The organism is Kocuria gwangalliensis (genome assembly GCF_039544365.1).
Lineage (GTDB): Bacteria > Actinomycetota > Actinomycetes > Actinomycetales > Micrococcaceae > Kocuria > Kocuria gwangalliensis.
This window is the reverse complement of the sequence record NZ_BAABLN010000022.1, coordinates 1-56,679: the sequence shown is the minus strand read 5'-3', so window position 1 is coordinate 56,679 and position 56,679 is coordinate 1. Positions and strand designations below refer to the sequence as shown.

Below are 56,679 nucleotides of genomic sequence, written 5' to 3'. Positions count from 1 at the left end.
AGTCGTCGAACGGGGTGATGATTTCACAACTCACGGCTCGGCCCTTGGTGTTCCGTGGCATCTGGAGCACGAGCATTTCACCGGGGGAAAGGTACGGATCCGTATCGGGTAGCTCCTCGACCATGGTGGCGGGCATGTGGCGGGCCAGCACTTTGAACACCGTGGGTAGTACCGGCCGATGGGTGCACAGCACCACGGGGTGCTCCGTGTCGAAGAGCTGCTCGACAACGGCTGCGGCCTTCTTGGGGGAGCGCTTGTGGGCCGCCTCCGTCAGCTGCGAGCGTTCCTTGACCTTGGCGCTGTACTTCTTGGCGTACGGGATCACCGTGGACATGCAGCGCAACCACGGGGAGGTGTGGACCCTCCTGGGTTGCCAGGCGGCCAACAACCGTGTGACGGCCAGGGCCTGCCGCTTGCCGGTGGCCGCCAGGGGGCGATCACCCTCCGCGCGCTGCCACGAGGAACGGGGTTTCGCCTTGGCATGGCGCACAATGATGACGGGGCGGGTCGACAGGGTGCCGTTGCGATGCAAGGCCACCAGCTCGTCGAGGGGTTCACGGTCGTCCGCGTTGCTGAGCATGGTGCGGGCCTGATCCGCTCTCACCCACCGCAGCTCGTCCACTTCACCATGATCGGGTGTGGCCTGCGCGGAAGCCGAGATCTCTGCGGCCCAGTACTTCACCAGTTTCGACTGGTCCCTGACCTGGTAACGGATCGACGGCAACGGCACGCCCAAGCGCACCGACAGGCCCACTTCTTCGCGCAGTTCACGCACGGCGGTTTCCGGGAGGGTCTCTCCGTTGTCCTGTTTGCCCTTGGGCCAGGACCAGTCGTCATAACGCGGCCGGTGGATGACCAGTACTTGAAGCTCGCCCGCGCTGCGACGCCAACACAGACAGCCTGCGGCGTAGACGTCGATCTTTCCGGAGGCATTACTTTTTGCCATGACCCGCTCTCTGTCTGATGGACCAAGGTGGCACGCGTTTCTGCACCCGAGGGGGCGGGACGGCACCTCTCAGATGTTATCCGGTGATCTCGCCCCGGAACATCACGTCCAGGTGCCACCGCTCGAAACCGAGCTTTTCGTACAGCGCCATGGCGGGGGCGTTGTCCCCGTCCACGTACAGCATCACGTGCTCGAGGTCCTGTCCGGCCAGGTAATTGATGCCCGCAGCGGTCAGTGCCTTGCCGAGTCCGCGGCCCTGTTGCTCCGGGGAGATGCCCACGACGTAGACCTCACCCATCGCGGGGGAGCCGTCCGAGGCGGGGTGGATCTTGGTCCAGTGGAAGCCCTGGATGTCCTCGGGGTCATCGGCGCGAACGGCCAGGAAGAACCCGGGCGCGTCGAACCATTCCTCGGCTTCCCGCTGACGCAGATCGTCCAGGGTCATCCTGCCCTGCTCCGGGTGGTCCGAGAACGCCTGCGCATTGACCCTCAGCCACCCGTTCTCGTCGCGGTTCTGCTCGAACGGCCGGATCTCGAGGCCCTCGGCCAGATCCACCGGCAACGGAAGATCGGAGGACCCGCGCAGTCCTCGCTTCAAGCGGTACAGGTCGCGTACCGCCGTCAGTCCGTAGGTTTCGGCAAGTCGCCGGGCACCCGGATGATCACCGTGGGCCCAGGCCTCCACCGTGCCCTCGACCTGCCCGCGCACCTCTCGTGCCAGGGCCGCGCCGATCCCGGCACCGCGACACTCGGGGTCCACCACGAGTTCCACCGTGAAGGTGGAGGCCTGGTCCGAGTCCGGGTTGATGAGCGCGCTACCCACCAGGGCGCCGTCCTCGGTCGCGGTGACCGAGCGGAGCCCAGCCCTGGCCGAACGCACGTCAACGAGCGTCTGATCCGAGAACGGGGGATCGCCGTCGGCGCGGGTGGCTCGTTGAGCCAGGCCCGTCAAAGCTGCGGGATCGGCAACCCCGTCCTGACTGAGAATGGTCACGGCCATGACATACCTCCACTGTGAGCGGTTGGGTGGCGTGTCAGGACTCGCTGTCCCGGCCCGCCGTGAAGCTGTACCCCACGTTACGCACCGTGGTGATCAGGTGCTCGTGGTCGGCCCCCAATTTCGCGCGCAGCCTTCGAATGTGCACGTCGACCGTGCGAGTGCCGCCGTAATAGTCGTAGCCCCACACCTGCGACAGCAACTGGGCGCGTGTGAAGACACGGCCCACGTTCTGCGCGAGGAATTTGAGCAGTTCGAACTCCTTGTACGTGAGGTTCAGCGGGGTGCCGCCGATCTTGACGGTGTACGAACCGTCGTCGATGGTCACGTTGCCGGCCCTGATCACGGACTCGTCCTGCGTTTCCTCCGGACCTCGGGCGCTCGCCAATCGCAATCGGGCCTCGATCTCTGCGGGCCCGGCATTGTGCAGCACCACGTCCGTAACACACCACGACGCCGCCACGGCCGCCATCCCGCCCTCGGTCAGGGCCAGGAGCACGGGAACGGGAGTGTCTCGGGCGGCCAGGGACTGGGCGGTGTTGCGCGCGGCCACCATGTTGGTGGTGCCGTCGAGGACCACCACATCCGGTTGCCGCACGTGCTTGAGGGCCCCGAGGGAACTGAGCGGCACCACGTCTATCTGGTGCGAGAGGAGCTCTAGGCCGGGAAGAACAGTGGCGAGCGCGTTGGTTTCATCGCTGAGCAGCACAATCTGGAGCACGGATCATCCCGTTGATGGTGAGGGAAGCTCACCCAGGGAATTCCCCCGGGCGGCTGTGTTGACCATTATAAATACTCGAGACGCGCGGTAATTTTCACGATCACGATGGAACCTCGTTGCCCCGATCAGCAGGCGTGCTGACCCGTTCGCGGGTTCGGGGCGGTTAGGCTGAAGGGAATATCTGCCCCAGACCGTGCGCGGAGGAAACCCATGAGATACGCAAGGATCATCGGCGCGGCCGCCGTCTCGCTGATTCTTGCCCTCGGTGCCAGTGTGCTGGGTGGTTTGCTTCCGCTGATCGTGTCCGTGGTCATGGCCGTGGTGATCGCGGTGGGCTGGCCCGCGGCCACGGGGATCAAGGCCCGCCGCCGGCACAACGTGATTATTGCCGCGGCCGGCGTGATCGCGTGTTCCCTGGTGAATTTCGTCCCGGATCAGCAGCTCATCTGGCTCCCGGCCGTGGTGGGCGTGGCTTTCATGGTCGTGTGCGTGGCCGAGCTGGTGCGTGGTGAAGGAGCCGAGGGTCGTTTGGAATCAACCCTGGCCTCCGTGACGGGTGTCATGGCCGCCGTGAGTGCCTCCGGCTGGATCGGACTGAGTCACGTGGAGGAGCTCTACGGTTTGGGCACCTGGGTCACCGTGACCGGTGTGGGTTTGCCGCTCGCCCTCATCATCGGTGTGGTGGGTGTGCGGATCATTTCCGCGGCACCGGAGACCCCTAAGCGCAGGGGCCTGTTGACCCTGGGCGTAACACCCGTTGCACTACTCGGTGTGGCAGCGCTTTTCGCCGGTCGGATACTGGCCTCCGTGGTAGCTTAGAACCATGCTTGCACTCGAAATCTTTTACCTTGTCCTGTTGGTTCTGGCCGGTCTCGCGATCGGCGGTATTGCTCTGAAGGTCATCACCGGCCTCTTCAAGGGCCAGCTCTAAACCCATGCCCGTTGAGATTCCCACCAATCTCACTCCTGAGCTCGTGCCGTTCGCATGGCTTTTGGGAACCTGGGAGGGTGACGGCTTTGTGGGTTACGGAGACGCCGAACAGCGTGCGTTCCGGCAGCGGGTCACGTTCGAGCAGCACGGTCTGCCGTTCGTTGTGTACCGCGGGCAGACCACGCTCCTCAATGATGAGGGCGAACCCCAACGTGAAGCCACCTACGAACAGGGTTTCTGGGAACTCGCTCGTCCTCGCGAGGACGGGGACATCGGCCCCGGCATGCTGCCTCCCGACCCCGTGCCGGTCCTGAAGGCCGCTCAGGACGTCGAGGACCTGCGCAATGCTGATGGTGGTTTCGACATCTCCGTCTCCATGCTCCACCCGGGTGGTATTTCCGAGCTCTACCTGGGGCAGATCAAGGGACCCCGTGTGGACCTCGCTACGGACGCCGTAATGCGCGCCCAGGGCGCCAAGGAGTACGCCTCCGGGACCAGGCTGTACGGCCTGGTCAACGGAAACCTCATGTGGGCGTGGGACATGGCCGCCAACGGTCATGAGTTGGCCACGCACGCCTCCGCCGAACTGAAGAAGGTTGATTCGCTCCAGTGACTTCCACTGACTCCTCGTACCGATCCGTTCTCCTCTCGCGCCCCGGCGCGGTGGTGGCAGACAACCTGGACGAGGGGGTGGCAGGCCACTACGGAGACCCCGTTCCCGAACAGCGCGCGCTGGATCGCGGTACGGGCTACGTGGACCAATCCCAGCGCGGCATTGTGACGGTGACCGGCGCGGACCGCCTCAGCTGGCTCACCACACTGTCCTCACAGGTGCTCACGGGTCTCAAGCCCGGGCAGAGCACCGAGACGATGTTCCTCAGTATCCAGGGCAGGGTGGAGTTCGCGCCTCACGCCGTGGACGACGGGACCACCACGTGGCTCATTGCCGAGGCTCAAGAGGCTCCCGGGCTCGCCGCGTGGCTCGAGTCCATGAGGTTCGCCATGCGCGTTGAGGTCGCGGACGTCAGCTCCCAGTGGGCCGTCATCGCCGCCACCAAGGACCTGAGCGCGGAACTGACCGCCGCGCTGGAAGGCACCCGGGCGGCGTCGGACGCCGTGATCGTGTGGCGTGACCCCTGGCCCGAGATCTCCCCCGGCGGCTATGCCTACAGCACGGCCCCGGACCACCCCGGGTCGGAACGTCCGTGGTTCGAACACCTGGTCCCCATGAGCGCCCTGGAGAGCGCGGCCGCAGCCCTGGACGAGCAGGGTTGCACTCCGGCCGGTTCCTGGGCGGCCGAGGCGTTGCGCATCGCGGCGTGGCGGCCACGCTGGGGGGCAGAGACGGACGTCAAGACCATTCCCCACGAGCTCGACTGGATGCGCACCGCCGTGCACCTGTCCAAGGGCTGCTACAAGGGCCAGGAGACCGTGGCCCGCGTGCACAACCTGGGGCACCCGCCGCGCAGACTCACGTTCCTGGACCTGGACGGTTCCCAGCACACGCTGCCGGCGGCCGGTGCGGAAGTGTTTCTCAACGACAAGTTGGTCGGGCACATGACGTCCGCCCGCTTGCATCACGAAGCCGGCCCCATTGCCCTGGCCGTGCTCAAACGGAACGTGGATCCCCAGGCCGAACTGCTGGTGCGGGACACGGTCGGGGAAGGCCCGGGTCAGGAAAGCGCCCCGGGCGGCGGCGCGATCGAGCAATGGTCCGCTGCCCAGACCGTGGTGGTTCAGCCGGACGCCGGTTCGGTGGTCGGTCGGCCCAAGGACCTGATGCGGGGCCCCCGCGACGGCGGGATGCGCCTCTAAACCCACACTGACACGGAATCGCGGCGGATCATGGATAGTCCTGATCCGCCGACGCCGCCGGGAGCCTACCGGCCGAACAGCACCTTGGCTTCTTCGTACCGTTCCAGGGGGACCGTCTTGAGGCCGTCGAGGGCCTCGCTGAAGTCCACGCGGACCACGTCCGTGCCGCGCAGCGCGCACATCTTGCCCCACTCGTGGTCCTCGGCCATGCTGGTGGCAGCCATGCCCAGGCGGGTGGCGAGCACGCGGTCGAAACCCGTGGGAGCGCCGCCGCGCTGGATGTGGCCCAGCGTGGTGTTGCGCGTTTCGATCCCGGTGATCTCCTCGATCTGCTGGGTCACGAAGTCACCCGCCCCGCCCAGTCGCGGCCGACCGGAAGCCTCTTGGCCCTTACCGGCAAAGGCCTCGTCGTAACCCTCGGGGATGAACCCCTCGGCAACGACCACCAGGGGCGAACGACCCCGGTCGTAAACTTCCTTGGCCCACATGGCGACCTGTTCCATGGACTCGCGGTGTTCCGGGATCAGGATCGCGTGGGCGCCGGCGGCCATGCCCGAATGCAGAGCGATCCAGCCCACGTGGCGGCCCATGACCTCGGCCACCATGCACCGGTGGTGGGATTCGCCGGTGGTGCGCAGCCGGTCCATGGCATCGGTCGCGATGGACACGGCGGTGTCGAAACCGAACGTGTAGTCGGTGGCCTTCAAATCGTTGTCGATGGTCTTGGGGACGCCCACCACGGGCAGTCCCGCGTCCGCCAAACGCTTGGCGCCCGCCAGGGTGCCCTCACCGCCGATGGCCACGATCGCATCGATCTGATTGGCCTCCAGGACCTTGGCGATGTTCTCCGGGCCACCATGGGGGCCGTCGAACGGGTTGGTCCGCGAGGTGCCCAGAATGGTGCCGCCCTGGCGTGCCAGGCCACGCACACTTTGGCGGGGGAGCTCCATGATGTCCCCCTCGACCACACCGCGCCAACCGTCACGGAACCCCACGAAATCATGATCGTAGGACTTGATCCCGTGCAGGACCGCACCGCGGATTACGGCGTTCAGCCCGGGGCAGTCTCCGCCGCTCGTCATTAGGCCAATTCTCATGCGTGCTTCAGCGCTCCTCGGTGATCGAGTGTGAACCTTCCCTGACCAGTCTAATGAGTCGCGGGTGGGGTCGATAAGAAGTGCAACCGCGCCGTGTTCAATACTCGTTAACCCCGCCACCTAGAATTGCTGGTGAGACGCACACAGGGTGCCGCCCGCGGCACAAGCCACTAGGAGGACATATGACCCCGCAGCAGGAACCGGCACGGGAGAACCTCCGCGAGTTCATCGACAAACTTGTGGAACAGGGGTACACGGTGCGGGACGGACAGTCCCCGGACCCGGACCTCATTGATCCAGGTGGAAGCGCCGTGGAGACGTGGCGCGAGGGCTACCCGTACGACGAGCGCATGTCCCGCGAGGACTACGAGCTCGAGAAATATCAGCTGCAAATCGAGTTGCTGAAGTTCCAGTACTGGGGTCAGGACAACGACCTCAAGCACGTGATCGTGTTCGAGGGCCGCGATGCCGCCGGCAAGGGCGGCACCATCAAGCGCTTCACCGAGCACCTCAACCCGCGTGCCGCGCGCACCGTGGCGCTGAACAAACCTTCGGACCGGGAACTGGGTCAGTGGTACTTCCAGCGTTACATCCAGCACCTGCCCACCAACGGTGAGATCGTGCTGTTCGACCGCTCGTGGTATAACCGGGCCAACGTGGAACACGTCATGGGTTTCTGCACCGACGAGGAGTACGAGAGCTTCATGGGGCAGGCCCCCACGTTCGAGAAGATGCTCGTGGACGACGGTATCCACCTGACCAAATTCTGGTTCTCCGTGACCCAGCACGAACAGCGCACACGCTTTGCCATCCGCCAGATCGACCCGGTGCGCCGCTGGAAACTTTCACCCATGGACCTGGCTTCCCTGGACCGCTGGGAGGACTACACCGTGGCCAAGGAAGAGACCTTCCGCCGTACGGACACGGACCACGCTCCGTGGATCACCATTAAGTCCAATGACAAGAAACGTGCTCGCCTCAACGCGATGCGCTACTTCCTCAACCAGTTCGACTACGAGGACAAGGACACCTCGGTGGTCTACCCGCCGGACCCGCTGATCGTCCGTCGTGGCCGCGACGCCGTGGACGACTGACGACTGCCGATCATTGAACGAAGGCTGGGCCCCGCACCACGTGGTGCGGGGCCCAGCCTTCGTTGTGGATCGCTCAGGCGATATCGTTCCGTTCGTCCCCGGCTCGGGCGAAATTATGGCGGTCCACCAGGACCCAGGACGCCGCGGCGTTGACGGCGGCCACGCCGAAAACGGAGGGCCACGCGCCGATCTTCTTGGCCAGCGGGTGGGACAGTCCGAAGCCCGCGAGGTACACCACGCTGAGTCCCGCGGTGGTGACGGGTCCGGCCGATGTGTACCAGGTGCGCCCGGCCAGCACGCCGTTTGCCAGCAGCACCACTCCGCCCAGGGCCCGGACCCTGGTCAATCGGGCCACGGCGTAGCCGCCGATCAGACCGCTGGCCACCACGGCCGCGCTGGGCAGCCGCACGGGGGAGGGCAGCTGTTGATCCACGGAATGCAGTGTTTCCTTGAGGTTCATTTACTTGGTTCCCAGAACTTTCTGCAGGCGGGACAAGCCCTCGGCGAGGTCATCGTCGCCCAGCGCGTAGGAGAGGCGTAGATAGCCGGACGGGCCGAATGCCTCTCCCGGGACCACGGCCACTTCGGCGCGCTCCAGGATCATGTCGGCGAGCTCGGTGCTGGTCCGGGGCGTGACGCCGTCGAAATCGCGGCCCAGCAACCCGGTCACGTCGGGGTAGGCGTAGAAGGCGCCGGTGGGAGTGGGGCAGACCACGCCGTCAATGGCATTGAGACCGTCCACGATCACCCGCCGACGTCGATCGAAGGCCTCGCGCATGCGGGTCACCTGCTCCGTGGGCCCGTTCAGGGCGGCCAGTGCCGCCCGCTGGGCCACGTTGTTCACATTGGAACTGAGGTGGGACTGCAGATTGGTGGCGGCCTTGATGACGTCCTTGGGGCCGACCATCCAGCCCACGCGCCAGCCGGTCATGGCGTACGTCTTGGCCACGCCGTTGAGCAGAATCAGGTGCTCGCTCAGCTCGGGAGCGGCCTGGGCGATGGAGGTGAACTCCACGCCGTCGTAGGTGAGGTGCTGGTAGATCTCATCGCTGATCACAAAGATGCCCTTGGACGCGGCCCATTCGCCCACGGCCTTGGTCTCCTCGGCGGTGTACACCGCACCCGTCGGGTTGGACGGCGAGCAGAACAGCAGCGCCTTGGTCTTCTCGGTGTGGGCGGCTTCCAACTGCTCCGGGGTGACCTTGTAGTCCTGATCCGCGCCGGCGAAGACCTCCACGGGATTGCCGCCGGCCAGCCGGATGGCCTCCGGGTAGGTGGTCCAGTACGGGGCGGGCAACAAGACGTCGTCGCCCTCGTCCACCACGGTCTGGAAGGCCTGGTAAACCGCCTGCTTGCCCCCGTTGGTGACCAGCACCTGTGCGGGGTCCACGCGCCACCCGGAATCGCGGGCGGTGGCATCCGCAATGGCCTGGCGCAGCTCGGGAAGTCCCGCAGCGGGGCTGTATCTGAAGTTCTTGGGATCTTCGAGGGCTTGCGCCGCGGCCTCGACTATGTAGTCGGGGGTCGAGAAGTCGGGCTCGCCGGCTCCGAAACCGATCACGGGCCGCCCGTCGGCCTTGAGTGCCTTGGCCTTGGCGTCCACCGCGAGTGTCGCGGACTCGGCAATCGCGCCGATCTTGCGGGAAATTCGCTGCTGAGCTGGGGGCATGGTGGTCAACTCTCCTCGGTTCGGTGACAGCGTCCGCCCTGACTGCGCAGCCAGAAGGCGCTCGCCACCCAGTTTAGGCGGGCATCCGCGTTCTTTGCACGATGGCGGCCGTACGCGTAAGATCGTTTGTTGGTGCGTTTACTTTCGCGCGCCTGGATGCGGACCCGTGCCGGATCACTCGCGCGAAAGTGCTAAGCTCATGCACCGTGTTCGTGGTCTTGTGTGAACAAGCCGCAAACTGAAGGGCAGTGGCGCAATTGGTAGCGCAGCGGTCTCCAAAACCGCAGGTTGCAGGTTCGAGTCCTGTCTGCCCTGCTTCAGACCTAAAACGGCACATACACCACCGCCGGGAACCAATCCACGCAGGGGAGAGCCGATGTCGCACACCGTTACCGGAGAAACCTCGGACCAACCCGCTGGATCAGATCAGCAGCGGGGCTTTTTTGGTCGCATCTGGTTGTTCATTCGACAGGTCATCGGCGAGCTCAAGAAGGTCGTCGCACCGTCGCGTCGCGAACTCGTCAATTTTGTTCTGGTCGTGCTGGTCTTCGTGGCCTTCATGATGTTGTTGATCTCCCTTCTGGATCTGGGCTTCGGCCAGGTAGCCATCTGGGTCTTCGGCAACGGCGACCAGGCCTGAGACCACACCAACTTCTAGCCGTCCACAGAAAGCAGGAATCTCCAGTGACCGACCACGAGCTCGAAAACGAAGCCACTGAGGCAGCGCAGCCCGAGTCCGCCCCCGCGGACGCTGCGCAGTCGGAGGCTGCCGAGAGCGTGTCCGCCACTGCCGATGAGGTCGCGCAGACCCCGGCTGAGAACGAGACCGCTGAAGCGGATGAGGCAGAGCCCTCGGTCCCCGAGGAATCGCTCCCCGAGGAATCGGCCGCGGAGGACCAGGACGCTCAGGACCAGGCCGCCGAGGACCTGGCCGCCGAGGACGAGGTGGACCCCGTCGAGGAGTTCAAGTCCCAGCTGCGCCGCCAGGAAGGCGACTGGTTCGTGATCCACACCTACGCCGGCTACGAGAACCGTGTGAAGACCAACCTGGAGACCCGTATCCAGTCCCTCAACATGGAAGAGGACATCTTCCAGATCGAGGTGCCCATGGAAGAGGTCGTGGAGATCAAGAACGCCCAGCGCAAGACCGTGCGCCGCGTTCGCATCCCCGGATACGTGCTGGTTCGGATGAACCTCACCGACGCCTCGTGGGGTGCCGTCCGGCACACCCCGGGCGTGACCGGATTCGTGGGCCAGGACGCCTACAACCCCGTGCCGCTGCGCATGGACGAGGTGTTCGAGATGCTCGCACCGGTCTTCGAAACCCCGGATAAGGCCAAGGGCCTGGGCGAGACCGCCGGCGGCGGTGCCGCCTCCGGCGCTGCGGAGCCCGCGATCACCGTGGACTTCGAGGTCGGCGAGTCCGTGATCGTGAAGGAGGGTCCGTTCGAGACCCTTCCCGCCACGATTTCCGAGATCAAGGTGGAATCCCAGCAGCTCGTGGTGCTGGTGTCCATTTTCGAGCGCGAAACCCCGGTCACCCTGGGCTTCCACCAGGTCACCAAGATCTGATCGCGCCCTCAGTTTTCGGACACCCCCGGATGAGCTTTGGTCCGGGGCGTTTCCGTTCGGTCACCGCGCCACGGTGACCACCCGCCGTCGTACGCTCCTGTGCGGCGGTACGTACAGCAAGCAAAGGACCATCACATGGCTCCCAAGAAGAAGGTCTCAGGCCTGATCAAGCTGCAGATCCAGGCAGGTGCCGCTAACCCGGCTCCTCCCGTGGGCCCCGCACTCGGTCAGCACGGCGTCAACATCATGGAATTCTGCAAGGCCTACAACGCGGCCACGGAATCCCAGCGCGGCAACATTGTGCCGGTGGAAATCACCGTGTACGAGGACCGTTCGTTCACTTTCGTCACCAAGACCCCGCCGGCTGCTCAGCTGATCAAGAAGGCTGCAGGCGTCGCCAAGGGTTCCGGTGTGCCCCACACCAACAAGGTCGGCAAGATCACCATGGACCAGGTCCGTGAAATTGCCGAGACCAAGAAGGAAGACCTCAACGCCAACGATGTCGAGGCTGCTGCCAAGATCATTGCCGGCACCGCCCGTTCCATGGGCATCGAGGTTGCCTGAGCGCTCTAGCTAGCTCTCAGTACCAAACATTTTCCCGTGGCAGGGCCGAGCGCGGTCCGCAGACCACAACTGCACAAGGAGAACAAGCAGATGGCAAAGCGCAGCAAGGCATACCAGGCGGCTGCCGCCAAGATCGAAGAGGGCAAGTTCTACGCCCCCGCCGAGGCGGTCGCCCTGGCCAAGGAATTGGCCGAAGGCAGCAAGTCCGACCCCACCGTTGAGGTGGCCATGCGATTGGGCGTTGACCCTCGCAAGGCGGACCAGATGGTTCGCGGCACCGTTAACCTGCCCCACGGCACCGGTAAGACCGCCCGCGTGGTCGTCTTCGCAACCGGTGACAAGGCTGCGGCCGCCGAGGCAGCCGGCGCCGATTACGTGGGTTCCGATGACCTGATCGCCAAGGTCCAGGACGGCTGGGTGGATTTCGACGCCGCCGTGGCCACCCCGGACATGATGGGCAAGGTTGGTCGTCTGGGTAAGGTTCTGGGTCCCCGTAACCTCATGCCGAACCCCAAGACCGGCACCGTGACCATGGACGTCGCCAAGGCTGTTGGTGACATCAAGGGCGGTAAGATCGACTTCCGCGTCGACAAGCACTCCAACTTGCACTTCATCATTGGCAAGGCGTCCTTCGACACCCAGAAGTTGGCCGAGAACTACGGTGCGGCGCTGGAAGAGGTGCTTCGTTTGAAGCCTTCCGCTTCCAAGGGTCGTTACGTCACCAAGGCCACCGTGGCCACCACGTTCGGCCCGGGTGTTCCCGTGGATCCGAGTGCCACCGAGGTGCTCGGCGAGGCGTGATCCTCGTTCGTGCCGGTGAACGGCCCGATTGAGTAGTGTGACGGAAGGGCTCGGACCAATTATGGCCGGGCCCTTCCTGCTCACCACTGAGGGCCGCGATAAACTGAGCAGTACCCTTGCTATCTCGTGTCGAATGCAATGGTGCATGATCGTTGGAGGGCAGGTTCGTTCCGAATAGCTCGGAACGCGGAAGGAGTTCCACGTGAGTCAGACATCAGCGCTGACCATTGAGCTGATGCGTATCCCTGACGGGTTCGATCAGGCTGCACAGGATCAACTCGGGCAAGTGGCGGCCCTGGTGCAGCTGTCGAGACGTTACGTGTGGGGTACCACGGAGCTCAGCAATGACGCCCACGATATTTTCCGGGACCTCAAGGACCCCTACGAGCGCGTCAATATTCTGTGCGCCTACATAGACGGCCGGCTGGTCGGCCGCGCCGAGGTGCGCATGCCACTGATCGCCGATACCGACACCGCGCAGATCGTGGTGGATGTGGACCCGGATGAATTGTCCGAGGGCATCGGGCGTTCCCTGTTGTCCGCGGCCGAACAGCTCGCCCATGGTGAATCGCGGCGCGTGATCCGTCTCATCACCGAGCACCCGGCGTCCGAGCTGCGGGCCCCGTCAGGGCCCGGTGACGGCAGCGTCATGGGTGGGGAGAGCAACGGGGTGGGCGTCCAATGGATCAACGCCGCCGACGGCTCCGGCCAACTGCCCGCAAGCCATCGACAAACACGCTTCGCGCAGCACGCAGGTTATGAGCTGCAGACCGTCAGCAGCTTTGCATTGCTGGACCTGCCGCTGTCCACGGACCGTGTCGAGTCCATTGAAAACTCATTGCGGGAAGTTCCCTGCGCGGAACGCTACGCGCTGCACACCTGGGTGGGTTCCGCCCCGGAAGAACTGCTGGAACCACTCGCTCGGCTGCACGCCCGGCTTCCCAGTGATTCCTTCGTCAAACCGATTGTGAGCGATCCCGATCCCTGGGACGCCGAGCGCGTCCGTCGCACCGAGCAATTGCGCGAGGAGGACGGCGATCGCTCGCTCATGACCGTGGCCGAGGACCGCGACAGCGGTGAACTGGTGGGCATGACCGAGCTCATCCTGGCCCAACACCATCCCACGCTGGCCTTGCAGGATGAAACCCTGGTGATCCGCGAACATCGTGGGCGCCGGTTGGGGATGCGGTTGAAGATGACCAACCTCCAGCAACTGTGCGAGGCGCAGCCGGAAGTGGACACCGTGTACTCGTGGACCCACACCGGTAATGACCGCATGAATTGGGTCAACGCGCAGCTTGGTTTTCAGGACGCGGGCCAATCAGCCGTGTGGCTGCGGGACTTCCGAGCGGACTGACCCGCCCGACCAGGGCAGGGGCAGCGCCGTGGTCTGAGCACCCGCCGACAAGCCCTGCACGGGCACGCTCAGCAGGGCATCGGCACGGGACAATCCGCCGAGCATGTTGGCACCGGTGTCCCGACACGGTGACCACGCGCCGTCGGCGTCTCGAACCGCGGGAAGTAGCTGTTCGCGGCGCGCTCCAGCAATGTCGTGTGCCACCCGCACGTGGGGGTTGGCCGGAACCGGTCGACCCAGTACACCGTGCAGGAACGGGACCGCCAGCAGGGTCAGCGCGGTCATGGCGGCCAGGGGGTTACCGGGCAGGGCCAGGACCGCGGTGCCGGGCGTGCAGACCGCAAACACTGTGGGGTGGCCAGGTTGCAGGTCCAGCTCGTCAATGATCGGTATCGCGTGCCGTTCGAGATGGGCCCGCACGTGATCGGCCCGGGAGCGGGCGGTGCCGCCGGTGGTGATCACCAGGGGCAGGTGGTGGACCACAGCGTCATCGAGGGCGGACGCGAAGGCCGCTGCCTCATCGGGGATGCGCTGCACGGAAGCCACGCGGGCTCCCAGGGCCTGGAGGACTGCAGGCAAGGACGGCGAAAAGGCATCCCGGACGAACCCCGGTGCGGGAATCCCCGAGACCTGCACCTCCGAGCCCGTGAGGAGCAAGCGCACGTCGGGGACCGGCACCACCGGCAGTGTGTCCACCCCGCTCACCGCGACGAAAGCCACGTCCGCGGGAGTCACCACGGTGCCGGCGGTGAGGACGACATCACCGGCGGAGCACTCGGTACCCGCCGGTCGGATGTGCCGTCCCGCCAGCTCCGAGCGGGGGCGGGACTCGTCGAACCGGAGGTCATTGCCGGAATGCACCGCGTACTCGTCGCGAATAATGGTTTGGGCCCCGGCGGGGATCACACCGCCGGTAACCACGGGAACGGCCTGCCCGGGAGCCAAGTGGACGGCAGCGGTCGAGGCGGCTTCATGAACGGTGGGATCTCCGGCGACCACCCGCCACGGCCCGGAACCGCGGACCGCGTAGCCGTCCATTGCACTGGATGTGTAGTGCGGTACGGGGCACAGCGCGCGCACATCCTGCGCGAGAGTGGCCCCCACCGCCGCGGGGAGTCCCACGGACGTGCTGGGCGGCAGGGTGGTGGCCACGGCTCGACCCAGCTCGTAAGCCAGTTGCTGCGCCTGAGTGCGGCGGGCATGGTGGACCGGGGCAATTCCGCGCCACGTCGTATGAGGGACCGGGGCGGACTCAGCCACCGGCGAAGGGCGGCAACACGTCGACGGTGGCTGCCGGGACGATGGCCGCTCCCTGATCCTTGTGGCGCACGCCGTTGACCAGCCAGGAGCACTGCGGCAGCACCTGGGCGAGGGTTTTCTCACCGGGAGGGGCCACCGGGTGCAGAGTGGTGAGCACCTGCTGAAGTTCGGAGCGGGTCATGGCCGCGTGGGCGGCCACTTCTTCCTGCTCGGTACCGGCGGATGCGGCCGCGGCCGCGAAGTAACGAACGAGCACTGCTGTGTCAGCCTCCAATGGCACTCATGCTGCGGTCGGGTTGGACATAATCCTCGGAGTCGAGTCCCGCGTGGTCCATGCCGTGGGCCCGGGGTTTGACCCACATGGCGGCGCGCCAGCGCTGGGCGATGTCCTGGTCGGTTGCATCAGAACGCAGCAATTGCATGAGGTCCGTCTCGTGGTGGGAGAACAGGCAGGATCGCACGCGGGCCTCCGCGGTGATGCGTGTTCGGGTGCAGTCCGCGCAGAACGGTTCGGTCACGGACGCAATGATGCCCACGGTGCCGAGCACGTCGGTACCGCCGCGTTCACGCACGAGCATCTTCTCGGCGGGGGCACCGTTGCGGGGGGTCTCATCCGGGCTCAGGTCGAAATGCTCACTCAGCTGCTCCCGGATCTCGGCCGCGGTGACCATGTTGGTGCGGGTCCAGCCGTGGTCCGCATCCAGCGGCATTTGTTCAATAAAGCGCAGGGAGCATTGGTGATCGAGCGCCCAGCGCAGCAGGTCGGGTGCCTCGCGATCGTTGACGCCCCGCATGAGCACGGCATTGAGCTTCACCGGGGCCAAACCAGCGTCCTGTGCCGCCGCGACGCCGTCGAGAGCCTCGCTGAGCTTGTTGCGGCGGGCAAGTTTTTCGTAGGTCTCGGCGCACAGGGTGTCGAGGGATACGTTCACGCGGGTCAGTCCGGCTGCGACCAGTCCCCGGGCGCGTTGGGCCAATCCGATCCCGTTGGTGGTCATGGACACGGGAAACTCGGGCAGTGCCTCGGTCACCGCGGCCACGATGTCCTCGAGGTCCGGTCGGATCAGGGGTTCACCACCGGTGAGGCGAAGTTCTTTGACCCCGAATTCCTGGGCGGCAATGCGGGTGAGCCGCACGATTTCGTCCGTGGCCATGAGGGACGTCTTGGGCAACCATGCCATGCCCTCCGCAGGCATGCAGTACGTGCACCGCAAATTGCATTTGTCCGTGATGGAAATACGCAGATCCGTGGCCACGCGCCCGAAACGGTCCGCCAGGGGGCCGTGATCGGGCACGCCCTTGGCCGGTAGTGCTTGCGGGACACCGAGAAAAACGGACATGCGACCAGTATAAAGCGTTTGTCCACCCCGCTTAGGGTAGGGGTATGAGCCGCAGCATCGAACTTCATGCCTCAGCCGTCCGAGCGACGCTCGCGCTCGGGTACGACGCCGCCGCGGCCAGTGTGGAGGTACCCCTCGCCCGGGCGCAGGGTGGCGTTCTCGCACGGGATCTGAGCGCACCCATCCCATTGCCGCCGTTCACCAATTCGCAAATGGACGGTTTTGCCGTGCGCACCGCTGATCTTCGGTTGGGGGGTCCTGCCGAGGCCGCCATCACCCTGCCCGTGTCGGGAATGCAGGCCGCCGGGTCCGCGCCGTCCGTGCTCGCGCCCGCGACCGCCGCGGCCGTGATGACCGGCGCCGCCCTGCCCCGCGGCGCTGATGCGGTGATACCCGTGGAACAAGTGACTCCGCCGTCCTTCGACACGGATCGCATTGCCATTTCGGCAGCGGTTGCCATCGGCTCGGTGCCCGGAACGTTCGTGCGCGCCGAGGGCAGCGACGTCGCACGCGGCGCCGTGGCCTTACCCGCGGGGACCGTCCTGGGACCCGCGGCCCTGGGCGCGTGTGCGGCCCTGGGAATGGGCGACACGACAACCGTTACCGTGCGGCGTGGCCCGTCGGTGCTGGTGATCACCGGCGGAGACGAAGTCCTCGCGCCCGGTGAACCGCTGAAGCCGGGGGCCATTCATGACGCCAACGGTCCGCTGCTCTCGTCATGGCTCAGGGACGCGGGAGCTTGTTCGGTCACCACGCTCAGCGTCACCGACGACCCGGACGAGTTTTCCCGGCGGCTGCGCGAGTGCGTGGAGAGCTCTGGCGTCCACCTGATCGTCACGAGCGGAGGGATCAGTGCCGGTGCCTTCGAAGTGGTTCGCGTGAGCCTTGAACGCGAGGCGCAGATGTGGTTCGGACACGTGGCCATGCAACCGGGCGGGCCGCAGGGATGCGGTCAGTACCGAGGCGTACCGGTGATCTGTCTGCCGGGAAACCCCGTGAGCACCTGGGTCTCGTGCGAAGTATTCCTGCGACCGGCGCTCGCGCACGTGTGGGGTTGTTGTGCCCCACCGTTGTGGAGTTCTGCCGTCCTCGCCGAACCGGTTCGGGGCCTGCCCGGCCGCACCCAGCTCCGGCGGGGTGTCCTCGAAACCGGGGCGGAGGGCGCCGCCGGGAATCCGGCCGTGCGCTGTGTGGGGGGAGCGTCGTCGCACCTGTTGATGTCAGCCGCACGCGCTAACGTGTTGCTTCGGATCCCGGCGGGGGACCATGAGCTCCCGGTCGGGACGCGCGTACACATTTTGCCCGTCCATGGCGGGACGATCGCACAGGAGGCGGCCAGTGAATAACAACCAGGACCGGTTGACGCATGTGCGCAAGGACGGCACAGCGCACATGGTGGATGTGAGCGAGAAAGCGGTGACCTCCCGCGAGGCCACGGCCGTGGCCCAAGTAATCACCCGACCGGACGTCATTGAGCTGCTGGCCACCGGCGACCTACCCAAGGGTGACGCTCTGGCCGTGGCGCGGATCGCCGGGATCATGGCGGCCAAACGCACCCCCGACCTGATCCCGCTGTGCCACCCGCTGCCGCTGTCCAAGGTGACGGTGGACCTGGCCCCGGGCGCGGACCGGGTGAACATCACGGCCACGGTCAAGACGCGTGGCGTCACCGGCGTGGAGATGGAGGCCCTGACGGCCGCCAGCGTTGCGGGTCTCACGCTGTACGACATGATCAAGGCCGTGGACAAGGCTGCCCAGATCACGGGCGTTCAGGTCGTGGCCAAGTCCGGTGGTAAGAGCGGCGATTGGAGCAGGCCGTGAACCGGGAGTACCCAGCGGCCGGTGAGCACCGGGCCACCTCGCGCACGGACCGGGACCACGGATCCCACCGGGACGAGTCGCACGGACTGCATTTGTCCGGGCGCCGCGCCGTGGTGGTGATCGTGTCTTCCTCCGCCGCGCGCGGTGCGGCCCAGGACCTGTGCGGGCCCGTCCTGCATGAATGGCTGGCGGGCCTGGGGCTGAGCGTGGACCCGGTGCAGGTGATCGCGGACGGCCCCGACGTGGAGGCGACCCTGCGGGAACTGACCGAACACACTCCCCGGGCCGAGCGCCCTCGATTCATCGTGACCAGCGGTGGCACCGGGTTGAACTCGGACGACGTCACCCCTGAGGCCACCGCACGCATCCTGGAACGGGAATCCCCCGGAATCATGCACGCGCTGTGGACCAAGGGCTTGGCCAAGACCCCCACGGCCGTGATGAGCCGCGGGGTGGCGGGTCACACGGGCATGACGTTCGTGGTGAACCTGCCCGGCTCGAAGGGCGGTGTCAAAGACGGGATGGCGGTACTCGAGCCACTGTTGGAGCACATCAGCGCTCAGTTGGAGGACGTCCACGGGCACGGCGAAAATCGCAGTACCGGCCCGAGCGAGTCATCCGGCGGCGCACCGACCGCGGTTCGCGACCCCGCGGCGTCGTCGGGAGTCGTGCATGCACGAGTCACCAGCGAGCCCCTCGACGCCGCTCGGGCCCAGGGCGCGGTGACCGCGGCCGACTGCGGTGCCGTGGTGGGATTCAGCGGAGTCATCCGCGACCACGACGGCGGTCGCACCGGGGTGACTGGGCTGGAGTACAGTGCCCACCCGGATGCGGATACCGTGATGCGTCAGGTCGCGGACGAAATCGCCGCGGAGTTCCCGAGCGTCAGGATCTGGGCCGAACACCGTATCGGTGCCCTGGTCGTGGGGGACAGCGCCTTGGAGGCCGCGGTGGCCTCGGCCCACCGCAAGGAGGCCTTCAGCGCGTGTGACGCGTTGGTGGATCGGATCAAGGTGCACGTGCCCATTTGGAAGCGACAGACGTACACGGACGGAACCCATTCGTGGGTGGGACTGGACGGATAAGTTCTCATGGTCAGCAGAATCGTGGTTCCGGCCCGCGTGCGGAGACTGTCCGCGGCCGGTGAGGAGTTCACCGGCCCGGACAAACTCGCGGGTGAGGAGCCGCTGGAGATCCGGCTCAACGGTGAGCAGTTCACCGTGACCATGCGGACCCCCGGTCATGACTTCGAACTGGTTCCCGGTTACCTGCTGAGCGAGGCCGTGGTCCGACACATGGAGCACATTGCGGGCATGGATTACAGCTCCGGAGTGGACCAGGACGGGCACCGAACCTACAACGTGATCGACGTGCGGCTCGCGCCGGGCGCACCGGGACCCACGAGGACCGCGGCGCGCAACGTGTACACCTCGTCCTCATGCGGGGTGTGTGGGACGTCGTCGATGGAGGAGATCGTCAAACCCAGTTCCTACCCCGTGCCTCCGGTGCGCCCGGTCATGGGTGCGCGACGACTCGTGGAGTTGCCCGATGAACTGCGCACCCACCAGCGCGTCTTCGAGGCCACCGGGGGAGTGCACGCCGCGGGATTGTTTGTGGCGTCCTCGCCCGAGCCTCTCGTGGTCCGTGAGGACGTGGGCCGGCACAACGCGGTGGACAAGGTGATCGGGTGGGCCATGCACCATGACCGGCTACCGCTCAACGACTGCGTACTGCAGGTCTCGGCCCGCGCATCCTTCGAACTGGTCAGCAAGGCCGCGATGGCCGGGATCCCGGTGCTGTCCGCGGTCAGTGCGCCCTCGGCGCTCGCGGTGAAACACGGCAGGGAACACGGCGTGACCGTGGTGGGCTTCAACCGCCGGGGCACCTGCAACGTCTACACAAACCCGGAGCGGATCACGCAATAACACCGCCCCGCGCCACCGGGCGGCCGGATCCGCGGGAGCGGGGGCCGTGTTTCCGATTTGGTGCGGCCGGAATCGGTCGGGTACATTGATGTGTACCTAAGACCGCCGGTCATCACGCGTGCGCAAGCATTCGGGATCGAAGAGTTCTCCGGAAACGGAGAACGGCCAGCGCAGGTGAACCAGCACGAATCTTTTCAACAGCGTCTCGCGGTGCACACCGTGTGCGATGTGTATCAGGTCGAGCCCCGGGCATCTGCGCGGGGCTTTTTTGTGTTCCGAAGCGGATCACGAGAATCCGGCATACACAAGCAAGGAAGGAGCACCATGGCGAATCCTGAAAAGGCTGCCGCGGTTGCGGAGTTGAGGCAATTCTTCTCCAACTCGCACGCTGCCGTCCTGACGGAGTACCGCGGGCTCACCGTGGCTCAGCTGAAGACGCTGCGCCGCACGCTCGGTGAGAACGCTGAATACGCCGTGGTGAAGAACACGCTGACCGCAATTGCGGCCAAGGAAGTCGGCATTGACGCGTTCGAGGGCCAGCTCAACGGCCCCTCGGCCATCGCGTTCATCTCGGGTGACCCCGTCGAAGCTGCCAAGAGCTTGCGTGACTTCGCCAAGGACAACCCGGAGCTGATCGTCAAGGGCGGTTACCTTGACGGCGTCGCAATGGACGAAGCGGAGATCAAGAAGCTCGCGGACCTCGAGTCCCGCGAGGTTCTGTTGGCCAAGGTTGCAGGCGCTGCCAAGGCGTCCCTGTCCAAGGCTGCCGCGCTGTTCCAGGCCCCGCTGTCCAAGACCGTGCGCACCGCAGAAGCACTGCGCGCCAAGGTCGAGGAACAGGGCGAGAACGCCGCCTGATCCCGCACGGGATCCCCTGGGTTTCGGGTTCCGGTTCCGGCCGGACAAACCCGTGTTCTATCACCACGCAAAACCTCGCCGGTACCCGCGGGTACTGACAATCACGTAAAAGAAGGAGCCAACACCATGGCTAAGCTGACCACCGAAGAATTGATCGAGGCTTTCAAAGAGCTCTCCCTCATCGAGCTGTCCGAGTTCGTCAAGGCCTTCGAAGAGACCTTCGACGTTACCGCTGCCGCCCCCGTGGCCGTGGCCGGTGGCGCTGCCGCAGCCGGCGGCGAAGCCGCTGCTGAGGAAGAGCAGACCGAGTTCGACGTCGTCCTGGAAGCCGCAGGCGAGAAGAAGATCCAGGTCATCAAGGAAGTTCGTGCCCTGACCTCCCTCGGCCTGAAGGAAGCCAAGGACCTCGTGGACGGCGCTCCCAAGCCCGTCCTGGAAGGTGCCACCAAGGAAGCCGCGGACAAGGCCAAGGAATCCCTCGAGGCTGCCGGCGCTACCGTCACCCTCAAGTAAGTCCCCGCGCTTCGCGCGCAGATCGTCCCGCGTAGCGTGACCCGTCAGGGCCGCGCCCGGTGACATCACGTGACAAGGCCCCGCATCATTTTTCGGTGCGGGGCCTTGTGCTGCCCGGGGTTGTGCGAAACTAGGAGTGACCATCTTGGCCGTCACAGTGCGGCGGGAGAGCATGGCGGGTGCGCTCGCACCGCGTCATCGCCGAAGGAGCAAACCCTCCCCGGGAATCTCTCAGGCACCCGTACCGCCGCACCAGGCCACTCTGAAGAGCTCGCCCGCCACAGTTGCGCGGGCGGACACCGACGGGGCAGGCGGGTACGCACGGCTCATGGTGCGCGCCGGCGAAATCTCTCAGGTTGACGTACAGAGCGGGGAGGAACTCACCGGGACTTAGCACGCCCTCAAGTAACCCAGGAGACCCTCACATGTCTTTCCTGCCCCGTCACATCGGCCCCGACGCCGAAGACGTCACCACCATGCTCCGCGCCGTGGGCGTGGACAGTCTCGATCAACTCATTGATCGCGCCGTCCCCGAGAGCATCCGATTCCGCGACACCCTGGACCTGCCCGAGCCCCTCAACGAGACCGAGGCGCTGGCGGCCATGCGAAAGATCGCCGCCCAGAACACCGTGATGCGCCAAATGATCGGCCAGGGATACTTCGACACGGTCACTCCCGCCCCGATTCGACGCAACATCCTGGAGAACCCGGGGTTCTACACCTCGTACACCCCGTACCAGCCGGAGATCTCCCAGGGCCGCCTGGAGCTGCTGCTGACCTTCCAGAACGCCGTGATCGACCTGACCGGCATGGATGTCGCCAATGCGTCCCTGCTGGACGAGTCCTCCGCCGTGGCCGAGGCCGTCCTGATGATGCGCCGCGCCAACCGCAAGTCCCGCAGCTCCCGCGTGATCGTCGACAGCCGTTCGTTGCCGCAGACCCTGGCCATCCTCACCGGTCGGGCTCGCGCCGCCGGCATCGAGCTGGTCATCACGGATCTCGGCGCCGACGACGCCGCGGCCACCCTGGCCTCGAACGAGGACTTCTTCGGTGTGGTCGTCGCGCAGATCGGAGCCGACGGCGACGTCATCGATCCCACGTCCGTGATTGACGCCGCCCACGAAGCCGGCGCACTCGCAACCGTGAGCACCGATCTCCTGGCCCTGACCACGCTGGTGAGCCCCGGTTCCGTCGGCGCGGATATCGCGGTGGGTTCGGCCCAGCGCTTCGGGGTGCCGTTGTTTTACGGTGGACCGCACGCGGCGTTCATGGCCACCCGCACGGGTGTGGAACGTTCCATGCCCGGTCGCATCGTGGGCGTGTCCACGGATTCCTCCGGCGCCCCGGCCTACCGGCTGGCGTTGCAGACCCGCGAACAACACATCCGCCGCGAGAAGGCGACCTCGAACATCTGCACCGCTCAGGCGTTGTTGGCCATCGTGGCCGCCGCGTACGCGGTGTACCACGGCCCCGCCAAGCTGCGGGAGTTGGCCCAACGACTGCACGGACTGGCCACCGGCTTCGCGCAAGGGCTGCGCGAGCGCGGTATCCCCGTGGCCCACGAGCGGTTCTTCGACACCGTGACGTTCGCCGCGGCGGGCCGGGCTGACGACATTCTTGCCGCCGCGGCCCAGCGCGGCATCAACCTGCGCCGTGTCGACGCGGACACCGTGGGCGTGAGTTTCGGCGAGTCCCACACCGACCAGGACGTGCAGGACGTGCTGGACGCCGTCAGCGAGGCGTGCGCCACCGGCGAGAACGTGGAGCCCAGCTCGAACGAGCTGGCGGGAATCCCCGAGCAGTGGCACCGCACGGACGAGTACATGACCCACCCCGTCTTCCACACCCATCGTTCCGAGACGTCCTTGATGCGTTGGCTGCGCCAGCTCTCCGACAAGGATCTGGCGCTGGATCGCACCATGATTCCGCTGGGCTCGTGCACCATGAAGCTCAACGCCGCCGCGGAGATGGAGCCCATTTCCTGGCCCGAGTTCGCCAACATCCACCCGCTGGCCCCGCAGGACCAGGCGAAGGGCTGGCACGAGTTGATCGAGCAGCTCGAGACCTGGCTGGCGGAGATCACCGGCTATGCCGCGGTGTCCGTTCAGCCCAACGCGGGCTCGCAGGGTGAGCTGGCGGGTTTGTTGGCCATTCGCCGGTACCAGGTCGACCGCGGGGAATCCCAGCGTAAGACCATCCTGATTCCGGCCTCGGCGCACGGAACCAATGCGGCGTCGGCGGTCCTGGCGGACCTGAAGGTCGTGGTGGTCGCCACGGCGGCGGACGGCCTGATCGACCACGAGGACCTCAAGGCCAAGATCGAGTCCGTGGGTGATGAACTCGCGGGCATCATGGTCACCTACCCCTCGACCCACGGCGTGTACGACACGGACATTTCCATGGTGTGCGAGGCAATTCACGACGCCGGTGGCCAGGTGTACGTGGACGGCGCCAACCTCAATGCGCTGATGGGTCTGGCACGCCCGGGCCGGTTCGGCGGGGACGTGTCGCACCTGAACCTGCACAAGACGTTCTGCATCCCGCACGGCGGCGGTGGCCCGGGCGTGGGTCCCGTGGCCGTGGCCGAACACCTGGTGCCCTACTTGCCGGGCAACGCCGTGGAGGCCAAGCTCGACGAGCGCGGCGCGGGCTTCCCGGTGTCGCAGGCTCCCTTCGGCTCCGCTGGGGTCCTGCCCATCACCTGGATGTACATTGCCATGACCGGTGCCGAGGGCCTCACCGAGTCCACCCGCACGGCGGTTTTGAGCGCCAACTACATTTCCAAGGCGCTCTCCGACGTGTTCCCCACGCTGTACTCCGGCGACGGGGGACTGGTGGCCCACGAGTGCATCCTGGACCTGCGTCCCATGACCAGGGCGTCCGGAGTCACCGCGGAGGACGTGTGCAAGCGACTGGTCGACTTCGGCTTCCACGCCCCCACCTTGGCGTTCCCCGTGGCGGGCACCCTCATGGTGGAGCCCACCGAGTCCGAGTCCTTGGAGGAACTGGACCGCTTCATCGAGGCCATGCGCACCATTCACGCCGAAATGCAGGAGATCTCAGACGGCCAGATCGCGCTCGCCGATTCCGTGATCCGCAACGCCCCGCACACCGCCCGGGTGCTCACCGCGGATGAATGGGACCGTTCGTACCCGCGCTCGCAGGCCGCGTACCCCGTGCCGTCGTTGAGGCGGACCAAGTACTGGGCGCCCGTGGGCCGCGTGGACAACGCGGCCGGTGACCGCAACCTGGTGTGTTCGTGCCCGCCGATCGAGGCGTTCGACGCCGCTTATGCCGCTGCGGCGGGGGAGGAGAACTGATGAGCGAGAAGAAAACGGCCCTGTACGCCGCCCACGAGGAACTGGGGGCCCGGTTCACCGATTTCGGTGGTTGGTCCATGCCGGTGCGCTATGCCAGCGACACCGCCGAGCACCATGCCGTGCGGCGCGGTGCCGGAATCTTCGACCTCTCGCACATGGGTGAGGTCGAGGTCTCCGGCCCGCAGGCGGGCGCGTCCCTGGACTTCGCCCTGGTGGGCGTGCTGTCCGCGGTTTCCGTGGGCCGCGCCAAGTATTCGGTGATTGTGGATTCCGAGGGCCGTGTGCTCGACGACCTGATCACCTACCGGCTCGATGAGGACCGCTACCTGGTGGTGCCCAACGCGGGTAATCAGGAGGTGGTCGTGCGCGAGCTCGTCGCTCGCGCCGAGGGCTTTGACGTCGCCGTGACCGACCAGGGTGCCGAGACGGCGCTGATCGCGGTTCAGGGCCCCCGCGCCCTCGAGGTGCTCAAGGCCACGGACCTGGACCCCAGCGACGTCGTGGAAAACCTCAAGTACTACGCCGCCGCACCGGCGCGTTGTGCGGGCGTGGACGTGTTGATCGCGCGTACCGGTTACACCGGTGAGGACGGATTCGAGCTGTACTGCGGCAATCAGGACGCCCCGCACCTGTGGGCCGCGCTGCTGGCAACGGCAGAGGAGCTGTCCACCGAGGACGCGCCGGTGTCCGCGGCGGGACTGGCCGCGCGTGACTCACTTCGTCTGGAGGCGGGCATGCCGTTGTACGGGCACGAGCTCTCCACCGAGATCACCCCGGCCGAGGCCGGCCTGGGCAAGCTCGTGGAGGTCGCCCTGCGCAAGAAGGGCGAGGCGGGAACGGACACCGTGGGCCGTGAGGCGCTCACGACCCTGACCGAATCCGACCCGCAGCGCACCCTGGTGGGCCTGGAAGGCGCGGGTCGCAAGCCGATCCGGGCCGACTACACCGTGATCTCGGGGGGCGAGACGGTGGGCGTGGTGACCAGCGGTCTTCCCTCGCCCACGCTCGGTAAGCCCATTGCCATGGCGCTGGTGGCCACCGCCGCGCTGTCCCGGATCGCGCACGGCGATGTGAGCGTTCAGGACGCCCGCGGCCGTGCGATCGAGGTCAAGCAGACGGAGCTGCCGTTCTACAAGCGCGGCTGATCGGCACCTCAGGTACACCATTCAGCAACGGCTGACACGACCACGGGTCGGATACCTCGTTCGAGGTGTCCGACCCGTGGTGTCTTTCGGAGTACGCGTCCCAGGCACGTGATCGGCCGGCAGAACGCGGGAACGTCCGGGTTCGGCTACTCAGTCCCGGTCCTTACGGTCCATGAACGCTCGCACCTTGGCCAGCTTGTGAGAACCGTCGCAGTGCGGGGCTATGCTGGTCATCCCGCAGCGACACAGGGCAATCACCGCGCGTTCGGGAGGCAGCGGTTCGGCGCCGGGCTCTGATACCAGCAGGAAATCTCCGCGAACCAGCAGTGGACCCCTGGGGCACACGGTGATGACCGCGGGGTCCTCTGCGGAGGCCGGCACCCGCGGGGCGGGTGCGTCGGGAAGTTCGATCTCTTCCTGTTCGACCGCATCGTCGGAGGATGCCGCGTTCTCGGAGAAGTCAGCGCTCATGCACGGGGTTCCGCGGTGCGCAGTGAGGACCGGCCCGAGGACCACGCATCAAGCATGTGATCGCCCGCGCGTCCGTCCACGTAGAGGCACGCGGCCGCTCCGAAGAAGATGTCCTCGGTCAGTTGGGGTTCGTCATCGACGAGGTTTCCCACGAGATCTCGCGCGGCCAACTGTTCATGCACGGCGTCGGCCTCGACGTGCTCATCGAAGTACCAGGTGACGTCCTGACCGTAACCGTTCTTGCGGAACGCGTTGCCGTAGTGCTTGTTGGGGATGGTCGAGGTCATCTCGAAAGCCGCCAGGTGGCCCACGTTGGCACCGCGCAAGCGGCGGTGCAGACCGAACATGCTGATGAGGTTGGTCGATGCCAGGGTGCTGGCCGGCACCAGATCCAAATAGGCATCGGGGGTGTCGTCCAGGCCGAAGTTGCGCATGGTGCGAGCAAAGATTTCGGAATGCACCTTGTCCGGGTGGCCGCCACCGTATTCGTCGGCCTGGATCTCGACCATAGCTGCCTTGGCGCGTCCCTGGAGCTTGGGAATGGACCACGTGTGCGGATCCGCTTCGCGCAGCGTGTAGATGGATCGCTGAATGAGGAACTCACGCAGTAGCTCCTCAGTGGCGTTCTTGGCCAGCCACATGGCGGTGCCCGGCTTGGCCGCGGGCTGGGTCATCTCGAAGAGAGCCTCCGCGGCGTGCTTGCCGTCGCGGGGCAACGGCGAGGGCAGAACCACGTGCGCGCGCACGTGCGCTTCGAAGCGTTCCTCGACGAGGGACCGTAACCGGATCAGCTCCGGGTCCCATTCCCACTCGCCACGCACGAAATCGACGGGACCGTAGTGCAACAGGTACAGCAGGAACAGGGTGAGCTGTAGGTCCTCATCACCCAGGATGTCGTGGCACTCGTCCACGGCCTGTTCGACTGCGGCACTCAGTCCGAGCTTCGCATCGGGGGATTGCTGCCCCTCGGTCAATACGGCGATCAGCGCCGAGCTAACGGGCCCTCGGGCGGTGGGAGCCTCGGTTCTTACCGTCAATGTGGTCACCGGTCTCAACTTTCTGTCACTCACAGCGTCCCATGCATTTACATGGACCCAACAGTGTGGTCCACCATGCGTGACACCGCAGATGGCGGACCGTAATCTATTATAAGGCGGCTTAGCTTGGGTCGGGTCGTCCACCGACAGTATGTGGTCCGAACCTTGCTCCGGGCGGGTCTGCCCGTTCACGGGTTACGGGCCGGGAGGGAAAAATCATGTTCTTGAAAAATGTGGCCCCCGGGATCCATCTGATCCAGAGCCATAACGTCAATTGCTACTTGCTCGAGGATGACCAGGGGCTCACCCTGGTGGACGCGGGTCTCCCGAGGGTCTGGACCGAACTGGGGCACGCGATCCGCGAACTCGGGCGAGTACCCGCAGACCTCAAGGCGCTGGTGCTGACCCACGCGCACTTCGACCACGTGGGAGTGGCCGCCAAACTCGTTGAGCAACTCGGTATTTCGGTGTATGCCCACCACGAAGAAGTGACCCTGGCCGCCCACCCCTACCGTTACGCGCATGAGAATCCGGTCGCCGCATACCCGGTGCAGCATCCCCGGGCCATCCCGGTGCTGCTGTCCATGGTGCTCGGTGGTGCCGCAGTGGTGAAGGGGGTGACGGTCACCCGACGACTCGAGGCGGGGCAGGAGGTTCCGGTTCCGGGCCGCCCCAGGGTGGTCCTCTCGGCTGGCCACACATACGGACACTGCGCCCTGCACCTGCCCCAATCCGACGCCCTGATCACCGGGGATGCACTCGTCACGCTCGATCCGTACACCGGTCTCACCGGACCGCGGATCGTCGCGAAGGCGGCCACCGCGGACAGTGCCATGGCCATTGAGTCCCTCCACGCCTTGGCGCAGACCGGCGCCACCGTGGTGCTTCCGGGGCATGGGGATCCATGGCTGCACGGGGTGGGCCGGGCGGCCGACGAGGCGCGCCGCACGGGTGCTGCTTAGCGAGCCCGTGGCTCGGTGGCGGGGCATCTTACGACGAGTTGTCCAGTCCGTCCACTAATGGTGTGGACAACGACCCGAAAAAACCCTAAGCTAGTAGCTTGCGTTGTCCCTAATACATGCGTGCCTTCATATAGCGGTGGGCGCCACCGGGGCGGGTTGCGCGCACAGCCGACACCAGCCCCCAATTCTCATCTCGGGAACCTCGCGAATTCACTGCATGTCTGTGGAAGGATCACATCTTGGTCGCCTCGAGCACCGATTCGAACGTCACCGCCAATCACCCCACGAGCGATAATATTCCTCGTCGTATTTCTTTCGCAAAGATCCATGAGCCGCTGGACGTCCCCAACCTGCTGGCACTCCAGACGGACAGCTTCGACCGTCTGGTGGGCAACGAGCGTTGGCAGGCCCGCCTTGCACAGGCCCAAGAGACCGGCGAGACCGGGGTGGCCACCACGTCCGGGCTGTCGGACATCTTCGAGGAAATCTCTCCCATTGAGGATTTCCAGGGGACCATGTCCCTGTCGTTCTCCGAACCGGAGTTCTACGACCCCAAATACACCATGGATGAGTGCAAGGACCGCGACGCCACTTACTCGGCGCCGTTGTACGTCAAGGCCGAGTTCATGAACAACACCACCGGCGAGATCAAGCAGCAGACCGTGTTCATGGGCGACTTCCCGCTCATGACCGAAAAGGGAACCTTTGTCATCAATGGTTCCGAGCGCGTGGTCGTCTCGCAGCTGGTGCGTTCCCCCGGTGCCTACTTCGAGAAGGGTCAGGACCGCACGTCGGACAAGGACATCTTCTCCGCGAAGATCATTCCGTCCCGCGGTGCCTGGTTCGAGCTCGAGATCGACAAGCGCGATCAGGTGGGCGTCCGTCTGGACCGTAAGCGTAAGCAGTCCGTGACCGTGCTGCTCAAGGCTCTCGGCTGGACCGAGTCCAAGATTCTTGAAGAGTTCGGCGAGTACGACTCGATCCGCGCCACCCTCGAGAAGGACACCACCGAGACCCGCGAAGAAGCCTTGCTGGACATTTACCGCAAGCTGCGTCCGGGAGAGCCGCCCACGGTTGATGCTGCCCAGTCCCTGCTGGACAACATGTACTTCAACCCCAAGCGTTACGACCTGGCCAAGGTGGGTCGTTACAAGATCAACCGCAAGCTGGGTCTGGACAAGGCCTTCACCGACGCGGACGCTTCCGTGCTGTCCGTGGACGACATCGTGGCCATGATCCGTTACCTGGTCACCCTGCACGCCGGTGGTTCCACCATGCAGGGCGTGCGTGACGGTGAACCCCGCGAGATCCACGTTGACGTCGACGACATCGACCACTTCGGTAACCGCCGTATCCGCGCGGTGGGCGAGCTGATCGAGAACCAGATCCGCACCGGTCTGTCCCGGATGGAGCGTGTGGTCCGTGAGCGGATGACCACCCAGGACGTCGAGGCCATCACGCCGCAGACCCTGATCAACATCCGCCCCGTGGTCGCCGCGATCAAGGAGTTCTTCGGAACGTCCCAGCTGTCGCAGTTCATGGACCAGAACAACCCGCTGGCCGGTTTGACGCACAAGCGCCGTCTCTCCGCGCTGGGCCCGGGTGGTCTGTCCCGTGACCGCGCCGGCATGGAAGTCCGTGACGTGCACCCCTCGCACTACGGCCGCATGTGCCCGATTGAAACCCCTGAGGGTTCCAACATCGGCCTGATCGGTTCGTTGGCGACCTACGCGCGCATCAACCCCTTCGGTTTCATCGAGACCCCGTACCGCAAGGTCGTCAACGGAGTCGTCACCGACGAGGTCAGCTACCTCACCGCGGACGACGAGCGCGGTGTAACCATTGCGCAGGCCAACGCCCCGTTGACCGAAGACGGCCACTTCGCCGAGGACGCCGTTCTGGCGCGTGCCGCCGACGGTTCCGGTGAAGCCGTGCTGGTGGAACCCTCCGGCGTCGAGTTCATGGACGTGTCCCCGCGCCAGATGGTGTCGGTGGCCACCGCCCTGATCCCGTACCTCGAGCACGACGACGCCAACCGCGCGTTGATGGGTGCCAACATGCAGCGTCAGGCTGTGCCGCTGCTGGTCTCGGAAGCACCGCTGGTCGGTACCGGCATGGAGCGCTACGCCGCTATGGACGCCGGTGATTCCGTGTTGGCGATCAAGCCCGGTGTGGTCGAGGAGGTCTCCGCCGATCAGGTGAAGGTCCTCAACGACGACGGCACCACCAAGCTCTACCCGATCAACAAGTTCGTTCGTTCGAACCCGGGTAACACCTACAATCAGCGCGTGATCGTCTCCGAGGGTGAGCGCATCGAAGACCGCACGGTCATCGCAGACGGCCCGTCGACCGATCAGGGTGAGCTGGCGCTGGGTAAGAACCTGCTGGTTGCCTACATGTCCTGGGAAGGCCTCAACTACGAGGACGCGATCATCCTTTCCCAGCGGATGGTTTCCGAGGACGTCCTGACCTCGATCCACATCGAGGAGCACGAGATCGACGCCCGCGACACCAAGCTCGGTGCCGAGGAAATCACCCGTGACATCCCCAACGTGTCCGAGGAAGTGCTCTCCGCTCTGGACGAGCGCGGCATCATCTACATCGGTGCCGAGGTTCAGGCCGGTGACATCCTGGTAGGCAAGGTGACCCCCAAGGGTGAGACCGAATTGACCCCCGAGGAGCGCTTGCTGCGTGCCATTTTCGGTGAGAAGTCCCGCGAAGTGCGTGACACCTCCCTGAAGGTGCCCCACGGCGAGTCCGGTACGGTGATCGGCGTGCGCGTGTTCGACCGCGACGACGAGGACGACGACCTGCCCGCCGGCGTGAACCAGGTGGTTCGCGTGTACGTTGCGCAGAAGCGCAAGATCACCGACGGTGACAAGCTCGCGGGCCGGCACGGTAACAAGGGCGTGATTTCCAAGATCCTGCCCATGGAGGACATGCCGTTCCTCGCGGACGGTACCCCCGTGGACGTGATCCTGAACCCGCTGGGTGTGCCCGGCCGGATGAACTTGGGTCAGGTGCTCGAGGTTCACACCGGTTGGCTCGCCAAGCAGGGTTGGAACATCGAGGGCAACCCCGAGTGGTTGGACCGCCTGTCCAACTTCCCGAGGAGCTCCGGCCCCACCAACGTGGCCACCCCAGTGTTCGACGGCGCTCGTGAGGACGAGATCTTCGACCTGCTGGACCACACGAACCCCACCCGTGACGGCGATCGTCTGATCGACCGCAGCGGTAAGGCCCTGTTGTTCGACGGTCGTTCGGGTCAGCCGTTCCCGGACCCCGTGTCCGTTGGTTACCAGTACATCTTGAAGCTCCACCACTTGGTGGATGACAAGATTCACGCCCGTTCCACCGGCCCGTACTCCATGATCACCCAGCAGCCGTTGGGCGGTAAGGCCCAGTTCGGTGGTCAGCGTTTCGGTGAGATGGAGGTGTGGGCGCTGGAAGCGTACGGCGCCGCATACACCCTTCAGGAACTGCTCACCGTGAAGTCCGATGACGTCCACGGTCGCGTGAAGGTGTACGAAGCCATCGTCAAGGGCGAGAACATCCCGGAGCCGGGTGTACCCGAATCCTTCAAGGTGCTCATCAAGGAAATGCAGTCCCTGTGCCTGAACGTCGAGGTTCTCTCGGCGGACGGTAACGCGGTGGAGATGCGTGACTCCGAAGATGACAGCTTCCGTGCAGCCGACGAGCTCGGCATTGACCTCTCGCACTCCGAGCCCAGCTCGGTCGAAGAGGTCTGATTCCCAACTCGTAACCGGTAAGCACGAACCACTTCAGGATTTTTAGAAAGAGGGACAGGACCTTATGTCCAACGATTCTTCACTAGGCCTCATGCGTATTGGCCTGGCCACTGCGGACCAGATTCGTAGCTGGTCGTACGGCGAGGTCAAGAAGCCCGAAACCATCAACTACCGCACGCTCAAGCCCGAGAAGGACGGCTTGTTCTGCGAAAAGATCTTCGGCCCCACTCGGGACTGGGAGTGCTACTGCGGTAAGTACAAGCGTGTGCGCTACAAGGGCATCATTTGTGAGCGCTGCGGTGTCGAGGTGACTCGCGCCAAGGTGCGTCGTGAGCGGATGGGGCACATTGAACTGGCCGCCTCCGTGACTCACATTTGGTACTTCAAGGGCGTTCCGTCACGCCTGGGCTACCTGCTGGACCTGGCGCCCAAGGACCTCGAGAAGGTCATTTACTTCGCCGCGTACATGATCACGTCCGTGGACGAGCAGGCTCGTCACGACGACCTGCCCAACCTGCAGGCCGCGATCGACCGTGAGAAGAAGCAATTGGAGGACACCCGCGACGCGGATATCGCTGCGATCGCTCGTGACCTCGAGAACGAGCTGGCGCGCGTGGAGGAAGAAGGCGGCAAGGCCGCTGAGAAGCGCAAGCTGCGTGACTCCGCGGATCGCCAGATGGCCAACGTGCGTAAGCGCGCCGATCGCGAAATCGATCACATCGACAAGGTGTGGGACCGTTTCAAGAACCTCAAGGTCAACGACCTCGAGGGTGATGAGGCCCTGTACCGCCAGATGGTGGACCGCTACGGCATGTACTTCGAGGGCTCGATGGGCGCCGAAGCGATCAAGAAGCGTTTGGAGACCTTCGACCTGCAGACCGAGTCCGAGTCGCTCAAGGAAACCATTGCCACGGGCAAGGGCCAGCGTAAGACCCGCGCCCTGAAGCGCCTCAAGGTCGTCAACGCGTTCCTGACCACGGACAACTCGCCGCTGGGTATGGTTCTGGATGCCGTCCCGGTGATCCCGCCGGAGCTGCGCCCCATGGTCCAGCTCGACGGTGGCCGTTTCGCCACCTCGGACCTCAACGACCTGTACCGTCGCGTGATCAACCGCAACAACCGCTTAAAGCGTCTGCTGGACCTTGGTGCTCCCGAGATCATCGTGAACAACGAGAAGCGCATGCTCCAGGAAGCTGTTGACTCCCTGTTCGACAACGGCCGCCGCGGCCGCCCGGTCACCGGGCCCGGTAACCGCGCACTCAAGTCGCTGTCCGACATGCTCAAGGGTAAGCAGGGTCGTTTCCGTCAGAACCTGCTGGGTAAGCGCGTGGACTACTCGGGCCGTTCGGTCATCGTGGTGGGCCCGCAGTTGAAGCTGCACCAGTGCGGCCTGCCCAAGCAGATGGCTCTGGAACTGTTCAAGCCCTTTGTGATGAAGCGTCTGGTGGATCTCAACCACGCTCAGAACATCAAGTCCGCCAAGCGCATGGTGGAGCGTTACCGCCCGCAGGTGTGGGATGTCCTCGAAGAGGTCATCACCGAGCACCCGGTTCTGTTGAACCGTGCTCCCACCCTGCACCGTCTGGGTATCCAGGCGTTCGAGCCGCAGCTGGTCGAAGGTAAGGCCATTCAGCTGCACCCGCTCGTGTGTGGTGCGTTCAACGCCGACTTCGACGGTGACCAGATGGCAGTGCACCTGCCGCTGTCCCCGGAGGCCCAGGCCGAGGCCCGCGTCCTGATGTTGTCCTCGAACAACATCTTGAAGCCCTCGGACGGTAAGCCGATTGCCCTGCCTTCGCAGGACATGATCATCGGTCTGTACCACTTGACCACCGTTCGTGACGGCTCTGCCGGTGAGGGCAACAGCTACTCGTCCGTGGCCGAGGCCATCATGGCTCACGACTCCGGCGAGCTGCACCTGAACTCCAAGTGCAAGATCGAGCTGGACGACTTCGTGCCGTACGCCGGCTGGGAGGCTCCCGAAGGTTGGGAACCCGGCCAGTCCGCCATCGTGGAAACCACCCTGGGTCGCGTGCTCTTCAACGAGACGCTGCCCGAGGACTACCCGTGGGACGAGAACGTCGCCGACAAGAAGCACTTGTCGTCGTTGGTGAACGATCTGGCAGAGCGTTACCCGATGACCCAGGTGGCACACACCCTGGATCTGCTCAAGGACGCCGGTTTCCACTGGGCATCCCGCTCGGGTGTCACCGTGGCCATCTCGGATATCGCGACTCCGCCGGAGAAGCCCGCCATCATGGAGGGTTACGAGGCGCAGGCCGCGAAGATCCAGGGCCAGTACGACAAGGGCCTGATCGACGACGACGAGCGCCGTTCCGAATTGATCGACATCTGGTCCAAGGCAACCGACGAGGTCGCCGAGGCCATGCGTAAGAACCTGACCGCGAGCAACACCATTAACCGCATGGTGTCCTCCGGTGCGCGTGGTAACTGGATGCAGGTTCGTCAGATCGCGGGTATCCGTGGCCTGGTGGCCAACCCCAAGGGCGAGATCATGCCCCGCCCGATCAAGTCCTCCTACCGCGAGGGCCTGTCGGTGCTGGAGTACTTCATCGCCACCCACGGTGCTCGTAAGGGCCTGGCCGATACCGCATTGCGTACCGCCAACTCGGGTTACCTGACCCGCCGTCTGGTGGACGTCTCCCAGGACGTCATTGTTCGCGAGGCCGACTGCCAGACCCGTCGCGGTCTGGTGCTGCCCGTGTCGGATGTCGATGAGTCCGGCGTGCGTTCGTTGCACGAGGATGTCGAGAACACCGTGCACGGACGTGTGCTCGCCACCGACGTGGTCGATGCGAACGGCGAGATCGTGGCCGATGCAGGGCAGGACATGTCCGACGCCCTGATCAACAAGCTGTTCACCGCCGGGATCGACGAGGTTCGTGTGCGCTCCGTGCTCACGTGTGAATCCGCCGTGGGTGTGTGTGCCGCTTGCTACGGTCGCTCCCTGGCCACCAACCAGTTGGTGGACATCGGAGAGGCCGTGGGCATCGTGGCTGCGCAGTCCATCGGTGAGCCCGGTACTCAGCTGACCATGCGTACCTTCCACACCGGCGGTGTTGCGTCCTCGGACGGTGACATCACCCAGGGTCTGCCTCGTATTCAGGAGCTCTTCGAGGCGCGTACCCCCAAGGGTGTCGCCCCGATCTCCGAGGTGGCAGGCCGCGTGCGCATCGAGGACACCGACAAGTCCCTTAAGATCGTCATTGTCCCGGACAACGGCGACGAGGAATTTGCCTACCCGGTGCTGCGCCGCGCCAAGCTGCTCGTGCACGATGGCGATTCAGTGGTGGTCGGTCAGCAGCTCGTGACCGGTGCGGTCGATCCCAAGGAGGTGCTGCGTATTCGCGGTCCCCGTGAGGCTCAGAAGCACCTGGTGGACGAGGTTCAGCGCGTGTACCGCTCCCAGGGTGTGGGCATCCACGACAAGCACGTGGAGGTCATCGTCCGCCAGATGCTGCGTCGCGTGACCATCATCGAGTCCGGCGACACCGCGTTGCTGCCGGGTGAATTGGTGGACAGTGTGCGCTTCCTCGAGGCCAACCGCGGTGCGGTGTCCGAGGGTAAGCGTCCCGCTGCGGGCCGTCCGGAGCTGATGGGTATCACCAAGGCTTCGCTGGCAACCGACTCGTGGCTGTCCGCCGCGTCCTTCCAGGAAACCACCCGCGTCCTGACGCAGGCGGCCATGGAAGGTAAGTCGGATCCGCTGCTGGGTCTGAAGGAGAACGTGATCATCGGTAAGCTCATCCCGGCCGGCACCGGCCTGGCACGTTACAACAACGTGGACGTCGAACCCACCGAGGAGGCCAAGGCTTCCATGTTCACCGATCCTTCCGCGTTCGCTGACTTCAGCTACGCCGAAGAGAACTCGGGTGCGTTGGGTTCGGAGTTCCAGGCCATCCCGTTGGATGACTACGACTTCGGCACCAACTGATCGTTTGCTTCGGTAGCTGAGCTGCCGTAGCCGTCCGACCGAAGGCCGGCCCCCGCACGTGTGGGGGCCGGCCTTCGGCGTTCCCCGGGAGACTACGCTGAGAACAATGCATGCCGGTGGTCGTATCGATGGCTGTGGCAGGGGAGGAGGCTGAGGTGGCAAATTCGACGTCGGGGGATTCGGTCCTCGCCCGCGTGGAACGGATCCTGGCCGCGTTCGGTTCCGACACCCCGGTGCTCCAGCTCAGGGACATTGCCCGTTCCGCCCGACTCCCCACGTCCACCGCGCATCGGTTGGTGGCCGACATGAAACAGATCGGGTGGATCGAGCCCACCGGCGGCCAGGGCTACCGGGTGGGAACCCGATTGTGGGAATTGGCCTCAAGGGCCGCACTGGCGGAAGATTTAGCGTCCGTGGCCATTCCGTTCATGTCGGACGTGCACGCGGTGCTGCGTCAGCACGTACACGTGGGCGTGGTGGAAGGCGACGATGTCCTGTTCGCCGAACGCATCCTCGGCAAGAAATCGGATGTGCCGCTGCGCTCCAACGTGGCCGGTCGATTACCCCTCCACCAGTCAGCGGCGGGACTGGTTCTACTGTCCCAGTACCCCGAATCATTTGTCAGAGAGTATTGCGAACGAGTGCGGGACAGCAGCTTCCCCGAGGGGATCCCCGCTGAGCGCCTGATGAGCGACCTGCGGCGTTTCGCCCAGCGCGGCTATGCCCTGCAACGTGGTCGAATCGACGAGGGTACCGGCGGTATTTCGGTTCCGGTTCGGGTCCCGCAGGCTCACCGCCCGGTGGCCCTGGGCGTGGTCATGGCGCTGGAGGACATGGCTGCCGCAGAGGTGCCCGGCATTGTACAAACCCTACGGGTTGCCTCGCATGGAATTTCTCGCGCCCTGGGCGCCCTCTAACAACGTCAATCAGTTGTTTCGATGTCCCGGCGCTGAAGGAGGTCTTCGGTGGTCATACCTCCGCAGGTTTCCATTGAACGGAACAACTGTGATGCGGGCCATGGCCGCCCAGCATAATGTGAGTCACACGTGCGCAAGGAGGACACATGGTCAAAGAGCGAACAATTGTGGAGACCCAGGTGGGGATCGTGGGTGCAGGCCCCGCCGGACTGATGCTCTCCCACCTGCTGTACAAGGCGGGTATCGACAACGTTGTGGTGGAGGTCCGCTCCCACGACGAGATCGCCAGTACCCACCGCGCCGGCATTCTTGAGGCCGGCACCGTCAGGATGTTGGCGGAATCCGGAGTGGACGGTCGGGTACTGACCGAAGGTCACGAGCACGAAGGCACTACCTTGCGTTTCGAAGGTGTCAGCCATCGCATCGATTTCCAGAAACTCGTGGGCGAGTCCGTGTGGCTCTACCCGCAGAACGAGGTGTTCGTCGATCTTGCCGCGGCGCGAAAGCGCGACGGCGGCGACGTCCGTTACGAGGTCACCGACACCCAGATCAGCGACCTCACCTCAGAGCAGCCCAAGATCCTGAGCACTACGGCCGAGGGCGAAGCGCTCGAGATCCGCTGCGGCATCCTGGTCGGCGCGGATGGCTCCAAGGGCATTTCCAAACGTCAGATCCCGGCGGAGGTTCGCACGGACAACTTCATCGAGTACCCGTTCGCGTGGTTCGGCATCCTGTGCGAGGCCCCGGCCTCCGCGCCCGAGTTGATTTACGCGAACTCGGAGCACGGTTTTGCCCTGATCTCCCAGCGCAGTGACACGGTCCAGCGCATGTATTTCCAGTGCGACCCCAATGAAAATGTGGCGGACTGGGACGATGAGCGCATCTGGGCGGAGTTGCAACGTCGCATCGACGGTCCGGACGGTCTGCAGTTGCAGCGCGGCAAGATTTTCGACAAGACCGTCCTGCCGTTCCGTTCCTATGTTTGTGAACCGCTGCGTTACGGGAACATGTTCCTGGTCGGGGACGCCGGCCACACGGTTCCGCCCACCGGTGCCAAGGGCCTCAACCTGGCGTTCTGCGATGTCCGCGTGTTGGCCCCGGCCATCATCGACTTCTTCGACAAGGGTGATGACAGCGGTCTGGCGGAGTATTCGGCCAAGGCCCTGGAACGCATTTGGAAGGCTCAGAACTTCTCGTACTGGGCCACCAACCTCATGCACATCCAGCCCGGCGAGAACCCGTTCAACCAGAAGCGTCGCCGCGGCGAGTTCGCGTCCATCACCGGATCCGACCGCGGTTCCGCCTACTTCGCCGAGTGCTACACCGGTTGGCCGGATCAATGAGCCACGCACTACCCACCGCAGCTCTGTCCTCTAAGGAGATGAATCATGGCAGCTGAGAATCCAGAAGACACCTTCGAACCACTCACGGCCAAGGGCGCCGACGACGCCGCTGACAGCCAGGACCAGCTCGACAACGAGATGGCCGAGATCACCAAGCAGTACGAGGAATCCGGTCGCACGGAAACCCAGCCACGGCTTGACTACGCGCCTTACCGCAGCTCGATCCTGCGCCACCCGACCAAGGACCTGCGCCACACGGATCCGGAGACCATTGAGCTCTACGCTCCGGCCTTCGGCGAGCGTGACGTGCACAAGCTCGAGTCGGACTTGACCATTCAGGACGGAGGCGAACCGATCGGTGAGCGCATCCGCATCAACGGTCGCGTGCTGGACGGTGCCGGCCGCCCCGTGCGCAATCAGCTCGTGGAGATCTGGCAGGCCAACGCGGCCGGTCGTTACATCCACAAGCGCGATCAGCACCCCGCACCCATCGACCCGAATTTCACGGGCGTGGGCCGTTGCCTCACCGGTGACGACGGGTCCTATTCGTTCGTGACGATCAAGCCCGGACCGTATCCGTGGAAGAACCACCAGAACGCATGGCGTCCGGCGCACGTGCATTTCTCGCTGTTCGGTACGGACTTCACCCAGCGCATGATCACCCAGATGTACTTCCCGGGCGATCCACTGTTCGCGTTGGATCCCATTTATCAGTCGATCGTGGACACCGAGGCCCGTGATCGCCTCGTGGCCGACTACGACCACAACGTGTCCGAGCACGAGTGGCTGCTGGGCTACAAGTGGGACATCGTGTTGAGCGGTTCCAACCGGACCTGGACGGAGGACGACAGCAATGTCTGAGAACACCCAACGCCTGGTACCCACCCCGGGCCAAACCATTGGCCCGTTCTACGGGTACGCACTGCCGTACGAGAACGGTGAGAATCTGGTGGACCGATCCCGTCCCGGTGCCGTGCGCCTGCACGGCACCGTCTACGACGGCCACGGCGTTCCCGTGCCGGATTCCATGCTCGAGATCTGGCAGGCGGACGAGGACGGCAACGTCTCCCAGGAGACCGGCTCGCTGGTCCGCGACGGTTACACGTTCACCGGTTTTGGTCGCGTGGCCGTGGACAACGAGGGCCACTACACCTTCACCACGGTCAACCCCGGCCCCACCGAGGCCGGCAAGGCACCGTTCATCTGCCTGACCGTGTTCGCCCGCGGCCTGCTCAATCGGCTGTTCACGCGCATTTACCTGCCCGAGGACACCGAGGCGCTCGCCAGCGACCCGCTGCTGTCGGGCCTGTCGGACAGCGAGCGCGCCACCCTGGTGGCCACCCGCGAAGCGGACGGCTCGTTGCGTTTCGACGTGCACCTGCAGGGTGACGGCGAGACCTTGTTCCTGGCCTACCCGGGGCTTGAATGACCATCACGGGTCTTCTCACACCGGGAAGCCACCGGGCAGCCGAGCTGCTCGACGACCGTGCCGTGGCCCGCGCGATCCTCCTCACGGAGGCCGCGTGGGTCACGGCCCAGTCGCGTCTGGGGCTGGTTCCGGAACGCATCGCTGAGATTGCTCGTGACGCCGTGGACCATGTCGACGTGGCTGAGGCTGCGTTGAACCGGTTGGCGGTTGCTTCCGAGGGCGGCGGAAATCCGGTGATTCCCTTGCTTGCCGACTACCGCGCGGCGGTCACCGAAATACACGGATCTCCGGTCGGCGCGGTGCACGCATCGCTCACGAGTCAGGACGTCATGGACACCGCGCTCGCGCTGGTGCTGAAGGCCGCCCGGGACAGCCTGGTGTCGGATCTGACCCGCACGGGTGACGCCCTCGCGGAGCTGGTGCGGACGCACGCGGACACCGTGATGGTCGGGCGCACCCTCACCCAGCACGCGCTGCCCATGTCCTTCGGCCTCAAGGCGGCGTCGTGGCTTGCGGGGGTCGACGACGCCGCGCGCGATGTCCTCGATCGCGCCCACCTTCCCGTGTCCTACGGGGGAGCCGCCGGAACCTTGGCGGCGGGTATGGCCCTGTGCGATCAGGGGGGAAGCGCCGAGCAGACCGCTGACAGGCTTTTCACCCTCATCGGGTACTGGGCCGAGGAACTCGCACTGGCGGTACCGGATCAGGTGTGGCACACCGATCGCGTTCCGGTTCTGCGAGTTGCCGGAGCGCTCGCTGAAACGACCGCGGCCCTGGGCCGTATGGTCAACGACGTCCTGTTGCTGTCCCGGCCCGAGGTGGGCGAAGTGCGCGAACCCACCGCCGAGGGTCGCGGGGTCTCGTCCGCGATGCCACAAAAACAGAATCCCGTGTTGAGCGTGTTGCTCAAGCGCACGGCGTTGGCCGCGCCCCACCTTCTGAGCCAGGTCCACTCCGGAGCTGCGGCGGCCGTGGACGAGCGCCCGGACGGCGGGTGGCATGCGGAATGGCCCGCACTGCGCGACCTCGCGGTAGCGGCCACCGCGGCGGCGTCGCACGCTGCGGAACTCACCGAAGGTCTGACGGTGAACTCGCAACGCATGGCGGAGAACCTGCGCCAGGCAGGCACCGGGGTGATGGCCGAACGTCTCGGTGCCGCTCTGACGCCGGTGCTGGCCGGATCCGACGGGTCCACAGCCAAACAGCGGGTGCAGGCCGCCGTGCGCGAGCATCCCCTCGACGCCGAGGCGCTCGCGGATCACCTCACCGACCTGATCGAGGGCGAGAACTCCCCGTCGTTGCCGGACGGTGTGAACCCGCGGGAACGGGCCAGCGTGGGCGCGTGGCTACGGCAACTGCTGGATCCCCGCGGCTACCTGGGAGCCACACCGCACCTGTGCGCCAGAGCCGTGGAAAACCACCGAGAAAGGTTGATTTCATGAGCGTGCCCGAACTTGGACTCGTGGAGCTCTCGAACCCGGAACAACTTGCCGATAACGCATCCCTGGTGGTGCTGGGTCCCGGCATCGGCACGTCAGTGACCCATCTCTACGGCCGTCTGGCGGCGCAGTTATCCGGGAACACGCACGTGGTCGGCTGGGACCTGCCGGGCCACGGTGTGAGTGGACCAACGCATGACTTCACGGTGGCGGAACTCGCTCAGGGTGTTCTGAATGCGGTTGCCGGACAGCTCTTCTCCGAGCCCTTCCACTACGTGGGCACATCCATTGGCGGCGCCGTGGGGCAGCAACTGCTTGCGGATCACCCGGACCGGCTGGCCTCTCTGACACTGATTGCCACGACCGACTATTTCCCGGACCCGCAGGGCTGGCACGAGCGCGCGGAGCTCGTGGACCGGGCAGGAACGCCCACGCAGGTGATCAACTCCGCCAAGTTGTGGTTCGCCCCGGACTTCCTGGCACACCACGCGGAGGTCGGCACCGCCCTGCTGCACGATCTCCAGAACGCGGATCGGGGCAGCTACGCGGCCGCGTGCCGCTCGCTGGCCGGCTTCGACCTGCGTGAAACCCAGCCCGCAACAAAGGTGTCCGTTCTGGCGCTGTCCGGACCGAGCGACGTCGTTACCGGGCCCGAGACCGTGCAGGCACTGGCCGACAAGTTGGGCGCCCGCCACGAAACGATAGCGGGTACGTCTCATCTGTTGGCCGCGGAGGCACCGGAAGCCACCGCCGAACACATCACCCGATTTATCTCGGCCCACCGCTGAGCAGAAAGGACATCATGACCGATCGTTCAGAACGCACCCAGTCCCAGGCCCACCAGGACGGCATGACCGTGCGCCGCGAGGTACTTTCCGACGCGCACGTGGATCGCGCGGAGGCCGGCAAGACGGAGTTCACCGAGGAGTTCCAGGACTTCATCACGCGCTACGCGTGGGGTGAGATCTGGACCCGGCCGGGACTGGACCGCCGCATGCGCAGTGCGTGCGTGCTCACGGCACTGATCGCGGCCGGGCACTGGGAAGAGTTCGAGATGCACGTGCGCGCGGCCATCGGCAACGGACTGTCTCCGGACGAGATCAAGGAGATCCTCCTCCAATCGGCCATTTACTTGTCGGTGCCCTCCGCGAACAACGCGTTCAAGCACGCCCAAAAGGTGCTGTCGGATCTAGGGGCGCTGGGGGAGTAGCCCGCAGCGCAACGTTTCGGCGGCGCAACAGTGCGTTAAGTATGTTCGCTATGCGTACAAGTGTTCACATGGCGCGCACATTGGGGTATTCTGGACCCACGCAACGCGGCGTCGTCGGTCAACGGAGACGGTGTCGCCCCGGGAGACCGGGTGAGCCCAACCCGTGAGGATTCACATGAACCACGCTTACGTGTACGACGCAGTCCGCACCCCGTTCGGCAAGGTGGGTGGTGCGTTGTCCAGCCACCGCCCCGATGATCTGGCCGCCCTCGTGGTCAAGACCATGGTGGAGCGCGCTCCCCAGCTGGACGCCTCCGCCATCGACGAGGTTTATTTCGGCAATGCGAACGGCGCCGGCGAAGAAAACCGCAACGTGGCCCGCATGGCCACCCTGCTCGCGGGACTGCCCACCTCCGTTCCCGGATCCACGATCAACCGCCTGTGCGGTTCCTCCCTGGATGCCGCCATGATGGCGTCGCGTCAGATCGAAGTGGGCGAGGGTGACCTGCTGCTCGTGGGTGGCGTGGAATCCATGTCCCGTGCCCCCTGGGTGCTGCCCAAGACCGAGCGCGCTTTCCCCATGCAGGATCTCAAGCTCGCCAACACCACCCTGGGGTGGCGCTTGGTCAACCCCGAAATGCCGGATGCCTGGACCGTCTCGCTGGGCGAGGCCACCGAGCTGCTGCGCGAAAAGCACAACATTTCCCGTGAGGATCAGGATGAGTTCGCCGCTCATTCGCATCAGCTCGCCGCCAAGGCCTGGGACGAGGGCAAGTACGACAACCTCACCGTGAGCGTGAAACCCAACACCAAGCGCGGTGTGGAACTCACCCGCGACGAGACGGTTCGTGCGGATTCCACCGCGGAGACCCTCTCCGGCCTGCGCACCGTGTTCCGCACGGGTGAGGACGCCTCTGTGACCGCCGGTAATGCATCGCCCATGAATGACGGCGCCTCCGCCGCGTGGTTGGGCAGTGCGAAGGGCGCGGACCTGCTGGGTATCGCACCCATTGCCCGCATCGCCGGCCGCGGTGCCGCGGCCAACGAGCCGCAGTACTTCGGTGAGGCACCCGTTGAGGCTGCCAACCTCGCACTCAAGCGCGCGGGGATCACCTGGGACGACATCGCCGCCGTGGAACTCAACGAAGCTTTCGCCGCGCAGTCGCTCGCGTGCCTGCGCCAATGGGGCGTGGACCAGAGCATCGTGAACACGTGGGGCGGTGCCATCGCGATCGGCCACCCGCTCGGTGCCTCCGGTACACGCGTACTCGGCACCCTGGCGCGCCGTCTCGAAGAGTCCGGTGAACGCTGGGGCGTGGCCAGCCTGTGCATCGGCGTGGGCCAGGGCCTCGCCGTGGTGCTCGAGAACGAGAACGCCAAGGGCTGAGTAACCCAACCCCAGACCAAACGAAGAAAGGCATACAGCTCATGCTGAACATTGCAGACAGCGTGGCCGCGGCCGTGGAGCCCATCCACGACGGCGCCTGCGTGATGATCGGTGGCTTCGGTGTTGCCGGGCAGCCCGTTGAGCTCATTGACGCGCTCATCGAGAACGGCGCCAAGGACCTCACCGTGGTCAACAACAACGCCGGTAACGGAGACGTGGGACTGGCCAAGCTCATCCAGCTCGGTCGCGTGAAGAAGATCATTTGCTCCTTCCCGCGCCAGGCGGACTCGTGGCACTTCGACGAGAAGTACCACGCCGGCGAGATCGAACTCGAGGTCGTACCGCAGGGCAACCTGGCCGAGCGCATCCGCGCGGCCGGTGCGGGTATCGGCGCGTTCTACACTCCCACCGGCTACGGCACCCCGTTGGCGGAGGGTAAGGAAGTGCGTGAACTGGACGGCAAGCATCAGGTGCTCGAATACCCGATTCACGCGGACTTCTCCCTGACCAAGGCACACACCGCGGACACCGCGGGCAACCTGGTCTACCGCAAGACCGCCCGCAACTTCGGTCCCATCATGGCGGCCGCCGCCCAGCGCTCCATCGTGCAGGTGAGCGAGATCGTGGAGCGCGGTCAGATCGACCCCGAGGTCGTGGTGACCCCCGGTATCTACGTGGACACCGTGGTCAAGCTCGAAGCTCCCCAGCAGGCAGACCCGCGAGAGGACGATGCGGCATGAGCGCCCCGCAGAACAGTGATCACGCCCTGAGCCCCGAAGAGCTCGCAGAGGTTGTGGCCCGCGACATTCCCGCGGGCGCCTACGTCAACCTGGGCATCGGCCAACCCACGCTGGTCTCCAACTACCTGTCCCCCGAGGACGACGTCACCCTGCACACCGAGAACGGCATGCTGGGCATGGGCGCGGAGGCCAAGGACGACGAGGTCGACCCCGACCTCATCAACGCGGGCAAGATTCCCGTGGTCGAGACCGAGGGCTGCTCCTACTTCCACCACGCGGATTCTTTCGCAATGATGCGCGGCGGTCACCTGGACTGCTGTGTCCTGGGGGCCTTCCAAGTGGACCAGAAGGGCAACCTGGCCAACTGGCACACCGGCAAACCCGGCGCCATCCCCGCCGTGGGCGGTGCCATGGACCTGGCCACCGGCGCCAAGCAGACGTTCGTTATGATGACGCTGCAGACCAAGAAGGGCCAGTCCAAGCTGGTGGCGGAGTGCGACATGCCGCTGACCGGTGTGGGTTGCGTGTCCCGCATCTACACGGACAAGGCCGTGTTCCTCATCGAGGAGGACGGCGTCCGTGTGAGAGAGACCTTCGGTATCGGTTTTGATGAACTCGCCGAGTTGATCGACATCGAACTCAAGCCCGCAGGCTGACGTGGGCGCGGGGGTGGAGTCGACCCGGTTCCACCCCCGCCTCTCGGCAAACCCAGTATTCGACCCGTGTGATGTGGAGCCCCCGTGAGCGCTGAAGCAGACTCTGCCGACAAGAGCCAGTACGTTCAGTCGCTCGCGCGCGGACTGTCCGTGATTGCCGCTTTCGACGCCGCTCAGCCCGTCATGACGCTCTCCGACGTTGCACGTCACACGGGTTTGACGCGCGCCACCGCGCGCCGGTTCCTTCTCACTCTCGAATCACTGGGTTACGTCCGCTCCGATGGGCGGATGTTCGAACTCACGCCCAAGGTGCTACAACTGGGCTACTCGTATCTCTCGGCGCTGTCGCTGCCGCAGATTGCGAGCCCGCATTTGAAGCGGCTCTCGGACACCTTGCAAGAGTCCACCTCCATGTCCGTGCTCGACGGGCAGGACATCGTGTACGTCGCCCGCGTGGCCACCCACCGCATCATGACCGTGGCCATTGCCGTGGGAACCCGCTTCCCGGCCTACGCCACCTCCATGGGTCGAGTGCTGCTCGCGGGCCTCGGTGACAAAGAACTGGGGGAGTACCTCTCCGCCGCGCAGCTGTCACCGCTGACCCGGCGGACCACCACCGAACGCGTGGCCCTGGCGCAACAGCTGCACCGTGTGCGCGAGCTGGGCTACGCCGTCGTGGATCAAGAACTGGAAGTGGGGCTGCGCTCGGCCGCGGTTCCGGTCAGGGACCTCACTGGCCGCACGGTGGCCGCGATCAACGTCTCCATGCGCGTGGGGATGCCCGGCGTGGACACCGATCACCCCGAGACCCAGGTGATTCCGGAGCTGCTCGCGTGCGCGGGCGCCATCTCCCAGGACCTCGCGGCGTCGGGTCGCTGAACTCCTGTCCTCGGTAGGCCGGCTTCCGTACCCCGCGGTTCGCGACGGTGGGCGGTAACTGCTACACTGGCCGGGAATTGCTCGGTCACGAGCGCGCGCATTTTCGATTCAATGGCACATTGGACCCTGTCCATTGGTACGCACCTTGTACCAAGATGCCATTTTTTGTCGTGCCTGGTTCCGTGACTCACCAATCCGCAGTCAGCAGACCGTTCATCCGATGAACGCAAGGTCTGCCCAAACAGGAGGCACTGTGCCAACTATTCAGCAGCTGGTCCGTAAGGGCCGGACGTCCAAGGTCATCAAGACCAAAGCCCCCGCGCTCAAGGGCAACCCCATGAAGCGCGGCGTGTGCACCCGTGTGTTCACCACCACCCCCAAGAAGCCGAACTCGGCTCTGCGTAAAGTGGCCCGTGTCAAGCTCAACGGCGGCGTGGAAGTTACCGCGTACATCCCCGGTGAGGGACACAACCTGCAGGAACACTCCATCGTGCTGGTGCGCGGCGGTCGTGTGAAGGACCTGCCGGGTGTTCGCTACAAGATCGTGCGCGGCGCACTCGACACCCAGGGTGTCAAGGGTCGCCAGCAGGCCCGTTCCCGCTACGGCGCCAAGAAGGAGAAGAAGTAATGCCTCGTAAAGGTCCCGCTCCCAAGCGCCCCCTCGTCGTAGATCCCGTCTACGGCTCTCCCGTCGTCACCCAGTTGATCAACAAGGTTCTGCAGGACGGCAAGAAGTCCACCGCAGAGCGCATTGTCTACGGTGCCCTTGAAGGCGTTCGTAACAAGACCAACGCAGACCCGGTTGTCACCCTGAAGAAGGCCCTCGACAACGTCAAGCCGGCCCTTGAGGTCCGCTCCCGTCGTGTCGGTGGCGCCACCTACCAGGTCCCGGTCGAGGTCAAGGCAGGCCGCGCCACCGCGCTGTCCCTGCGTTGGCTCGTTGGCTACGCCAAGGTCCGCCGCGAAAACACCATGACTGAGCGTCTCCAGAACGAGATCCTCGACGCCTCCAACGGCCTGGGTGCCGCTGTCAAGCGCCGCGAGGATACCCACAAGATGGCTGAGTCCAACAAGGCCTTCGCCCACTATCGCTGGTAAAATCCGATAGTCGTGTCGGCCCCGTGAACAGCGGGGCCGACCATGGGCCCGGCACCAACCTTTACGAAGGGAACCATCGTGGCACTTGACGTGCTTACCGACCTGAACAAGGTCCGCAATATCGGCATCATGGCTCACATCGATGCCGGTAAGACCACGACCACCGAACGAATCCTGTTCTACACGGGCATCAACCACAAGCTCGGCGAGACGCACGACGGTGCATCCACGATGGACTGGATGGCGCAGGAGCAGGAACGCGGCATCACCATTACCTCCGCCGCGACCTCGTGCTACTGGCATGACAACCAGATCAACATCATCGACACCCCGGGTCACGTGGACTTCACGGTCGAGGTCGAGCGCTCCCTGCGTGTGCTCGACGGCGCCGTGGCCGTCTTCGATGGCAAGGAGGGTGTTGAGCCGCAGTCCGAGACCGTGTGGCGTCAAGCTGACAAGTACGAAGTTCCGCGTATCTGCTTTGTCAACAAGATGGACAAGCTCGGTGCGGACTTCTACTTCACCGTGGACACCATCAAGTCCCGTCTGGGCGCAACCCCGCTCGTGCTGCAGCTGCCCATCGGCGCCGAGAACGACTTCGTGGGCGTTGTCGACCTGCTCACCATGAAGGCATTCGTCTGGGAAGGCGACTCCAAGGGTGACGTGTCCCTGGGCGCCAAGTACGAGATCCGCGAGATCCCCGAGGATCTGCAGGAGCGTGCCGAGGAATACCGCAACCAGCTGGTCGAGTCCGTGGCCGAAGCCGATGACGCACTCATGGAGAAGTACCTCAACGGTGAAGAGCTCACTCAGGACGAGATCAAGCACGGTATCCGCGAACTGACGATCAACTCCAAGGCCTACCCGGTGCTGTGTGGTTCCGCGTTCAAGAACCGCGGCGTGCAGCCCATGCTCGACGCAGTGGTGGATTACCTCCCCACTCCGTTGGACGTGCTCTCCGTGCAGGGTCACTCCGTGAAGGACGAGGAAGAGGTCATGACCCGTCCGGCAGACGCGGACGCACCGTTCGCCGCGCTGGCGTTCAAGGTCGCTTCCCACCCGTTCTACGGTCAGCTCACCTACATTCGCGTGTACTCCGGTAAGGCCAAGGCCGGCGAGCAGGTGCTCAACTCCACCAAGGGCAAGAAGGAGCGCATCGGCAAGCTGTTCCAGATGCACTCCAACAAGGAGAACCCGGTGGACGAGATCTCCGCCGGTCACATCTACGCGGCCATCGGTCTCAAGGACACCACCACCGGTGACACCCTGTGCGATGCGCAGAACCCCATCGTGCTGGAGTCCATGAGCTTCCCCGAGCCCGTGATCTTCGTGGCCATCGAGCCCAAGACCAAGGGCGACCAGGAAAAGCTCTCGACCGCGATTCAGAAGCTCTCCGCTGAGGACCCCACCTTCACGGTGTCCCTCAACGATGAGACCGGCCAGACCGAAATCGGCGGCATGGGCGAGCTCCACCTGGACATCCTGGTGGACCGCATGAAGCGCGAATTCAAGGTGGAAGCCAATGTGGGCAAGCCCCAGGTGGCTTACCGCGAGACCATCAAGAAGGCCGTGGACAAGGTCGACTACACCCACAAGAAGCAGACCGGTGGGTCCGGCCAGTTCGCCAAGGTGCAGGTTGCTTTCGAGCCGCTCCCGCTGGACTCCGAGGAACTCTACGAGTTCGCCAACAAGGTGACCGGTGGCCGCGTTCCTCGCGAGTACATTCCTTCCGTGGATTCCGGTATCCAGGACGCCATGCAGTTGGGTGTTCTCGCCGGCTACCCCATGGTCGGCGTGAAGGCCACCCTGCTCGACGGTGCCTACCACGACGTCGACTCGTCCGAAATGGCATTCAAGATCGCCGGTTCCATGGTGTTCAAGGAAGGCGTTCGTCGCGCCAACCCTGTGCTCCTGGAGCCGCTGATGTCCGTGGAGGTTCGCACCCCCGAGGAGTACATGGGCGACGTGATCGGCGACCTGAACTCCCGTCGCGGTCAGATCCAGTCCATGGAGGACGTCACCGGCGTCAAGCTGGTGAAGGCCCTCGTGCCGCTGTCCGAAATGTTCGGCTACATCGGTGACCTCCGGTCCAAGACCCAGGGTCGCGCCGTGTACTCGATGCAGTTCGACAGCTACTCGGAGGTTCCGAAGGCTGTTGCCGACGAGATCATCCAGAAGAATCGCGGCGAGTAAGCCCACCGGGGACCAGTCCCCGAATTTCGATAAACCACTAAAGCCAAAGTAGACTTGCACAGGTTTCGACTGCAGCAGTGCCCTGCGCTGTGATAGTAGGCTCCGAGTCTTCGGAGCAGTCGAGTAAGTCTCACCTCAATGTTCTAGGAGGAACACATCATGGCGAAGGCCAAGTTCGAGCGCACCAAGCCGCACCTCAACATCGGCACCATCGGCCACGTTGACCACGGCAAGACCACGCTCACCGCTGCTATCTCCAAGGTGCTTGCTGACAAGTACCCGGACATCAACGAGCAGCGCGACTTCGGTGCCATCGACTCCGCTCCGGAGGAGAAGCAGCGCGGCATCACCATCAACATCTCTCACATCGAGTACCAGACCGAGAAGCGTCACTACGCACACGTTGACGCCCCCGGTCACGCGGACTACGTGAAGAACATGATCACCGGTGCTGCTCAGATGGACGGCGCAATCCTCGTGGTTGCCGCTACTGACGGCCCCATGGCTCAGACCCGCGAGCACGTTCTGCTCGCCCGCCAGGTGGGCGTTCCCTACCTGTTGGTCGCGCTGAACAAGTCCGACATGGTCGACGACGAGGAACTGTTGGACCTCGTCGAGATGGAAGTTCGTGAACTGCTGTCCGACCAGGGCTTCGACGGCGACAACGCACCCGTGGTGCGCGTGTCCGCTCTGAAGGCTCTCGAGGGCGACGCCCAGTGGGTCAAGTCCGTCGAGGAGCTCATGGAGGCCGTGGACGAGAACGTCCCCGAGCCGGTGCGCGACACCGACAAGCCGTTCCTGATGCCCGTTGAGGACGTCTTCACGATCACCGGTCGTGGCACCGTGGTGACCGGCCGTGCCGAGCGTGGGACCCTGCCGATCAACTCGGAAATCGAGATCGTCGGCATCCGCCCGATCCAGAAGACCACCGTGACCGGTATCGAGATGTTCCACAAGCAGATGGACGAAGCCCTCGCGGGCGAGAACTGTGGTCTGCTGCTGCGTGGCCTCAAGCGCGACGATGTCGAGCGTGGCCAGGTCGTGTGCAAGCCGGGTTCCATCACCCCGCACACCGACTTCGAGGCAAACGTCTACATCCTGTCCAAGGAAGAGGGCGGGCGTCACAACCCGTTCTACTCGAACTACCGTCCGCAGTTCTACTTCCGCACCACCGACGTCACCGGCGTCATCACGCTGCCCGAGGGCACCGAGATGGTCATGCCCGGCGACAACACCGAAATGAGCGTTGAGCTGATCCAGCCCATCGCCATGGAGGAGGGCCTCGGCTTCGCTATCCGTGAGGGTGGCCGCACCGTTGGTTCCGGTAAGGTGACCAAGATCAACAAGTAATCATTCGGTTACTCGGCTGATCGCCGGCTAGTCCGGCATGCCACGTAAGACCCCGCCAGTTCCGTACCGGCGGGGTCTTACGCGTTCCCGCACCGACGCTACGACGACGCCGCGCCGAGCCAACCACACGGCGTCGGCAGGCCTTTCGGGCCGCTCGGCAACGCAAGAGCGCCCCGCATTTGCAAAGGTGTGCAAATTTCTGGCAGAATGGTCGCTGTTGTTCACGTGTCGGCGTGTGCCCGTAGAAAGGTCCCGACCGCGTCGGGCGAACCGGAACACCGAAGCAGCCGCAACGAGCCATGGTTTCCATGGGACCACGTGAACAACCATCCAACCGGCACCATAGAAATTATTTGTGCGAACTCGTGTTTGCGTTTTATGCGACACGCCCGAGTTCGGGTGTCGGTGCTTCAGCAGGGTGAGGAACCCGGTTACACCGGATTCAGTCTGTGTGAAGTGGCGTTAAAAACGCCGAACACAAGGAGCTGACGCTCCACACAGGGAAGTACTTGAAGAAAGAGAGTCACGACGCCATGGCGGGACAAAAAATCCGCATCCGGCTGAAGTCCTATGACCACGAGGTCATTGACGTCTCGGCCCGGAAAATCGTTGAGACGGTTACGCGCGCAGGCGCCACGGTGGTGGGACCCGTCCCGCTGCCCACGGAGAAGAACGTCTACTGCGTGATCCGCTCGCCGCACAAGTACAAGGACAGCCGTGAGCACTTCGAAATGCGCACACACAAGCGGCTGATCGACATCATCGACCCCACGCCCAAGGCTGTCGACTCGCTCATGCGTCTCGACCTGCCGGCTGACGTGAACATCGAAATCAAGCTGTAAAAAGGATCGCACCCCAATGACTACCACTTTCGAACGCCAGGTTAAGGGCCTGCTGGGCACCAAGCTCGGCATGACCCAGGTCTGGGACGAGAACGGGAAGTTCGTGCCGGTGACCGTGGTCAAGGCCGACTCCAACGTCGTGACGCAGCTGCGCAACGAGGACAACGACGGTTACAACGCCGTTCAGATCGGCTTCGGTGCGATCGATCCCCGCAAGGTTTCTAAGCCGCTGGCTGGCCACTTCGCCGCCGCCGGAGTAACCCCGCGCCGCCACGTCGTCGAACTTCGTACTTCCGATTCCGCTGACTACGAGCTCGGCCAGGAACTGTCCGTCGAAATTTTCGACGCCGGGACCAAGGTCGATGTCGTCGGCACCACCAAGGGCAAGGGCACCGCCGGTGTTATGAAGCGTCACGGCTTCTCCGGCGTCGGCGCCTCCCACGGTGCACACAAGAACCACCGCAAGCCGGGATCCATCGGCGGCGCGTCTTACCCCGCACGTGTTTTCAAGGGCATGAAGATGGCCGGCCGGATGGGCAACGTCCGTCACACCACCATGAACCTGACCGTTCACGCTGTCGACGCCGACAACTCCCTGCTGCTCATCAAGGGCGCCCTGCCGGGCCCCAAGGGATCGGTCGTCCTCGTCCGAACCGCAGTGAAGGGAGCCTGATAAGCCATGGCAACTGAAACCGTAAACGTCGAGCTGCCCGCTGAGATCTTCGACGCGCAGACCAACGTGGCACTGCTTCACCAGGTCGTCGTCGCTCAGTTGGCCGCAGCACGCCAGGGCACGCACAAGACCAAGACCCGCGCCGAAGTTTCCGGCGCAGGTCGCAAGCCGTTCAAGCAGAAGGGCACGGGTCGCGCCCGTCAGGGTTCCATCCGCGCACCTCACATGACCGGCGGTGGCGTTGTCCACGGTCCGACTCCGCGTGACTACTCGCAGCGCACGCCCAAGAAGATGAAGGCAGCCGCCCTGCGCGGTGCCCTCTCGGACCGGGCTCGCAACAACCGCATCCACGTGGTTGCCGATCTGGTGACCGGCGCTGAGCCGTCCACCAAGGCCGCCAAGGTTGCACTGCGTTCGATCACCGAGCGCAAGAACGTGCTGGTTGTTCTGGACCGCCGTGATGATGTCACTGCATTGTCCGTGCGCAACCTGGTCAACACGCACGCCGTGTACGCAGACCAGCTCAACACGTACGACGTGCTCGTCTCGGACGACGTGATCTTCACCAAGGCCGCTTACGAGTCGTTCGTTGCTGCTGCGTCCGCTACGGGTAAGAACCAGGAGGACGCCAAGTGAGCGCGATCTACAACAAGGACCCGCGCGATGTGATCATTCGCCCGGTCGTCTCCGAGAAGTCCTACGGACTGATCGACGAGGGTAAGTACACCTTCCAGGTGGCCCCCTCGGCCAACAAGACCGAAATCAAGTACGCCGTGGAGACGATCTTCGGCGTCAAGGTCGAGTCCGTCAACACCCTCAATCGTCCCGGTAAGCGCAAGCGCACTCGCTTCGGCTGGGGACAGCGTAAGGCCACCAAGCGTGCCATCGTGTCCCTTCGGGAAGGTTCCATCGACATCTTCGGCGGTCCGCTCGCCTGAGCGGAGACCACTTTAACGAGGAATATCAATTATGGCTATCCGTAAGCACAAGCCGACAACCCCGGGCCGTCGTGGCTCGTCGGTTGCCGACTTCGTAGAAATCACGCGTAATACGCCCGAAAAGTCGCTGGTGCGTCCGCTGCCCAAGAAGGGCGGTCGCAACAACACCGGTCGTATCACCACCCGTCACAAGGGCGGTGGGCACAAGCGCCAGTACCGTGTCATCGACTTCCGTCGTCACGACAAGGACGGCGTCGACGCCAAGGTCGCTCACATCGAGTACGACCCCAACCGCACGGCGCGCATTGCGCTGCTGCATTACGTCGACGGCACCAAGCGCTACATCGTGGCCCCCAACAAGCTCAAGCAGGGCGATGTTGTCGAGTCCGGTCCGTCCGCCGATATCAAGCCCGGTAACAACCTGCCGCTGCGCAACATCCCCGTGGGCACCGTGCTCCACGCCGTGGAGCTGCGTCCGGGCGGCGGTGCCAAGCTGGCCCGTTCGGCCGGTGCGTCCGTGCAGCTCGTCGCCAAGGAAGGCAAGTACGGCCAACTCCGTCTGCCCTCCGGTGAAATCCGCAACGTCGACGTTCGCTGCCGCGCAACCGTGGGCGAGGTCGGCAACGCCGAGCAGTCCAACATCAACTGGGGCAAGGCCGGACGTAACCGCTGGAAGGGCATCCGCCCGACCGTCCGCGGTGTCGTCATGAACCCCGTTGACCACCCGCACGGTGGTGGTGAGGGCAAGACCTCCGGTGGACGCCACCCGGTCAACCCGAACGGCAAGCCCGAGGGACGCACCCGTCGCCCCAACAAGGAAAGCGACAAGCTCATCGTCCGTCGTCGTCGTACCGGCAAGAACAAGCGCTAAGGAGCCTGACTAATGCCACGCAGCCTCAAGAAGGGCCCTTTCGTTGATCAGCACCTCTACCTGAAGGTCGCCAAGGAGAACGAGAAGGGTACCAAGAACGTCATCAAGACGTGGTCCCGCCGCTCGATGATCGTGCCCGACATGCTCGGACACACGATTGCCGTGCACGACGGACGCAAGCACATCCCGGTGTTCATCACGGAGTCGATGGTCGGGCACAAGCTCGGCGAATTCGCTCCCACCCGCACGTTCCGCGGCCATGTGAAGGACGACAAGAAGGGCAAGCGTCGCTGACCTACGGGTTAGCACGTAGCACTTCTTCGACAAGACGAGAGAAGGAAAGCAATGGAAGCCAAGGCATCTGCGCGCTATATCCGCGTGACGCCTATGAAGGCCCGGCGCGTCGTCAACCTGATTCGTGGCCAGCAGGCGAATGAGGCATTGGCGATTCTGAAGTTTGCCCCCCAGGCAGCTTCCGAGCCGGTGTTCAAGGTTCTCGAATCCGCCGTGGCCAACGCCCGGCAGACGGCCGAGCGTGATGGCCTCGCGTTCAAGCAGGAAGACCTCGTTGTCTCCGCTGCTTACGTGGATGAGGGACCCACCATGAAGCGGTTCCAGCCGCGCGCCCAGGGCCGTGCGTACCGCATCAACAAGCGCACGAGCCACGTGACCGTGGTCGTGGCGACCCCGGAGAAGGAGGAGGTCCGCTAAGTGGGACAGAAAATTAACCCCAACGGATTCCGTCTGGGTATCACCACCGACCACATCTCGCACTGGTACGCCGACTCCAACCAGCCGGGTCAGCGCTACAAGGACTACATCCGCGAGGATGTGAAGATCCGCGAGCTGATGTCCAAGGGCATGGAGCGGGCAGGTATCTCCAAGGTCGAGATCGAACGTACCCGTGACCGTGTGCGTGTGGACATCCACACCGCTCGCCCGGGTATCGTGATCGGCCGCCGCGGCGCCGAAGCTGACCGCATTCGCGGTGAGCTCGAGAAGCTGACCGGCAAGCAGATCCAGCTGAACATCCTGGAAGTCAAGAACCCCGAGATCGACGCGCAGTTGGTCGCTCAGGGTGTCGCCGAGCAGCTCGCTTCTCGCGTGGCTTTCCGCCGCGCCATGAAGAAGGCCATTCAGTCCGCACAGCGTGCGGGCGCCAAGGGTATTCGTATCCAGTGCGCCGGCCGCCTCGGTGGTGCTGAAATGTCACGCTCGGAGTTCTACCGCGAAGGCCGTGTGCCCCTGCACACCCTGCGCGCGAACATCGACTACGGCTTCTTCGAGGCAAAGACCACCTTCGGCCGCATTGGCGTGAAAGTCTGGATCTACAAGGGCGACCTGACCTCCAAGGAACTGGCAGCACAGCAGGCCGCTGCTCCGTCTTCGCGCGGACGCAACGACCGTCGCGGTGGCGCCGGTGGTGCCGGTGGCGGCGAGCGTCGTCGTCGTGGTGGCAATGACCGTAACGACCGTGGCGGACGCCGTGAGCGTAACGACTCCGCCGCAGCCCCGCAGCAGAACAACGCTGCGGAGGCGTCCAACGCAGAGGGTGGTAAGTAATGCTTATCCCACGTCGTGTGAAGTTCCGCAAGCAGCACCACCCCAAGCGACGGGGTCAGGCCAAGGGCGGAACCCAGGTATCGTTCGGCGAGTGGGGCATCCAGGCATTGAGCCCGGCCTATGTCACCAACCGTCAGATCGAAGCCGCGCGTATCGCAANCAAGAAGCCTGCCGAAACCCGCATGGGTTCCGGTAAGGGTTCGCCCGAATGGTGGGTCGCCAACGTCAAGCCCGGACGCATCATGTTCGAGATCTCCGGTGTGACCGAGGAAGTCGCCCGCGAGGCGCTTCGTTTGGCAATCCACAAGCTCCCGATGAAGGCACGTATCGTGCGTCGCGAAGGTGGTGAATGATCAATGGCTATTGGATCTAAGGATCTGAACATGGAAAACCTCGCGGCACTCGACAACGGTGCTCTGACCGAGCAGTTGCGCAAGTCCAAGGAAGAGCTGTTCAATCTGCGCTTCCAGTCCGCAACCGGTCAGCTCGAGAGCAACGGTCGCCTGAAGTCCGTCAAGCGTGACATCGCCCGCATCTACACCGTGCTCCGTGAGCGCGAGCTGGGCATCCGCGAAGAGGTCGAGGCGACTGCTGTAGAGACCGACAAGAAGGCAGCCAAGGCAAGCAAGAAGGCCGCCAAGTCTGAGGATGATGCCAAGTGAGCGAGCAGGTTAACAACGAGGCCACCGCCGAGCGCGGTGACCGTAAGACCCGTCGCGGCTACGTAGTCTCCGACAAGATGGACAAGACCGTGGTCGTGCAGGTCGAGGATCGTGTGAAGCACGCCCTCTACGGCAAGGTCATGCGTAAGTCCAAGCGCGTCAAGGCTCACGACGAGGAGAACGCCGCCGGTATCGGTGACCTTGTCCGGATCGCCGAGACCCGTCCGCTGTCCGCCAGCAAGAACTGGCGCATCGTGGAGATCATCGAGAAGGCCAAGTAAGGTCCTTTCGAGCAATACAGCAGGCCGGCTTCGAGCCGACCAACGGGCCCCCATCCTCGGATGGGGGCCCGTTGCTGTGCCGCAGTGGTCAGCCTGTTGACTCATGTCAAGATGCCCGCGTGGATTGAGTCGTTGACTCATCTGGTTTTGCCCGCTTCGGTGATCCCATCTTGCGTCGGCTGAGGTAGACGGCGTTGGTCTTGGTTCGTTGCTGGAGGAGTCCTCTGCGGCGGGCGAGGTCGATGAGGTTGGCTTGGAGGTCAGTGATTTGGTGACGCAGCGCGAGGA

Annotated in this window: 58 protein-coding genes, 1 tRNA gene and 1 riboswitch (1 of these 60 only partly in view); of the genes, 47 read left to right on the top strand and 12 right to left on the bottom strand. The window is 64.7% G+C overall.

The window, feature by feature from the left end:
* The 3 genes from ABEA06_RS08045 to ABEA06_RS08035 form a co-directional block, all read right to left on the bottom strand.
* On the bottom strand, positions 1-946 hold the 5' portion of the coding sequence (locus tag ABEA06_RS08045) for an NUDIX hydrolase (RefSeq protein WP_345311134.1). Its footprint begins 2 nt before the window's first position; 946 of the gene's 948 nt are visible here — the first part of the coding sequence; its start codon is at positions 944-946; its stop codon straddles the left edge of the window (only 1 of its three bases is visible, at position 1).
* 76 nt (positions 947-1,022) lie between these two features.
* The gene (gene mshD, locus ABEA06_RS08040; protein ID WP_345311133.1) at positions 1,023-1,946 is read right to left on the bottom strand and encodes a mycothiol synthase; all 924 of its coding nucleotides are present in this window, start codon (positions 1,944-1,946) and stop codon (positions 1,023-1,025) included.
* A gap of 34 nt (positions 1,947-1,980) precedes the next feature.
* Positions 1,981-2,664, bottom strand: coding sequence for a response regulator transcription factor (locus tag ABEA06_RS08035; RefSeq protein ID WP_303381433.1), 684 nt, complete (start codon positions 2,662-2,664; stop codon positions 1,981-1,983).
* Positions 2,665-2,874: 210 nt separating this feature from the next.
* Here ABEA06_RS08035 and ABEA06_RS08030 point away from each other — a divergent pair, with 210 nt between their 5' ends.
* The 3 genes from ABEA06_RS08030 to ygfZ all read left to right on the top strand — a co-directional run bounded on the left by ABEA06_RS08030 (position 2,875) and on the right by ygfZ (position 5,410).
* Complete coding sequence (locus ABEA06_RS08030; protein WP_303381432.1) at positions 2,875-3,483, top strand: hypothetical protein; 609 nt, start codon at positions 2,875-2,877, stop codon at positions 3,481-3,483.
* A gap of 116 nt (positions 3,484-3,599) precedes the next feature.
* Positions 3,600-4,208 (top strand): nitrobindin family protein, encoded by a 609-nt coding sequence (locus ABEA06_RS08025; protein WP_303381431.1) that lies wholly within the window; start codon positions 3,600-3,602, stop codon positions 4,206-4,208.
* On the top strand, positions 4,205-5,410 hold the full coding sequence (ygfZ, locus tag ABEA06_RS08020) for a CAF17-like 4Fe-4S cluster assembly/insertion protein YgfZ (RefSeq protein WP_345311132.1): 1,206 nt from the start codon (positions 4,205-4,207) through the stop codon (positions 5,408-5,410). The genes ABEA06_RS08025 and ygfZ overlap by 4 nt, the downstream gene beginning before the upstream one ends.
* A gap of 65 nt (positions 5,411-5,475) precedes the next feature.
* Here the strand turns inward: ygfZ and ABEA06_RS08015 are convergent, their stop codons facing one another.
* Entirely contained in the window at positions 5,476-6,507 is a 1,032-nt protein-coding gene (locus ABEA06_RS08015) for an ATP-dependent 6-phosphofructokinase (RefSeq protein ID WP_303381429.1), read from the bottom strand.
* A gap of 182 nt (positions 6,508-6,689) precedes the next feature.
* On the opposite strand from ABEA06_RS08015, the gene ppk2 reads away from it, so the two are divergent.
* Positions 6,690-7,601 (top strand): polyphosphate kinase 2, encoded by a 912-nt coding sequence (gene ppk2, locus ABEA06_RS08010; RefSeq protein ID WP_303381428.1) that lies wholly within the window; start codon positions 6,690-6,692, stop codon positions 7,599-7,601.
* Between the two features lie 73 nt (positions 7,602-7,674).
* On the opposite strand, the gene ABEA06_RS08005 is transcribed toward ppk2, so the two are convergent.
* A complete protein-coding gene (locus tag ABEA06_RS08005; RefSeq protein ID WP_345311131.1) occupies positions 7,675-8,061 on the bottom strand; it encodes a hypothetical protein in 387 nt (128 codons plus the stop codon).
* Entirely contained in the window at positions 8,062-9,270 is a 1,209-nt protein-coding gene (locus ABEA06_RS08000; protein ID WP_345311130.1) for a pyridoxal phosphate-dependent aminotransferase, read from the bottom strand.
* A 242-nt stretch (positions 9,271-9,512) separates the two neighbouring features.
* Here ABEA06_RS08000 and ABEA06_RS07995 point away from each other — a divergent pair.
* The 6 genes from ABEA06_RS07995 (at position 9,513) to ABEA06_RS07970 (ending at position 13,564) form a co-directional block, all read left to right on the top strand.
* Positions 9,513-9,585: transfer RNA gene (locus ABEA06_RS07995), tRNA-Trp, on the top strand.
* A gap of 61 nt (positions 9,586-9,646) precedes the next feature.
* A complete protein-coding gene (gene secE, locus ABEA06_RS07990) occupies positions 9,647-9,910 on the top strand; it encodes a preprotein translocase subunit SecE (RefSeq protein WP_303381425.1) in 264 nt (87 codons plus the stop codon).
* Positions 9,911-9,954: 44 nt separating this feature from the next.
* Entirely contained in the window at positions 9,955-10,842 is an 888-nt protein-coding gene (gene nusG, locus ABEA06_RS07985) for a transcription termination/antitermination protein NusG (protein WP_312397407.1), read from the top strand.
* Between the two features lie 135 nt (positions 10,843-10,977).
* Positions 10,978-11,406, top strand: a complete 429-nt coding sequence (gene rplK, locus ABEA06_RS07980) for a 50S ribosomal protein L11 (protein WP_303381423.1) — start codon at positions 10,978-10,980, stop codon at positions 11,404-11,406.
* 90 nt (positions 11,407-11,496) lie between these two features.
* The gene (rplA, locus tag ABEA06_RS07975) at positions 11,497-12,207 is read left to right on the top strand and encodes a 50S ribosomal protein L1 (protein ID WP_345311129.1); all 711 of its coding nucleotides are present in this window, start codon (positions 11,497-11,499) and stop codon (positions 12,205-12,207) included.
* A 202-nt stretch (positions 12,208-12,409) separates the two neighbouring features.
* Positions 12,410-13,564: a GNAT family N-acetyltransferase gene (locus tag ABEA06_RS07970; protein WP_345311128.1), complete on the top strand. Its 1,155-nt coding sequence runs from the start codon at positions 12,410-12,412 to the stop codon at positions 13,562-13,564.
* On the opposite strand, the gene ABEA06_RS07965 is transcribed toward ABEA06_RS07970, so the two are convergent.
* Genes ABEA06_RS07965 through moaA form a run of 3 tightly spaced genes read right to left on the bottom strand, consistent with a single transcriptional unit; the run spans position 13,529 to position 16,164 of the window.
* Positions 13,529-14,824 carry a molybdopterin molybdotransferase MoeA gene (locus ABEA06_RS07965; RefSeq protein ID WP_345311127.1) on the bottom strand — a complete coding sequence of 432 codons (1,296 nt, stop codon included), beginning with the start codon at positions 14,822-14,824 and terminating at the stop codon, positions 13,529-13,531. The genes ABEA06_RS07970 and ABEA06_RS07965 overlap by 36 nt on opposite strands.
* Positions 14,817-15,080 (bottom strand): MoaD/ThiS family protein, encoded by a 264-nt coding sequence (locus tag ABEA06_RS07960; protein ID WP_303381419.1) that lies wholly within the window; start codon positions 15,078-15,080, stop codon positions 14,817-14,819. Before ABEA06_RS07960 ends, ABEA06_RS07965 begins: the two co-directional genes overlap by 8 nt.
* Before the next feature lie 7 nt (positions 15,081-15,087).
* Positions 15,088-16,164, bottom strand: coding sequence for a GTP 3',8-cyclase MoaA (gene moaA / locus ABEA06_RS07955; protein WP_345311126.1), 1,077 nt, complete (start codon positions 16,162-16,164; stop codon positions 15,088-15,090).
* Positions 16,165-16,208: 44 nt separating this feature from the next.
* Between moaA and ABEA06_RS07950 the strand changes: the two genes are divergently transcribed.
* The 8 genes from ABEA06_RS07950 to gcvT all read left to right on the top strand — a co-directional run bounded on the left by ABEA06_RS07950 (position 16,209) and on the right by gcvT (position 25,746).
* A complete protein-coding gene (locus tag ABEA06_RS07950; protein ID WP_303381417.1) occupies positions 16,209-17,510 on the top strand; it encodes a molybdopterin molybdotransferase MoeA in 1,302 nt (433 codons plus the stop codon).
* Positions 17,503-17,985, top strand: a complete 483-nt coding sequence (moaC, locus tag ABEA06_RS07945) for a cyclic pyranopterin monophosphate synthase MoaC (protein ID WP_303381416.1) — start codon at positions 17,503-17,505, stop codon at positions 17,983-17,985. The genes ABEA06_RS07950 and moaC overlap by 8 nt, the downstream gene beginning before the upstream one ends.
* Complete coding sequence (locus ABEA06_RS07940) at positions 17,982-19,070, top strand: molybdenum cofactor biosynthesis protein MoaE (protein WP_345311125.1); 1,089 nt, start codon at positions 17,982-17,984, stop codon at positions 19,068-19,070. Before moaC ends, ABEA06_RS07940 begins: the two co-directional genes overlap by 4 nt.
* 6 nt (positions 19,071-19,076) lie before the next feature.
* Entirely contained in the window at positions 19,077-19,910 is an 834-nt protein-coding gene (fdhD, locus tag ABEA06_RS07935) for a formate dehydrogenase accessory sulfurtransferase FdhD (protein WP_303381414.1), read from the top strand.
* A gap of 324 nt (positions 19,911-20,234) precedes the next feature.
* Positions 20,235-20,768: a 50S ribosomal protein L10 gene (rplJ, locus tag ABEA06_RS07930; protein ID WP_303381413.1), complete on the top strand. Its 534-nt coding sequence runs from the start codon at positions 20,235-20,237 to the stop codon at positions 20,766-20,768.
* 126 nt (positions 20,769-20,894) lie between these two features.
* The gene (gene rplL / locus ABEA06_RS07925; RefSeq protein WP_303381412.1) at positions 20,895-21,281 is read left to right on the top strand and encodes a 50S ribosomal protein L7/L12; all 387 of its coding nucleotides are present in this window, start codon (positions 20,895-20,897) and stop codon (positions 21,279-21,281) included.
* A gap of 153 nt (positions 21,282-21,434) precedes the next feature.
* A riboswitch (glycine riboswitch) is annotated at positions 21,435-21,538 on the top strand.
* 168 nt (positions 21,539-21,706) lie between these two features.
* Positions 21,707-24,601: an aminomethyl-transferring glycine dehydrogenase gene (gcvP, locus tag ABEA06_RS07920; protein WP_345311124.1), complete on the top strand. Its 2,895-nt coding sequence runs from the start codon at positions 21,707-21,709 to the stop codon at positions 24,599-24,601.
* Positions 24,601-25,746: a glycine cleavage system aminomethyltransferase GcvT gene (gene gcvT / locus ABEA06_RS07915; protein WP_345311123.1), complete on the top strand. Its 1,146-nt coding sequence runs from the start codon at positions 24,601-24,603 to the stop codon at positions 25,744-25,746. Before gcvP ends, gcvT begins: the two co-directional genes overlap by 1 nt.
* 150 nt (positions 25,747-25,896) lie before the next feature.
* Here the strand turns inward: gcvT and ABEA06_RS07910 are convergent, their stop codons facing one another.
* Positions 25,897-26,217, bottom strand: a complete 321-nt coding sequence (locus ABEA06_RS07910) for a CDGSH iron-sulfur domain-containing protein (RefSeq protein ID WP_345311122.1) — start codon at positions 26,215-26,217, stop codon at positions 25,897-25,899.
* Positions 26,214-27,263, bottom strand: coding sequence for an iron-containing redox enzyme family protein (locus tag ABEA06_RS07905; protein WP_345311121.1), 1,050 nt, complete (start codon positions 27,261-27,263; stop codon positions 26,214-26,216). The genes ABEA06_RS07910 and ABEA06_RS07905 overlap by 4 nt, the downstream gene beginning before the upstream one ends.
* Positions 27,264-27,472: 209 nt before the next feature.
* On the opposite strand from ABEA06_RS07905, the gene ABEA06_RS07900 reads away from it, so the two are divergent.
* The 29 genes from ABEA06_RS07900 (at position 27,473) to rpsQ (ending at position 56,391) form a co-directional block, all read left to right on the top strand.
* Positions 27,473-28,216, top strand: coding sequence for an MBL fold metallo-hydrolase (locus ABEA06_RS07900; RefSeq protein ID WP_345311120.1), 744 nt, complete (start codon positions 27,473-27,475; stop codon positions 28,214-28,216).
* A 239-nt stretch (positions 28,217-28,455) separates the two neighbouring features.
* Positions 28,456-31,965, top strand: a complete 3,510-nt coding sequence (rpoB, locus tag ABEA06_RS07895) for a DNA-directed RNA polymerase subunit beta (RefSeq protein WP_312395409.1) — start codon at positions 28,456-28,458, stop codon at positions 31,963-31,965.
* Positions 31,966-32,029: 64 nt separating this feature from the next.
* Positions 32,030-35,920 (top strand): DNA-directed RNA polymerase subunit beta', encoded by a 3,891-nt coding sequence (locus tag ABEA06_RS07890; RefSeq protein WP_345311119.1) that lies wholly within the window; start codon positions 32,030-32,032, stop codon positions 35,918-35,920.
* Positions 35,921-36,075: 155 nt separating this feature from the next.
* Positions 36,076-36,837, top strand: a complete 762-nt coding sequence (locus ABEA06_RS07885; RefSeq protein WP_303381404.1) for an IclR family transcriptional regulator — start codon at positions 36,076-36,078, stop codon at positions 36,835-36,837.
* A gap of 146 nt (positions 36,838-36,983) precedes the next feature.
* Complete coding sequence (locus ABEA06_RS07880) at positions 36,984-38,180, top strand: 4-hydroxybenzoate 3-monooxygenase (RefSeq protein WP_345311118.1); 1,197 nt, start codon at positions 36,984-36,986, stop codon at positions 38,178-38,180.
* Between the two features lie 45 nt (positions 38,181-38,225).
* A complete protein-coding gene (pcaH, locus tag ABEA06_RS07875; RefSeq protein ID WP_303381402.1) occupies positions 38,226-39,041 on the top strand; it encodes a protocatechuate 3,4-dioxygenase subunit beta in 816 nt (271 codons plus the stop codon).
* Positions 39,034-39,609, top strand: a complete 576-nt coding sequence (pcaG, locus tag ABEA06_RS07870) for a protocatechuate 3,4-dioxygenase subunit alpha (RefSeq protein WP_345311117.1) — start codon at positions 39,034-39,036, stop codon at positions 39,607-39,609. Before pcaH ends, pcaG begins: the two co-directional genes overlap by 8 nt.
* Positions 39,606-41,051: a lyase family protein gene (locus ABEA06_RS07865; RefSeq protein ID WP_345311116.1), complete on the top strand. Its 1,446-nt coding sequence runs from the start codon at positions 39,606-39,608 to the stop codon at positions 41,049-41,051. Before pcaG ends, ABEA06_RS07865 begins: the two co-directional genes overlap by 4 nt.
* Positions 41,048-41,836 (top strand): alpha/beta fold hydrolase, encoded by a 789-nt coding sequence (locus tag ABEA06_RS07860; RefSeq protein WP_345311115.1) that lies wholly within the window; start codon positions 41,048-41,050, stop codon positions 41,834-41,836. Before ABEA06_RS07865 ends, ABEA06_RS07860 begins: the two co-directional genes overlap by 4 nt.
* A 14-nt stretch (positions 41,837-41,850) precedes the next feature.
* Positions 41,851-42,258 carry a 4-carboxymuconolactone decarboxylase gene (gene pcaC, locus ABEA06_RS07855; protein WP_303381398.1) on the top strand — a complete coding sequence of 136 codons (408 nt, stop codon included), beginning with the start codon at positions 41,851-41,853 and terminating at the stop codon, positions 42,256-42,258.
* Positions 42,259-42,433: 175 nt separating this feature from the next.
* Complete coding sequence (locus ABEA06_RS07850) at positions 42,434-43,645, top strand: thiolase family protein (RefSeq protein ID WP_345311114.1); 1,212 nt, start codon at positions 42,434-42,436, stop codon at positions 43,643-43,645.
* Positions 43,646-43,686: 41 nt separating this feature from the next.
* Positions 43,687-44,385 carry a 3-oxoacid CoA-transferase subunit A gene (locus ABEA06_RS07845; protein ID WP_345311113.1) on the top strand — a complete coding sequence of 233 codons (699 nt, stop codon included), beginning with the start codon at positions 43,687-43,689 and terminating at the stop codon, positions 44,383-44,385.
* The gene (locus ABEA06_RS07840; protein ID WP_303381395.1) at positions 44,382-45,041 is read left to right on the top strand and encodes a 3-oxoacid CoA-transferase subunit B; all 660 of its coding nucleotides are present in this window, start codon (positions 44,382-44,384) and stop codon (positions 45,039-45,041) included. The genes ABEA06_RS07845 and ABEA06_RS07840 overlap by 4 nt, the downstream gene beginning before the upstream one ends.
* 84 nt (positions 45,042-45,125) lie before the next feature.
* Positions 45,126-45,920, top strand: coding sequence for an IclR family transcriptional regulator domain-containing protein (locus tag ABEA06_RS07835; protein ID WP_303381394.1), 795 nt, complete (start codon positions 45,126-45,128; stop codon positions 45,918-45,920).
* 253 nt (positions 45,921-46,173) lie between these two features.
* On the top strand, positions 46,174-46,548 hold the full coding sequence (gene rpsL, locus ABEA06_RS07830) for a 30S ribosomal protein S12 (protein WP_303381393.1): 375 nt from the start codon (positions 46,174-46,176) through the stop codon (positions 46,546-46,548).
* The gene (gene rpsG, locus ABEA06_RS07825) at positions 46,548-47,018 is read left to right on the top strand and encodes a 30S ribosomal protein S7 (RefSeq protein WP_303381392.1); all 471 of its coding nucleotides are present in this window, start codon (positions 46,548-46,550) and stop codon (positions 47,016-47,018) included. The genes rpsL and rpsG overlap by 1 nt, the downstream gene beginning before the upstream one ends.
* Positions 47,019-47,096: 78 nt before the next feature.
* Positions 47,097-49,211: an elongation factor G gene (fusA, locus tag ABEA06_RS07820; protein WP_303381391.1), complete on the top strand. Its 2,115-nt coding sequence runs from the start codon at positions 47,097-47,099 to the stop codon at positions 49,209-49,211.
* A gap of 159 nt (positions 49,212-49,370) precedes the next feature.
* A complete protein-coding gene (gene tuf, locus ABEA06_RS07815) occupies positions 49,371-50,561 on the top strand; it encodes an elongation factor Tu (RefSeq protein ID WP_345311112.1) in 1,191 nt (396 codons plus the stop codon).
* A gap of 533 nt (positions 50,562-51,094) precedes the next feature.
* Positions 51,095-51,403: a 30S ribosomal protein S10 gene (rpsJ, locus tag ABEA06_RS07810; RefSeq protein WP_003803825.1), complete on the top strand. Its 309-nt coding sequence runs from the start codon at positions 51,095-51,097 to the stop codon at positions 51,401-51,403.
* Between the two features lie 16 nt (positions 51,404-51,419).
* Entirely contained in the window at positions 51,420-52,076 is a 657-nt protein-coding gene (gene rplC, locus ABEA06_RS07805) for a 50S ribosomal protein L3 (RefSeq protein ID WP_303381389.1), read from the top strand.
* Between the two features lie 6 nt (positions 52,077-52,082).
* Entirely contained in the window at positions 52,083-52,712 is a 630-nt protein-coding gene (gene rplD, locus ABEA06_RS07800; protein WP_303381388.1) for a 50S ribosomal protein L4, read from the top strand.
* Positions 52,709-53,014, top strand: coding sequence for a 50S ribosomal protein L23 (rplW, locus tag ABEA06_RS07795; RefSeq protein WP_190781360.1), 306 nt, complete (start codon positions 52,709-52,711; stop codon positions 53,012-53,014). Before rplD ends, rplW begins: the two co-directional genes overlap by 4 nt.
* Before the next feature lie 31 nt (positions 53,015-53,045).
* Positions 53,046-53,885: a 50S ribosomal protein L2 gene (gene rplB / locus ABEA06_RS07790; RefSeq protein WP_303381387.1), complete on the top strand. Its 840-nt coding sequence runs from the start codon at positions 53,046-53,048 to the stop codon at positions 53,883-53,885.
* Positions 53,886-53,897: 12 nt separating this feature from the next.
* Positions 53,898-54,179: a 30S ribosomal protein S19 gene (rpsS, locus tag ABEA06_RS07785; protein ID WP_016997047.1), complete on the top strand. Its 282-nt coding sequence runs from the start codon at positions 53,898-53,900 to the stop codon at positions 54,177-54,179.
* A 51-nt stretch (positions 54,180-54,230) separates the two neighbouring features.
* Positions 54,231-54,596: a 50S ribosomal protein L22 gene (gene rplV / locus ABEA06_RS07780; RefSeq protein ID WP_303381386.1), complete on the top strand. Its 366-nt coding sequence runs from the start codon at positions 54,231-54,233 to the stop codon at positions 54,594-54,596.
* Entirely contained in the window at positions 54,597-55,448 is an 852-nt protein-coding gene (rpsC, locus tag ABEA06_RS07775; protein ID WP_303381385.1) for a 30S ribosomal protein S3, read from the top strand. It begins immediately after the preceding gene.
* Positions 55,448-55,801 carry a 50S ribosomal protein L16 gene (gene rplP, locus ABEA06_RS07770; RefSeq protein WP_345311111.1) on the top strand — a complete coding sequence of 118 codons (354 nt, stop codon included), beginning with the start codon at positions 55,448-55,450 and terminating at the stop codon, positions 55,799-55,801. The genes rpsC and rplP overlap by 1 nt, the downstream gene beginning before the upstream one ends.
* Before the next feature lie 3 nt (positions 55,802-55,804).
* Positions 55,805-56,110, top strand: a complete 306-nt coding sequence (gene rpmC / locus ABEA06_RS07765) for a 50S ribosomal protein L29 (RefSeq protein ID WP_303381384.1) — start codon at positions 55,805-55,807, stop codon at positions 56,108-56,110.
* The gene (gene rpsQ / locus ABEA06_RS07760) at positions 56,107-56,391 is read left to right on the top strand and encodes a 30S ribosomal protein S17 (protein WP_303381383.1); all 285 of its coding nucleotides are present in this window, start codon (positions 56,107-56,109) and stop codon (positions 56,389-56,391) included. Before rpmC ends, rpsQ begins: the two co-directional genes overlap by 4 nt.
* Positions 56,392-56,497: 106 nt before the next feature.
* Here rpsQ and ABEA06_RS07755 read toward each other — a convergent pair.
* Positions 56,498-56,679: hypothetical protein (locus ABEA06_RS07755; RefSeq protein ID WP_345311110.1), on the bottom strand; the 182-nt coding region annotated here is incomplete at its 5' end.

What these genes read in the sequence shown, in the direction of transcription:
- mshD (WP_345311133.1), bottom strand. Translation starts at nt 1,946, where the DNA reads ATGGCCGTGACCATTCTCAGTCAGGACGGGGTTGCCGATCCCGCAGCT.
- ABEA06_RS08030 (WP_303381432.1), top strand. Translation starts at nt 2,875, where the DNA reads ATGAGATACGCAAGGATCATCGGCGCGGCCGCCGTCTCGCTGATTCTT.
- ABEA06_RS08025 (WP_303381431.1), top strand. Translation starts at nt 3,600, where the DNA reads ATGCCCGTTGAGATTCCCACCAATCTCACTCCTGAGCTCGTGCCGTTC.
- ABEA06_RS08015 (WP_303381429.1), bottom strand. Translation starts at nt 6,507, where the DNA reads ATGAGAATTGGCCTAATGACGAGCGGCGGAGACTGCCCCGGGCTGAAC.
- ppk2 (WP_303381428.1), top strand. Translation starts at nt 6,690, where the DNA reads ATGACCCCGCAGCAGGAACCGGCACGGGAGAACCTCCGCGAGTTCATC.
- ABEA06_RS08005 (WP_345311131.1), bottom strand. Translation starts at nt 8,061, where the DNA reads ATGAACCTCAAGGAAACACTGCATTCCGTGGATCAACAGCTGCCCTCC.
- ABEA06_RS08000 (WP_345311130.1), bottom strand. Translation starts at nt 9,270, where the DNA reads ATGCCCCCAGCTCAGCAGCGAATTTCCCGCAAGATCGGCGCGATTGCC.
- secE (WP_303381425.1), top strand. Translation starts at nt 9,647, where the DNA reads ATGTCGCACACCGTTACCGGAGAAACCTCGGACCAACCCGCTGGATCA.
- rplK (WP_303381423.1), top strand. Translation starts at nt 10,978, where the DNA reads ATGGCTCCCAAGAAGAAGGTCTCAGGCCTGATCAAGCTGCAGATCCAG.
- rplA (WP_345311129.1), top strand. Translation starts at nt 11,497, where the DNA reads ATGGCAAAGCGCAGCAAGGCATACCAGGCGGCTGCCGCCAAGATCGAA.
- moaA (WP_345311126.1), bottom strand. Translation starts at nt 16,164, where the DNA reads ATGTCCGTTTTTCTCGGTGTCCCGCAAGCACTACCGGCCAAGGGCGTG.
- ABEA06_RS07950 (WP_303381417.1), top strand. Translation starts at nt 16,209, where the DNA reads ATGAGCCGCAGCATCGAACTTCATGCCTCAGCCGTCCGAGCGACGCTC.
- fdhD (WP_303381414.1), top strand. Translation starts at nt 19,077, where the DNA reads ATGGTCAGCAGAATCGTGGTTCCGGCCCGCGTGCGGAGACTGTCCGCG.
- rplJ (WP_303381413.1), top strand. Translation starts at nt 20,235, where the DNA reads ATGGCGAATCCTGAAAAGGCTGCCGCGGTTGCGGAGTTGAGGCAATTC.
- rplL (WP_303381412.1), top strand. Translation starts at nt 20,895, where the DNA reads ATGGCTAAGCTGACCACCGAAGAATTGATCGAGGCTTTCAAAGAGCTC.
- gcvP (WP_345311124.1), top strand. Translation starts at nt 21,707, where the DNA reads ATGTCTTTCCTGCCCCGTCACATCGGCCCCGACGCCGAAGACGTCACC.
- gcvT (WP_345311123.1), top strand. Translation starts at nt 24,601, where the DNA reads ATGAGCGAGAAGAAAACGGCCCTGTACGCCGCCCACGAGGAACTGGGG.
- ABEA06_RS07910 (WP_345311122.1), bottom strand. Translation starts at nt 26,217, where the DNA reads ATGAGCGCTGACTTCTCCGAGAACGCGGCATCCTCCGACGATGCGGTC.
- ABEA06_RS07900 (WP_345311120.1), top strand. Translation starts at nt 27,473, where the DNA reads ATGTTCTTGAAAAATGTGGCCCCCGGGATCCATCTGATCCAGAGCCAT.
- ABEA06_RS07890 (WP_345311119.1), top strand. Translation starts at nt 32,030, where the DNA reads ATGTCCAACGATTCTTCACTAGGCCTCATGCGTATTGGCCTGGCCACT.
- ABEA06_RS07880 (WP_345311118.1), top strand. Translation starts at nt 36,984, where the DNA reads ATGGTCAAAGAGCGAACAATTGTGGAGACCCAGGTGGGGATCGTGGGT.
- pcaH (WP_303381402.1), top strand. Translation starts at nt 38,226, where the DNA reads ATGGCAGCTGAGAATCCAGAAGACACCTTCGAACCACTCACGGCCAAG.
- pcaG (WP_345311117.1), top strand. Translation starts at nt 39,034, where the DNA reads ATGTCTGAGAACACCCAACGCCTGGTACCCACCCCGGGCCAAACCATT.
- ABEA06_RS07865 (WP_345311116.1), top strand. Translation starts at nt 39,606, where the DNA reads ATGACCATCACGGGTCTTCTCACACCGGGAAGCCACCGGGCAGCCGAG.
- ABEA06_RS07860 (WP_345311115.1), top strand. Translation starts at nt 41,048, where the DNA reads ATGAGCGTGCCCGAACTTGGACTCGTGGAGCTCTCGAACCCGGAACAA.
- pcaC (WP_303381398.1), top strand. Translation starts at nt 41,851, where the DNA reads ATGACCGATCGTTCAGAACGCACCCAGTCCCAGGCCCACCAGGACGGC.
- ABEA06_RS07850 (WP_345311114.1), top strand. Translation starts at nt 42,434, where the DNA reads ATGAACCACGCTTACGTGTACGACGCAGTCCGCACCCCGTTCGGCAAG.
- ABEA06_RS07845 (WP_345311113.1), top strand. Translation starts at nt 43,687, where the DNA reads ATGCTGAACATTGCAGACAGCGTGGCCGCGGCCGTGGAGCCCATCCAC.
- ABEA06_RS07840 (WP_303381395.1), top strand. Translation starts at nt 44,382, where the DNA reads ATGAGCGCCCCGCAGAACAGTGATCACGCCCTGAGCCCCGAAGAGCTC.
- rpsG (WP_303381392.1), top strand. Translation starts at nt 46,548, where the DNA reads ATGCCTCGTAAAGGTCCCGCTCCCAAGCGCCCCCTCGTCGTAGATCCC.
- tuf (WP_345311112.1), top strand. Translation starts at nt 49,371, where the DNA reads ATGGCGAAGGCCAAGTTCGAGCGCACCAAGCCGCACCTCAACATCGGC.
- rpsJ (WP_003803825.1), top strand. Translation starts at nt 51,095, where the DNA reads ATGGCGGGACAAAAAATCCGCATCCGGCTGAAGTCCTATGACCACGAG.
- rplC (WP_303381389.1), top strand. Translation starts at nt 51,420, where the DNA reads ATGACTACCACTTTCGAACGCCAGGTTAAGGGCCTGCTGGGCACCAAG.
- rplD (WP_303381388.1), top strand. Translation starts at nt 52,083, where the DNA reads ATGGCAACTGAAACCGTAAACGTCGAGCTGCCCGCTGAGATCTTCGAC.
- rplB (WP_303381387.1), top strand. Translation starts at nt 53,046, where the DNA reads ATGGCTATCCGTAAGCACAAGCCGACAACCCCGGGCCGTCGTGGCTCG.
- rpsS (WP_016997047.1), top strand. Translation starts at nt 53,898, where the DNA reads ATGCCACGCAGCCTCAAGAAGGGCCCTTTCGTTGATCAGCACCTCTAC.
- rplV (WP_303381386.1), top strand. Translation starts at nt 54,231, where the DNA reads ATGGAAGCCAAGGCATCTGCGCGCTATATCCGCGTGACGCCTATGAAG.
- rpmC (WP_303381384.1), top strand. Translation starts at nt 55,805, where the DNA reads ATGGCTATTGGATCTAAGGATCTGAACATGGAAAACCTCGCGGCACTC.